This is a genomic window from Ruminiclostridium hungatei, assembly GCF_002051585.1.
GTDB lineage: Bacteria > Bacillota > Clostridia > Acetivibrionales > DSM-1351 > Ruminiclostridium > Ruminiclostridium hungatei.
In genome coordinates this window covers 57,672-115,342 of the sequence record NZ_MZGX01000008.1, presented here as the reverse complement: position 1 = coordinate 115,342, position 57,671 = coordinate 57,672, and the positions used below count along the sequence as shown (strand labels likewise).

At 40.6% G+C, this 57,671-nt stretch carries 49 protein-coding genes, 1 CRISPR repeat array and 1 riboswitch (2 of these 51 cut by a window edge); of the genes, 42 read left to right on the top strand and 7 right to left on the bottom strand.

All coding sequences use genetic code 11. The features are described from left to right. From CLHUN_RS07655 to CLHUN_RS07620, 8 genes are all read left to right on the top strand, one after another. Nucleotides 1-277 carry the final stretch of a hypothetical protein gene (locus tag CLHUN_RS07655; RefSeq protein ID WP_080063996.1) on the top strand. It extends 509 nt beyond the left edge of the window, so the window shows 277 of its 786 coding nt (coding positions 510-786); its start codon lies beyond the left edge, outside the window; the stop codon is at nt 275-277. Between the two features lie 146 nt (nt 278-423). Then, the gene (locus tag CLHUN_RS07650; protein WP_080063995.1) at nt 424-1,263 is read left to right on the top strand and encodes a helix-turn-helix domain-containing protein; all 840 of its coding nucleotides are present in this window, start codon (nt 424-426) and stop codon (nt 1,261-1,263) included. Between the two features lie 78 nt (nt 1,264-1,341). Next, nucleotides 1,342-1,725 (top strand): VOC family protein, encoded by a 384-nt coding sequence (locus CLHUN_RS07645; RefSeq protein WP_080063994.1) that lies wholly within the window; start codon nt 1,342-1,344, stop codon nt 1,723-1,725. Nucleotides 1,726-1,789: 64 nt separating this feature from the next. Further along, nucleotides 1,790-2,737 (top strand): hypothetical protein, encoded by a 948-nt coding sequence (locus CLHUN_RS07640; RefSeq protein WP_080063993.1) that lies wholly within the window; start codon nt 1,790-1,792, stop codon nt 2,735-2,737. 130 nt (nt 2,738-2,867) lie between these two features. Beyond that, complete coding sequence (locus CLHUN_RS07635) at nt 2,868-3,497, top strand: TetR/AcrR family transcriptional regulator (RefSeq protein ID WP_165755701.1); 630 nt, start codon at nt 2,868-2,870, stop codon at nt 3,495-3,497. Between the two features lie 36 nt (nt 3,498-3,533). After that, nucleotides 3,534-4,415, top strand: coding sequence for an alpha/beta fold hydrolase (locus CLHUN_RS07630; RefSeq protein ID WP_080063991.1), 882 nt, complete (start codon nt 3,534-3,536; stop codon nt 4,413-4,415). Nucleotides 4,416-4,626: 211 nt separating this feature from the next. After that, nucleotides 4,627-5,664 carry a S66 family peptidase gene (locus tag CLHUN_RS07625; RefSeq protein ID WP_080063990.1) on the top strand — a complete coding sequence of 346 codons (1,038 nt, stop codon included), beginning with the start codon at nt 4,627-4,629 and terminating at the stop codon, nt 5,662-5,664. A gap of 131 nt (nt 5,665-5,795) precedes the next feature. Beyond that, entirely contained in the window at nt 5,796-6,311 is a 516-nt protein-coding gene (locus tag CLHUN_RS07620; protein WP_080063989.1) for a GNAT family N-acetyltransferase, read from the top strand. 338 nt (nt 6,312-6,649) lie between these two features. Here CLHUN_RS07620 and CLHUN_RS07615 read toward each other — a convergent pair whose 3' ends face one another. Beyond that, nucleotides 6,650-7,303: an ABC transporter ATP-binding protein gene (locus CLHUN_RS07615; protein WP_080063988.1), complete on the bottom strand. Its 654-nt coding sequence runs from the start codon at nt 7,301-7,303 to the stop codon at nt 6,650-6,652. A 127-nt stretch (nt 7,304-7,430) separates the two neighbouring features. Next, nucleotides 7,431-7,606: riboswitch (M-box (ykoK) riboswitch) on the top strand. 269 nt (nt 7,607-7,875) lie between these two features. Here CLHUN_RS07615 and CLHUN_RS07610 point away from each other — a divergent pair. Continuing rightward, the gene (locus CLHUN_RS07610) at nt 7,876-8,811 is read left to right on the top strand and encodes a magnesium transporter CorA family protein (protein WP_080063987.1); all 936 of its coding nucleotides are present in this window, start codon (nt 7,876-7,878) and stop codon (nt 8,809-8,811) included. A 103-nt stretch (nt 8,812-8,914) separates the two neighbouring features. Here CLHUN_RS07610 and CLHUN_RS07605 read toward each other — a convergent pair whose 3' ends face one another. After that, nucleotides 8,915-9,139, bottom strand: a complete 225-nt coding sequence (locus CLHUN_RS07605) for a hypothetical protein (RefSeq protein ID WP_080063986.1) — start codon at nt 9,137-9,139, stop codon at nt 8,915-8,917. A gap of 175 nt (nt 9,140-9,314) precedes the next feature. Here CLHUN_RS07605 and CLHUN_RS07600 point away from each other — a divergent pair, with 175 nt between their 5' ends. The 4 genes from CLHUN_RS07600 to CLHUN_RS07585 are packed head-to-tail and all read left to right on the top strand — an operon-like array spanning nt 9,315 to nt 12,682. Continuing rightward, nucleotides 9,315-10,781, top strand: coding sequence for an NAD(P)/FAD-dependent oxidoreductase (locus CLHUN_RS07600; RefSeq protein WP_080063985.1), 1,467 nt, complete (start codon nt 9,315-9,317; stop codon nt 10,779-10,781). Nucleotides 10,782-10,804: 23 nt separating this feature from the next. Beyond that, the gene (locus CLHUN_RS07595) at nt 10,805-12,094 is read left to right on the top strand and encodes an NAD(P)/FAD-dependent oxidoreductase (RefSeq protein ID WP_080063984.1); all 1,290 of its coding nucleotides are present in this window, start codon (nt 10,805-10,807) and stop codon (nt 12,092-12,094) included. Beyond that, nucleotides 12,084-12,455: a DUF1667 domain-containing protein gene (locus CLHUN_RS07590; protein ID WP_080063983.1), complete on the top strand. Its 372-nt coding sequence runs from the start codon at nt 12,084-12,086 to the stop codon at nt 12,453-12,455. The genes CLHUN_RS07595 and CLHUN_RS07590 overlap by 11 nt, the downstream gene beginning before the upstream one ends. Before the next feature lie 32 nt (nt 12,456-12,487). Then, a complete protein-coding gene (locus CLHUN_RS07585; RefSeq protein ID WP_242656468.1) occupies nt 12,488-12,682 on the top strand; it encodes a uracil-DNA glycosylase in 195 nt (64 codons plus the stop codon). A 15-nt stretch (nt 12,683-12,697) separates the two neighbouring features. Here CLHUN_RS07585 and CLHUN_RS07580 read toward each other — a convergent pair whose 3' ends face one another. Next, nucleotides 12,698-13,309 carry a hypothetical protein gene (locus tag CLHUN_RS07580; protein ID WP_080063982.1) on the bottom strand — a complete coding sequence of 204 codons (612 nt, stop codon included), beginning with the start codon at nt 13,307-13,309 and terminating at the stop codon, nt 12,698-12,700. A 303-nt stretch (nt 13,310-13,612) separates the two neighbouring features. Between CLHUN_RS07580 and CLHUN_RS07575 the strand changes: the two genes are divergently transcribed. The 16 genes from CLHUN_RS07575 to CLHUN_RS07500 all read left to right on the top strand — a co-directional run bounded on the left by CLHUN_RS07575 (nt 13,613) and on the right by CLHUN_RS07500 (nt 32,730). Continuing rightward, nucleotides 13,613-17,095: a DNA polymerase III subunit alpha gene (locus CLHUN_RS07575; RefSeq protein WP_080063981.1), complete on the top strand. Its 3,483-nt coding sequence runs from the start codon at nt 13,613-13,615 to the stop codon at nt 17,093-17,095. A gap of 58 nt (nt 17,096-17,153) precedes the next feature. Next, the gene (mtrB, locus tag CLHUN_RS07570) at nt 17,154-17,387 is read left to right on the top strand and encodes a trp RNA-binding attenuation protein MtrB (protein WP_004625468.1); all 234 of its coding nucleotides are present in this window, start codon (nt 17,154-17,156) and stop codon (nt 17,385-17,387) included. Between the two features lie 20 nt (nt 17,388-17,407). After that, a complete protein-coding gene (locus tag CLHUN_RS07565; protein WP_080063980.1) occupies nt 17,408-17,611 on the top strand; it encodes an LAGLIDADG family homing endonuclease in 204 nt (67 codons plus the stop codon). A gap of 161 nt (nt 17,612-17,772) precedes the next feature. Continuing rightward, nucleotides 17,773-18,210 carry an acyl-CoA thioesterase gene (locus CLHUN_RS07560; protein ID WP_080063979.1) on the top strand — a complete coding sequence of 146 codons (438 nt, stop codon included), beginning with the start codon at nt 17,773-17,775 and terminating at the stop codon, nt 18,208-18,210. Nucleotides 18,211-18,343: 133 nt separating this feature from the next. Next, a complete protein-coding gene (gene pgsA, locus CLHUN_RS07555; protein ID WP_080063978.1) occupies nt 18,344-18,904 on the top strand; it encodes a CDP-diacylglycerol--glycerol-3-phosphate 3-phosphatidyltransferase in 561 nt (186 codons plus the stop codon). A 212-nt stretch (nt 18,905-19,116) separates the two neighbouring features. Then, a complete protein-coding gene (locus CLHUN_RS07550; protein WP_080063977.1) occupies nt 19,117-20,001 on the top strand; it encodes a DUF5685 family protein in 885 nt (294 codons plus the stop codon). Further along, entirely contained in the window at nt 19,985-20,626 is a 642-nt protein-coding gene (locus CLHUN_RS07545) for a J domain-containing protein (RefSeq protein WP_080064070.1), read from the top strand. The genes CLHUN_RS07550 and CLHUN_RS07545 overlap by 17 nt, the downstream gene beginning before the upstream one ends. Before the next feature lie 44 nt (nt 20,627-20,670). Further along, on the top strand, nt 20,671-21,192 hold the full coding sequence (locus CLHUN_RS07540) for a hypothetical protein (protein ID WP_080063976.1): 522 nt from the start codon (nt 20,671-20,673) through the stop codon (nt 21,190-21,192). Nucleotides 21,193-21,387: 195 nt separating this feature from the next. Next, on the top strand, nt 21,388-21,678 hold the full coding sequence (locus CLHUN_RS07535; RefSeq protein WP_080063975.1) for a hypothetical protein: 291 nt from the start codon (nt 21,388-21,390) through the stop codon (nt 21,676-21,678). Nucleotides 21,679-21,930: 252 nt separating this feature from the next. After that, a complete protein-coding gene (locus tag CLHUN_RS07530; protein ID WP_080063974.1) occupies nt 21,931-22,479 on the top strand; it encodes a helix-turn-helix domain-containing protein in 549 nt (182 codons plus the stop codon). Nucleotides 22,480-22,545: 66 nt separating this feature from the next. Continuing rightward, nucleotides 22,546-24,225, top strand: coding sequence for an AMP-binding protein (locus CLHUN_RS07525; RefSeq protein WP_080063973.1), 1,680 nt, complete (start codon nt 22,546-22,548; stop codon nt 24,223-24,225). A 50-nt stretch (nt 24,226-24,275) separates the two neighbouring features. Then, nucleotides 24,276-26,654 (top strand): endonuclease MutS2, encoded by a 2,379-nt coding sequence (locus CLHUN_RS07520; protein WP_080063972.1) that lies wholly within the window; start codon nt 24,276-24,278, stop codon nt 26,652-26,654. Nucleotides 26,655-26,888: 234 nt separating this feature from the next. Next, entirely contained in the window at nt 26,889-28,706 is a 1,818-nt protein-coding gene (gene typA / locus CLHUN_RS07515) for a translational GTPase TypA (protein WP_080063971.1), read from the top strand. Between the two features lie 418 nt (nt 28,707-29,124). Next, nucleotides 29,125-30,405 carry an endolytic transglycosylase MltG gene (gene mltG / locus CLHUN_RS07510; protein ID WP_080063970.1) on the top strand — a complete coding sequence of 427 codons (1,281 nt, stop codon included), beginning with the start codon at nt 29,125-29,127 and terminating at the stop codon, nt 30,403-30,405. A gap of 166 nt (nt 30,406-30,571) precedes the next feature. Then, nucleotides 30,572-31,210, top strand: a complete 639-nt coding sequence (locus tag CLHUN_RS07505; RefSeq protein ID WP_080063969.1) for an O-methyltransferase — start codon at nt 30,572-30,574, stop codon at nt 31,208-31,210. 299 nt (nt 31,211-31,509) lie between these two features. Next, complete coding sequence (locus CLHUN_RS07500; protein ID WP_080063968.1) at nt 31,510-32,730, top strand: peptidase U32 family protein; 1,221 nt, start codon at nt 31,510-31,512, stop codon at nt 32,728-32,730. Nucleotides 32,731-32,984: 254 nt separating this feature from the next. Continuing rightward, nucleotides 32,985-33,278: a CRISPR direct-repeat array (repeat unit 32 nt; unit sequence GTCGCTCCTTGCGTAGGAGCGTGGATTGAAAT). Nucleotides 33,279-33,433: 155 nt separating this feature from the next. Here CLHUN_RS07500 and CLHUN_RS07490 read toward each other — a convergent pair. Next, nucleotides 33,434-33,946, bottom strand: a complete 513-nt coding sequence (locus tag CLHUN_RS07490) for a nitroreductase family protein (RefSeq protein ID WP_080063966.1) — start codon at nt 33,944-33,946, stop codon at nt 33,434-33,436. A 389-nt stretch (nt 33,947-34,335) separates the two neighbouring features. On the opposite strand from CLHUN_RS07490, the gene CLHUN_RS07485 reads away from it, so the two are divergent. Next, nucleotides 34,336-35,319, top strand: coding sequence for an NADH:flavin oxidoreductase (locus CLHUN_RS07485; RefSeq protein WP_080063965.1), 984 nt, complete (start codon nt 34,336-34,338; stop codon nt 35,317-35,319). A gap of 30 nt (nt 35,320-35,349) precedes the next feature. Here CLHUN_RS07485 and CLHUN_RS07480 read toward each other — a convergent pair whose 3' ends face one another. Then, on the bottom strand, nt 35,350-36,090 hold the full coding sequence (locus tag CLHUN_RS07480; RefSeq protein ID WP_080063964.1) for a LytR/AlgR family response regulator transcription factor: 741 nt from the start codon (nt 36,088-36,090) through the stop codon (nt 35,350-35,352). A 421-nt stretch (nt 36,091-36,511) separates the two neighbouring features. Here CLHUN_RS07480 and CLHUN_RS07475 point away from each other — a divergent pair, with 421 nt between their 5' ends. The 9 genes from CLHUN_RS07475 (at nt 36,512) to CLHUN_RS07435 (ending at nt 52,684) form a co-directional block, all read left to right on the top strand. Next, nucleotides 36,512-37,474: a GDP-mannose 4,6-dehydratase gene (locus tag CLHUN_RS07475; RefSeq protein ID WP_080063963.1), complete on the top strand. Its 963-nt coding sequence runs from the start codon at nt 36,512-36,514 to the stop codon at nt 37,472-37,474. Between the two features lie 200 nt (nt 37,475-37,674). Beyond that, a complete protein-coding gene (locus tag CLHUN_RS07470) occupies nt 37,675-39,642 on the top strand; it encodes an N-acetylneuraminate synthase family protein (RefSeq protein ID WP_080063962.1) in 1,968 nt (655 codons plus the stop codon). Next, complete coding sequence (locus CLHUN_RS07465; protein WP_080063961.1) at nt 39,639-40,934, top strand: HAD-IIIA family hydrolase; 1,296 nt, start codon at nt 39,639-39,641, stop codon at nt 40,932-40,934. The genes CLHUN_RS07470 and CLHUN_RS07465 overlap by 4 nt, the downstream gene beginning before the upstream one ends. 172 nt (nt 40,935-41,106) lie before the next feature. Then, nucleotides 41,107-41,706 (top strand): SIS domain-containing protein, encoded by a 600-nt coding sequence (locus CLHUN_RS07460; RefSeq protein WP_080063960.1) that lies wholly within the window; start codon nt 41,107-41,109, stop codon nt 41,704-41,706. Between the two features lie 5 nt (nt 41,707-41,711). After that, complete coding sequence (locus CLHUN_RS07455) at nt 41,712-42,698, top strand: GHMP family kinase ATP-binding protein (protein WP_165755699.1); 987 nt, start codon at nt 41,712-41,714, stop codon at nt 42,696-42,698. A gap of 54 nt (nt 42,699-42,752) precedes the next feature. Next, nucleotides 42,753-44,117: a M20 family peptidase gene (locus CLHUN_RS07450; protein WP_165755698.1), complete on the top strand. Its 1,365-nt coding sequence runs from the start codon at nt 42,753-42,755 to the stop codon at nt 44,115-44,117. A 59-nt stretch (nt 44,118-44,176) separates the two neighbouring features. Further along, entirely contained in the window at nt 44,177-50,290 is a 6,114-nt protein-coding gene (locus CLHUN_RS07445) for a non-ribosomal peptide synthetase (RefSeq protein ID WP_080063957.1), read from the top strand. 97 nt (nt 50,291-50,387) lie between these two features. Beyond that, nucleotides 50,388-51,692: an MFS transporter gene (locus tag CLHUN_RS07440; protein WP_165755697.1), complete on the top strand. Its 1,305-nt coding sequence runs from the start codon at nt 50,388-50,390 to the stop codon at nt 51,690-51,692. Nucleotides 51,693-51,829: 137 nt separating this feature from the next. Continuing rightward, a complete protein-coding gene (locus CLHUN_RS07435; protein WP_080063955.1) occupies nt 51,830-52,684 on the top strand; it encodes a CPBP family intramembrane glutamic endopeptidase in 855 nt (284 codons plus the stop codon). A 169-nt stretch (nt 52,685-52,853) separates the two neighbouring features. Here CLHUN_RS07435 and CLHUN_RS07430 read toward each other — a convergent pair whose 3' ends face one another. Both CLHUN_RS07430 and CLHUN_RS07425 read right to left on the bottom strand, forming a co-directional pair. Next, nucleotides 52,854-53,180 carry a sigma factor gene (locus CLHUN_RS07430; protein WP_242656467.1) on the bottom strand — a complete coding sequence of 109 codons (327 nt, stop codon included), beginning with the start codon at nt 53,178-53,180 and terminating at the stop codon, nt 52,854-52,856. Nucleotides 53,181-53,322: 142 nt separating this feature from the next. Beyond that, nucleotides 53,323-53,607, bottom strand: a complete 285-nt coding sequence (locus CLHUN_RS07425) for a hypothetical protein (RefSeq protein ID WP_080063954.1) — start codon at nt 53,605-53,607, stop codon at nt 53,323-53,325. An 818-nt stretch (nt 53,608-54,425) separates the two neighbouring features. Between CLHUN_RS07425 and CLHUN_RS07420 the strand changes: the two genes are divergently transcribed. The 3 genes in view from CLHUN_RS07420 to cas8c are tightly spaced (at most 25 nt apart) and all read left to right on the top strand, a layout consistent with a single transcriptional unit that may run on beyond the window. Next, nucleotides 54,426-56,627: a CRISPR-associated helicase/endonuclease Cas3 gene (locus CLHUN_RS07420; protein WP_080063953.1), complete on the top strand. Its 2,202-nt coding sequence runs from the start codon at nt 54,426-54,428 to the stop codon at nt 56,625-56,627. Between the two features lie 25 nt (nt 56,628-56,652). Further along, nucleotides 56,653-57,306 (top strand): type I-C CRISPR-associated protein Cas5c, encoded by a 654-nt coding sequence (cas5c, locus tag CLHUN_RS07415; protein ID WP_080063952.1) that lies wholly within the window; start codon nt 56,653-56,655, stop codon nt 57,304-57,306. Nucleotides 57,307-57,310: 4 nt separating this feature from the next. After that, nucleotides 57,311-57,671: the start of a type I-C CRISPR-associated protein Cas8c/Csd1 gene (cas8c, locus tag CLHUN_RS07410; protein WP_080063951.1), read on the top strand. 1,409 nt of this gene lie beyond the right edge of the window; only the first 361 of its 1,770 coding nucleotides appear in the window; it begins with the start codon at nt 57,311-57,313; its stop codon lies beyond the right edge, outside the window.

The window sequence follows — 57,671 nt, the reverse complement described above, 5'->3', positions numbered from 1 at the left end:
TGATTCAATCAAAATTACCACTTACAATCCGCAATCAGATGGTTGGTTAACCATGCCTGATTATACGAAAGACTTTATTTACACAACTAATAAAGGATACCAGTTTTTGATTGATGGAGTTCAAAATGGTCAAATAAATGTAAAAATTGATAAGTGGGAAGGAAGAGGTGGAAATGTTACAGGTAGTATAGAAGGAACGCTTACCATAAATAGCGTAGACAAAATTAAATTTGAAAATGGAACTTTTAAAGCTAAAATAGAAGAAAAACCTTATTGAAAATAGTTAGTAGTAAGTAAGAGACCTGGGAAAGTACGATGGGAGTACTTTATTGGTCACTGTCACTTTATTGACTTTTGGCAGCATACGGGCAATAATATCATTATTATTAATCTGTCTTTAAAAGGACATATAAAGGACCGGTAATGTTTACATTAAATAGTATTTATCGACCAATCACTGCCCAGCCGTTTCTCAATGACGAATCTTATACCGAGCTTCAGCCCTGTGAAGCACTTAAGCCCTACATATGCTGCTTTTGGGTTACACAGAAGCCTCACTCAGGCTTAACTTCGACTGAAATGAAAGACAAGCTTGTAATCCCTGACACTTGCATGGACATAATCTTTAACATTAATATGGATAAAAATGAGCTTGAGGGCTTATTTGCCGGTATAAGCGACACCACATTTATGGACAAGGCAAAAAATGTTAGTCCTTTAATGTCCTGCTTTGCCATCAGGTTCTATAGCTGGGCTGTCCCATTGTTTTCTGACGAGTCCATGAAATATGTCTTTAATTCCTTCGTTGACGTAGAAACTTATTTTACAAACCTTAAGCATGACTTGCACGGTATACTGACCGGCAACCTGCTTATTCCGGATACAGTGGATAAGGTTGAAAAATATCTCCTTAAGAGGATAGACTCCGGCAGACAAAACAATAATGTAATGAATGCTGTCTACAAAGTTCTGAAGTCTAAAGGTACGTCAAATATTTCTGAACTTGCCGGTTTTACGGCAGTCAGCCAAAGGCAGCTCGAAAGATTATTCCTGGAGTACGTCGGTGTTTCGCCCAAAAAACTTTCAGGGCTTATCCGATACCAATATCTCTGGCAGGATATTATGCTGGACAGAAAATTTAACATTCAAGATGCTGTTTGCAAATATGGGTATACTGACCAAGCACATTTACTTAACGATTTCAGGAAATATCATACAATGTCGCTTATGGATGCAAGAAGGTTTGCTTATAAAACAAGGTGATGACGATTTTTTACAATACAATAGAAACAGAAAAGGGTATCATAAGAAAAGGATAATCAAATTACAGGGGAGGATTATATGAGGTCTATACTTCAAATTTACGTCAAGGGAAGTGATGCGGCGTTCGAATTCTATAAAAAGGCGTTTGGTGCCGATATAGGCTTTCAGGATGTAGACGAGCATGGTACGGTCATCCATAGGGAGCTTGACGTTTGCGGACAAGCCATTGCAGTTGGTGAGGCTCGTGATACCACCCGTGCCGGCGGAGATAAAAGGCTTACAGGCAATACCATGCAATTTTGCATTCAATTTGGGGAAGGGCAGGAGGATAAGGTGCGTAAGGCATATGAAACCCTGCTGGAGGGCAGCGAAATAATAACACCTTTTGATGAACTGTTTTTCAGCCCCTGTGGTGTGGAGCTCATAGACAAATACGGCGTCTGGTGGTGCCTGTTTGTGTAAAACCTATTTTTGCAATACAGATTCTATTATTTGTTATAAGTTATTTATTTAAGGGGTGATATTTGTGAAAAAACTTTCATTGAAGGACTACAAAGAGGTTAAATCCTGGATGTATCGCAATGCACGGCCAATTGAACTGGCACTTTGGCAGTATTATTTTGAAAATGGCAGTAAGGAAGCAGTACTTTCCGCCTTATCCTTCTATCAGAATGACGACGGTGGATTTGGACATGCTCTTGAGGCGGATAGCTGGAACCCGAATTCATCACCGTATACAACCTTGAGGGCAATTAATATTTTAAAAGGGATTGACTTTAGCCATAAGCAGCATCCCATGCTGCAAGGAATATTCAAGTTTCTGGAAAGTAACGTCTATTGTTCGGAAAACGGATGGTATTTTAATATTCCGTCAAATGATGACTATGCTCATGCCCCCTGGTGGACGTACAGCATGGAAGACAATACTTTTGAAGGCATAGGAGTAACAGCGGGTATAATCAGTTTTATATTCATGAATGCCTATAAGGATTCTGATATATTTAACAAGGCTCTTACGCTTGCTGAGGTTATAACCGGCAAACTCAACACATCTGATAAATATGGAGAGATGGGCATCGGCGGTTATTACGTGTTGCTTGACACTTTAGAGCGAGCAGGGCTGACATCACATTTCGACCACAAAGCTCTTACAGAAAAAGTTAAAAAGCTTGTATATGATGCTATAGAAAGAGATACCTCAAAATGGGCTTATTATTCTCGAAGACCTTCTGATTATATATATTCTCCTGGAAGTATCTTTTATAAGGATAACGAGGACATTATAGCAAAAGAGCTTGATTATCTCATTGACACAAGGCCGCAGAATGGTGTTTGGAATATTACCTGGAGCTGGTTTGAAAACAATGAAAAATATGCAAAGGAGTTCGCCATAAGTGAAAATTGGTGGAAGGCAAGCGCTGCCATTGACAAAATCATTTTCTTAAAAAACTTTGGCAGGCTGGAGCAGTTTTAAGCTGAAAATAGAGATACCAGGCGTTTCAGACGTTTGGTATTTTTTTGTAGCCCCAGCAGCACTTTCCTTTACATAGGAAAAAATGCATGCTACAATATGAATGAACGTTCATTCAGGAGGAGCGAGTATTATGTCTATTCAAAGTGAAGCGCTGGACAGGAAGTTTATTGAAAATTTCGAAAAAATGATTCCCGACAAGGGAAACAGGCAAATAATTATGAACGCTATTGAAGTGTTTTCCAGGAAGGGGCTGGCCGGGACAAAAATAAAGGATATAGCTGAAAAGGCTGGTTTTAGTCAGGGCTTTGTCTATAATTACTTTAAATCCAAGGATGACATATTCATCAAGATCTTTGATCTGGCACTTGAGGGTGCGGGCAATTCGGTAAAATATGCATCTGAGCTGGAAGGTACTCCATATCAGAAAATATATTGGCTGACAGAAGCATACTTATCTCCTGAGGGAATTTCAATGCACCATTGGAGACTGATAATGCTTCAGGCTACTACCTCGGAAGGAATACCCGAGGAAGCGAAAAGAATATCGAAAGAGAAAATAAAAAAGCCCTTTGAATATATGCTGCCAATGATTATTGAAGGGCAAAATTTGGGGGAAATAGTCAAAGAAGACCCTTTGACACTTTCTATAACGTATTTTTCATTTATACAGGGGTTGGGTATCACACGGGTACAAAATGGGAAAGACATTCCTTTTCCGTCTGTTGATATGGTTCTCAGTTTCTTAAGGAGTAAAGCTTAACAGGTTAATGTGAAAATAATGTGAGGAGGGGTCTCTATGGTCAAGGTGTTTAAGAATGAAAAAGGTAAAGGGCAGGTCTTGAATTCCTATAATCACTTGCTTGAATTATGGGATACCGCTTTTGAAGAGGTGGAGCTGTCAACCAGGTATGGAACAACACATTGCATTATTTCGGGCAATAAAGAAAATCCGCCCTTGCTGATGTTTCATGGTGTGGGTGACAACTCCGCCGTTATGTGGGTTTTGAATATCAGGGAATTATCCCGGCATTTCTACTGTATCGCAGTTGATACAATGGGAGGTCCAGGAAAGAGCATTCCAAATGAAAACTATAACAAGAAGGACTTTGACCAGGTGGGCTGGATAAATGAAGTGGCGGAACTGCTTGAAATAAAGGCTTTTAATATTATCGGCGTATCCAACGGCGGGTATATGGCTTTTAACTATGCAGTAAATGAAGGTCACAGGGTCAATAAGGTTGTGTGCCTGGAGGGCGGCATGCTTATTAAGCCCTTTAAAGCAATGTTTAAGACCATTATGAGTCTGTTTCCGGAAATTCTGATTCCAAACAGAAATAATATGTGTAAAATAATGAAAAAGCTGATTTCACCGGATTCTGACTTTTTTGAGAGCTGTCCGGAGGTGATTGACCACATGATTACGGTAATGAAAAATCACAACCAGATGGCTATGTTTATGCACAAGTTGGAAAAGTATGATAAGGAAAAAGCAATGCCTGTAAAAGAAAAGCTGTATTTTTTGATTGGCGGCTACAGGTTGACAGACAAGAAAGATTTTACAGATATCCTGGAGGATGGCGGATACCATTACAAGGTAATAAATGGTGCAGGACATGGTATAAACCACGAGCAGCCCGAAACAGTCAATAATGAAATAATTAATTTTTTGCTGGCCTGATGAAAAGGGTTTGCATGTTCCGGTGATTTCACCCGCAATTATAATAAGGCCAATCCTGAACATCCCATAACTGCCTTTGACAATGTAAATTATTGCCTGGCAGTTAAGGAATAACACAATAAAAGAATCAAATACAATAAAAAAATCAAATCAAATAAAATAAAATAAAAGGCAAATACGCTTTATACAAATCAGAAAAGGGAGTGAACACGTGGAGCTGATAAAACCGAAGAAATTAAAGCCGGGAGATACGGTTGCAGCAGTGAGCCTGTCCTGGGGCGGTGCAGGAGACGGAAGCATGCTGTGGAGGTATAATATAGGCAAGCAGCGGCTTCGGGAGATTTTTGGCCTGAATGTGGTTGAAATGCCAAATACACTAAAAGGCAGCGAGTTTTTATACAAGCATCCTGAAAAGAGGGCGGAGGATTTAATGCAGGCTTTCGAGGAGAAGGATATAAAAGCTGTTATAGCGTGTATAGGCGGCTGTGAGAGCGTGAGGCTGCTTCCATATATTGATTATGCTATCATAAGGAAAAATCCCAAGATATTCCTGGGGTATTCAGATACCACGGTCACTCATTTTATATGTCTTAAAGCCGGTATTTCCAGCTACTATGGAGCTTCCATACTTTCAGAGTTCGCCGAGAATGTGGAAATGTTCGAATACACCACCCGCTGGATAAAAAAAGCCCTGTTCAGCAATGATATAATCGGCAAAATTCCCCCTTCTCCGGTCTGGACAAGTGAATTCCTGCCCTGGGAGGAAAAAAACAGGGAGATAAGGAGAGCTACCAGCCCGAACAACGGATATGAGCTTCTCCAAGGCAGCGGCGTTGTTCGGGGTCCATTGCTGGGAGGCTGTATTGAAGTGCTTGAAATGCTGAAGGGAACTGAAATATGGCCGGATATTGACAGGTGGAATAATGCAATACTGTTTTTTGAAACATCTGAGGAGAAACCGTCCCCTGCATATCTGGAATACTGGCTCAGGAACTATGGTTCTCAAGGCATACTGAGCAGGATAAATGGCATCATATTTGGAAAGCCCTATGACAACACCTATTATGAGGAGTATAAAAGTACTGTTTTGAAGGTGGTAAGAGACGAGTTGAAATTCACCGGCCTGCCTATACTCTTCAACATGAACTTCGGGCATACTGCTCCCATGACTGTGCTGCCCTATGGTGCTGTGGCTGAGATAAATTGTGAGGAAATTTCATTTTCAATAATTGAAGCCGGTGTTTTATAGTTCAGGCAAGAGAGTAATGCTTTATAAGGACGGAACTTAACTCTTGCTGTGCGGGTGTTTTCCATAATATAATTAAAACCGGCCGGGACAGGCCGGAATATTAAATAAATATCCATGAAAGGCACAAAGAAATGAATATTGAAAGAATTTTTTCAGAAAGACTGGTATTGGTTCCGTTTACACTTGAAGTTGCAACGGATGTGTTTAAGGGCAGAATGTCCGTGCTGGAGGAGCTGGGACTTAAGGTGGACGAAAGCTGGCCGGATAATGAGAGCCTTGAAACACTGCCTAAAATCATTAAAATCCTGGAATCGGCAAAAGAGCCCTCCGGTTTTGAATCGTGGCTGGTGGTAAAGCGGGATACAATGACCGTAATCGGTGACGCAGGCTTTAAGGGGAAGCCCGACCAAAAGGGTGGAATAGACATAGGCTATTCTATAATAGCTCAGGAGCAAAAGAAGGGATATGGATTTGAGACGGCAAAGGCACTTGCTGACTGGGCTTTTTTGCAGGAGGAGGTAAGCTGCATAACAGCAAGCTGTCTTAAGAGCAACAAGGGCTCTGCCAGGGTTCTCGAAAAAATAGGAATGCAGGAAACCTCCCGGGATGAGGCAATGATATACTGGAAAGTTTCAAGACCGGTTTAAAAGGAGTTGGGATAATTTAACTCGTTGTGCTAGTTAAAAATGTGGTAAACAGGCAAGAGCTGCTTGGATGCTGCCCATTTCTTTAAAGTGTCCTCGCGTGAGCAAACTTGTCTCTTGAAGACTTTATTAACTGGCACAACAGGTTAAATTAATACATATAAACAGAGCTCGAAAGTTTTGAAAAATATTTAAGAACCGGTTTTAAAAAGCCGGGTTTAATTTACTTATATTATATAGGGAGCTTCCCTAAATAAATCGAATATGTTTAAAGGGACTAAGCAGCAGGGGAGGTAGCCGGATACTAGCTCCCCTGCTGCACTGCATTGACTTTGCTCCTATCATTTGCGCTCGGTTCTGGCTATCTCACCGGCAGCCATTGATATAATGCTGCTGGCATGTCTTCTCATTTGCCCGGGACTGTTTGTGACCCACAATATAGTTATACCTTCATCATTCAGCACTTTTATCACATTTTCTACAATTACCGTATTATCGTGGTCAAGCTGGGAGGTGATTTCATCCAACAGCAATAATTCAGGCTTGAACAGCAGGCTTCTGGCAAGTGACAGGCGCTGCTTCTCTCCGTCGGACAGGTATCTTACCTCCTTGTATATAAAATCAGGAGAAAGCCGGAAGAGGGAAAAAAGTTCAAAAATCCTCTTTTCATCCACCTTCAGGTCTCTTATAAGGAATGGAAATCTCAGGTTTTCCATAACGGTGTCTCCGAAAAGATAAGGTGTGTGAAAACAATAGGTTATGCTTTTTCTTAATTCCGAGGGAGTATACATATCCAGGCTTTTGGATTTAAAGCTTATTTCACCCTGGGTGGGACTTATGAGATTGCAGCTCAGCTTTAAAAGTGCGCTTTTTCCGCTGCCTGAAGGGCCGATTATCATTATGAAAGCTCCCTCTTCGACATTAACAGATATATTTTTCAGAACGGTTTTATTGTCATGAACATAAGTTACCTTATGAAATTCAAGTAAAGACATGTCTTAGCACCTCCGGACATACATATCTCTTATTATATTCCCAGAAATAGATTAATTAATCAGGTATGAGAATTTTCTGCACCAGTGTATTGTAATCTTGAAAATAAGAGTATATAATTATGTTAATAGAATATTTCGTTAGGTGAGGTTCCTATACAGATATATGCTGCTGCCCGGAAACATCGAGAGATGCCAATGGGTCAACAGGTACTACCGAAATAAGGTTTTACTTAATGTAGCTGGAGAAGATATTGTAGTATTCCAAAGCTGTATAGTGCTAAAACTCAACGAGTGAAGGTATTTTTTTATGCTTGAAATCCGTCACTCGTAGTGTCGGTTTTTTTGTTTTGCGAAATATGCTTATCAATTTATAGATATATATTTTCATTTTTTTTGTAAAGGCAGGTGAATGGTATGGATTGTGACCCTGATAGTAGAAACATAAAATTTAATACAAAATCATATGGGTTTATTTTTCATGCCGTCACGCATTTACATGTCTAGCTGGCAGTGCTTTGCAGTCTGAAAAATTGACCCTTATAAATGAATAAATTTTTAAGAGGGTGAGAGATATGCTTGATATTTTTAAGACTGTAAATAATGAAATCCTACGAGCAAATTCCTTTGAGGAAGGTTCATGGGTAAACCTGGTCAACCCCACAGAGGAAGAGATCAATAATGTAAACGGCGCATTAGGTGTGGAGATGGACTTTTTAAGGGCCGCACTGGATGAAGAAGAAAGAGCCCGTATCGAGAGTGACAGCGGACAAACCCTTATAATCGTGGACATTCCCATAGTGGATAAGGAAGCCAAGATGAATGTCTATACCACCATTCCGCTTGCGATTATTCTCATAAAGCACATAATCATTACAGTATGCTTAAAGGAAGATACCATTTTAAGCGACTTTATCAACAACAAGGTAAAGTCCTTTCTGACCCAGTATAAAACCAGGTTTGTGCTGCAAATACTCTATAAAAATGCCACCAGGTATCTTCAGTACCTCAAGCACATTGACAAGACCAGCAGCAGGATTGAACAGGAGGTTTACAAGTCCATGAAGAACAAGGAGGTAATCCAGATGCTTAAGCTGGAGAAGAGCCTTGTGTACTTTTCAACCGCCCTGAAGTCCAATGAGGTAGTACTTGAAAAGCTTATGAAATACGAGCATATAAAGAATTATCCGGAGGATACCGAGCTGCTTGAGGACGTTATTATTGAAAACAAGCAGGCTATCGAGATGGCCAACATATACAGCAGCATCTTGTCGGGAACCATGGATGCGTTTACTTCGGTCATATCAAACAATTTGAATATTGTAATGAAGTTCCTGACTTCCGTGACCATTGTAATGGCAATTCCGACCATGATTTCCAGTTTCTTTGGGATGAATCTCATAGACCTTCCCTTTGAAAACAATCCGCTGGGTTTCTGGATTATATTGGCGATTTCCCTTATAACCTGTTCGGCTGTGGGTTATACCCTGTATAAGAAGAAACTATTCTGACGGATTATTCCAGGGCTGTGGAAGGTATGATAATGAAAAGAAAGAACAAAAAATGTATACTTTCAAAAACAACAAAAAAAGTGCCTCCCAAAGGGGCACTTTTCTATCGTTCTATTAAATTTCCTGCGCCGTCATAAAAGCTTTCATCTGTTTGCCGCAATATGCCTTGACTGTCGTAAAACTCTTCATCAGCCTGCCTCAAAATACCCATAGAGTCAAAATAATCATCACCGGGATCTCGTAAAATTCCTTCACTATCAAAGTAATTTTCGCCGGGATTTCTTAAAATACCTTGACCATCATAGTATTTTTCTTTAAGGGAATACAAAATTCATCACTCTTTCTGGAGAATTATTGAGTTTATTATAGCACAGATGAACGCCCGCGGGAAAGGTATTTTTCCTATTTAATTACTGAAATTACCAAAAGGCTTGATTACAACTGCGGTTGTGCTATAATCAAATAAAAGTTTTAGCAGGATAAAGTGCACTTTTGGAGGTAGTATGGCAGTAAATGTTGATAATACATTTGATATAGTAATTATTGGAGCAGGAGCCGTCGGGTGTGCCGTTGCAAGGGAGCTTTCCAGATTTGACCTGAAGATCGCCGTACTTGAAAAGGAAAGCGATGTGGCAGCCGGCACCAGCGGCAGGAACAGCGCTGTTGTCCATGCGGGTTTCAACAACAAGCCCGGCAGCCTGATGGCCAGGCTGTGTGTGGAGGGCAACGAAGGCTTTGAACAGGTATGTGCCGAGCTGGACGTACCCTGCAAGAAGACAGGAAAGCTGATTGTTGCCTTTGATGAAACCGATTTTCCCGGTATAGACAAATTGATGGAGAACGGACGGAAAAATGGAGTAAAAGGTCTGGAATTTGTGGATGCCCAGGTTGTCAGAAGGCTGGAACCCCACGTGGGGGGCATTGGTGCCATGCTGTCGCCAAACACTGCCATAACCAGCCCTTTCATATATACTGTAGCCTTGGCTGAAAATGCATGTGAAAATGGCGTTAAATTTTTCTTTGAGACGCAGGTGAACGGCATAACCAGGCAGGATAAGCTGTTTCGGCTTACTGCCGGCAAAAGGCATTTTTACAGCAGATATGTGGTGAACAGTGCAGGGCTTTATTCCGACAGGATTGCCTCCCTGGCAGGAGAAAAGGGTTATAAGATTTATCCCTGCCGCGGAGAATATTTCATACTGGACAAGCGGACCAGCCAGTATCTCAGCATGCCTGTATATCCTGTTCCCAGACCGGGTATCGGCGGGCTGGGGGTGCATTTGACACCTACCGTAGACGGGAATATGCTCATAGGGCCAAGTGCGGAATACATAAAATCAAAAAGCGACTACAGTGCCACCTCAAGTGTAATGGAGCAATTGTTCAAGGAAGCAAAGGAATTGCTTCCGCCTCTTGAAATGAAACACATAATCAGAAGCTATACAGGAATAAGATCGAAGCTGGTGGGACCAAAAACCGGCGGCTTCGGAGACTTTATCATAGAAGAATCAAAAGCGGTTCCCGGTTTGGTGAACTTAATCGGCATAGAATCACCGGGCCTGACCTCCTCAGTGCCCATAGGCAGGATGGTCAGGGATATTATTTCAAACAAGGAGGACCTTGTTGCAAAAAGGGATTTCATTACTGGCAGAAAGGGCATAACGCCCTTCAGGGAGCTGGCTCTTGAGCAGAAGGAAAAACTTATAAAAGAGTTTCCCGAATACGGAGAAATCATATGCAGATGTGAAGGCATAACAAAAAAAGAGATAGTGGAAGCCATCAACAATCCGCTTGGAGTTACTACACTTGCGGGCATCAAGTACAGGGCACGGCCTATGATGGGCAGATGCCAGGGGGGCTATTGCCTTACAAGGATAGTTGATATTCTTAAGGAGCAAAAAGGGCTTGAGCCCCAGCAGGTTACTCTGAGAGGGAGCAATTCCAGGCTGTTTACCGGACGGGTAAAGTAAGGCTGCCCGGCTTAGGAGGTTATATGTTGATAAACAAGGATTTGATAATAATAGGTGCAGGCCCCGCCGGCCTGGCTGCCGCCATAGAGGCAGTAAAAAGGGGTATCAGGGATGTTCTTGTGCTGGAAAGGGAGCCGGTTGCAGGAGGTATCCTGAACCAGTGCATACATGACGGTTTTGGTTTGATCAGGTTCGATGAAGCCCTGACCGGTCCGGAGTATGCAAAGCGGTTCACGGATGAAGCCGCGGAAATGGGCATTGAAATTATTACAGACGTAATGGTACAGGAGATCAGCAGGGACAAGGAGGTAACCGCCATTAGTCCCGGAGGCATCACCATATACCGCGCAAAGGCTGTTATACTGGCCATGGGCTGCAGGGAAAGGACACGGGGCGCCATAGGTATTCCCGGTACGCGCCCCGCAGGTGTGTTTACTGCTGGAGTGGCGCAGAATCTGGTAAATATCAGAAATGTTATGATAGGCAGGAACATCGTAATTCTCGGCTCGGGGGATATAGGGCTTATTATGGCCAGAAGGCTTACTCTTGAAGGAGCCAATGTTCTTGCCGTCATAGAAAAACTTCCATATTCCAGCGGGCTGCAGAGAAACATAACCCAGTGCCTTGAGGATTACGGCATTCCCCTGCTGCTGAGCCACACAGTAACCAGGGTGGAAGGCAGGGAGAGGGTAACAGCGGTAACGGTTTCAAAGGTGGATGAGAAAGGAAATACACTCAGGGGTACTTCTGAGAAATATAAATGTGATACCCTGATACTTTCAGTGGGACTGATTCCCGAAAATGAAATAGCCTTGAACTCAGGAATGGATATGGACAATACCACCGGGGGAGCCAGGGTGGACGAAAAGCTGGAGACCAGCATACCAGGGGTTTTTGCCTGCGGAAACGTACTGCAGGTTCATGACCTGGCGGATCATGTGTCCTCCGAAGGGGAACTTGCGGCAGTATCGGCAGCGGACTACATAAAAAATTACTGCCACAAGGCCGGTGAGAGCAGTGATACCGGGGAGAACTGTTTGTGTTCCGGGAATGACCGGAAAATTCCGGTAACCGCCGGAAGCGGAATCCGGTATGTGCTGCCCCAGGCAATAAGGCCGGGACAGGCCATAACCTTTTCCATGAGAGTTACCGTACCGGGAAGAGAAAAGTCGGTGCTGTTCAAGTCAGGGGAAAAAGTTATCAAAAAAAGAAAATATACCGCCTTGAATCCCGCTGAAATGCTTCGAATAGAGCTGAGTTCAAAAGAACTAGAGAATATCTCCGGACTGGAGGTTTGCATAGATGGAAACTGATAGAGAAATAGTATGTATTGTATGTCCCAACGGCTGCAGAATGAAGGTTTATATTGATGACCGGAACAGGGTTGTACGGGTGGAAAATGCTCTGTGCAGAAATGGAGGCACCTATGCGAAAAAGGAGGTCCAGAGCCCGGAAAGAAGCCTTACTTCAACAGTAAAGGTAACAGGGGGCGCCCTTCCTCTGGTAAGCGTCAGGAGCAGCAAGCCCATACCCCGGGACAAAATACGGGAGGCTGCAGCTTTACTGCGGTCCTTACATATCCAGGCACCGGTGGACTTTCATCAGGTACTGCTTTCGGACATACTTGGCACAGGAGCTGATATCATTGCCACAAGGCAGGTTTTGAAGGCGTAAGGCAGTACAAATCAACCGCTATGCAGCAGAAAATGGATTTAAACATGACAGAGAAAGCAAATTGCCTGAACTGTAAACATTACTATATAACCTGGGAAAGAAATATGCCTTACGGCTGCAGGAGCTTCGGCTTTAAATCCCGCCGGATGCCGTCAATGGTGGTCCTGCAGTCCTCGGGAAAGGAATGCCAGGCCTTTGAAAAGAAGCAAAAGGACCAGCGCAGGTAGCCGGTTGTCTTTTTTTCAAGACACATTTGATAGTTCTTCTGAAGCAGGAGTTTCAAAAACACCATACAGCATATCATATATAACGCCGCATTTGCCCAGTTCGGCTGCTTTGGCCGCATACCTGCACCCGGCGTAGACCTCTTTGTCCACACAGGCGCAGATGTGGCAGGGAATGTGGCCTCCACAGCTTCCAAGCATTATACCTTCCAGTGCCTCCAGCTTTATGACACTGCTGTTTATATCAAAGGATAAAAAGTTCCTGTAATATTCTTTTGAAGGCAGGACCTCAAAATTCAGGCAGGTGGATTTGAAAAGCCAGGGAATCTGTTCTTCCTCCTCTATGAAGGAAGGGCCTGTCATGACGGTGGGATCGGGGATAATGCAGGGGACAAGAGAACTGCAGGCCTCGTACTGTCCGAAGGAGCACACATATTTTTTAATTGTACTGTCATAGTGCAGGTGCCTGCAAAAGGCGCAGGAACGGAAGGACTCGATTTTATGCCTGAAGTAAAGCCTGGAGCCGAAAATATTCATGTAGTAAAGCCTGTAAATCATATCCATTGAAATCAGACCGGTTTTTTTGAGAAATCTTACTAATGTATTCATTTTATTTTCCATATATTCCATAAATCTCACCTCCAGCACATTCTATCACAAATATTAATTTACTTCCTTTATTTCCCAATTATGCCCTGGCTGCCTGCTGTCACCTCCCGGCCAGCTTGCTTGTATGCCCTGAAATAACTGCGCTGAGGGCTTTTATCTTAAAAAGGCCGGTATATATGGTCGGAAAATAACATATATAAATGTTTAATGTACTTTTAAACCCTGTGAGGGATTTACTATGGTATAATTATATATATGAAAACAAGCCTGGAAGACGTGCTGCTTTAAAACGGGACTAATGAGGATTTGGAGAGAAGGATACATATGAAAGACTTTGTACACTTGCACGTACATACGGAATACAGCCTGCTGGACGGCTCAAACAGGATAAAGGATTTGATTCAGAGGGTAAAAGAGCTGGGCATGAGCAGTGTGGCAATAACAGACCACGGAGTAATGTATGGTGTGGTAGAATTCTATAAGGAAGCTCTGAAAAATGGAATAAAACCCATCCTGGGTTGTGAGATATATACGGCTAAGCGAAATATGCAGGATAAACAGCCCGGTCTGGACTCGGACTACGGACATCTTGTCCTGCTGGCAAAGAACAATACCGGCTACAAAAATCTCATGAAGCTGGTTTCCCTGGGCTTTACCGAAGGCTTTTACTACAAGCCCAGGGTGGACTACCAGACGCTTGAGAAGTATTCAGAGGGATTGATTGCTCTTAGTGCCTGCCTTTCGGGAGATATTCCTGCTGCAATCCTGAATAATGACCTTGAAAAGGCTGCTGAGCTGGCCAAAAGGCTCAATGGAATATTCGGACAGGACAATTTTTACCTGGAGCTGCAGCACAACGGCATAAGTGACCAGAACCTGGTTAACCAGCAGCTTATCAAGCTGTCCCGGGAGCTGGGAATACCGCTGGTGGCTACGAATGATGCCCATTTTCTCACCAGGGAGGCTGCCAGATCCCATGAAATATTATTGTGCATTCAGACTGGAAAAACCATAAATGATGATAACAGGATGAGGTTTGACACGGACGAGATTTATGTCAAATCCCCTGCCGAGATGTATGAAAATTTCCGGAATGTTGAGTCGGCACTGGAAAACACCTTGAAAATATCTGAAAGGTGCAATGTGGAGCTGGAGTTCGGAAAGCTGCACCTGCCAAGCTTCAAGGTGGAGGATGGCTATACCCCCGTTGAGTATCTGCGGGAAAAATGCTATTTGGGACTTGAGCAGAGATATGGTGCAGGCTGCAGTGAGGAAATAAGGCAGAGGCTGGAATATGAGCTCTCGGTTATCTCCACCATGGGTTATGTGGACTATTTTCTCATAGTTTGGGATTTTATCAGATACGCCAGGGAAAACGATATCATGGTAGGACCGGGAAGGGGCTCGGCGGCAGGCAGCCTGGTATCCTACTGCCTTGGAATAACAAGTATCGACCCGCTGAAATACAACCTGCTTTTTGAAAGGTTTCTGAACCCCGAGAGAATCAGCATGCCTGATATAGATATTGACTTCTGCTATGAAAGAAGGCAGGAGGTAATTGATTATGTTATCAGTAAGTACGGCAAGGATAAGGTCTCACAAATAATAACCTTCGGAACCATGGCTGCAAGAGCTGCCATAAGGGATGTGGGCAGAGCCTTGGACATACCTTACGGGGAAGTGGACAGCATAGCAAAAATGATTCCCTTCCAGATAGGCATGAATATTGACAAGGCACTGGAGCTGAATCCCGAGCTTAAAAAGAAGTATGAGCTTGAAGAGGAGGCCGGTCTTTTAATCGATACTGCCCGAAGCCTGGAGGGACTTCCCAGGCACGCGTCCACGCATGCCGCAGGTGTGGTTATTTCAAAGGAGCCTATCGTAGAGTATGTGCCCCTGCAGCTTAATGAAAACAATGTGACAACGCAGTTTACAATGGGGCTGCTGGAGGAACTGGGACTGCTCAAGATGGACTTTCTCGGCTTGAGAACCCTGACTGTCATCAGAGACACTGTAAACCTCATAGAGCAGGGACATAACATAAAAATCGATATAAACAGTATAAATTATGACGATTTACATGTATATAAAATGATTGGAGAGGGCAAGACTGTTGGTATATTCCAGCTTGAAAGCGGAGGGATGACCCAGTTCATGAAGGAACTGCAGCCAAATTCCCTTGAAGACATAATAGCAGGTATCTCACTCTACAGGCCGGGGCCTATGGACCAGATACCCAGATATATACGAAATAAGAATAATCCAAAGGAAATAAAGTATCATCACCCTCTTTTGGAAAACATATTGAATGTCACCTATGGCTGCATGGTGTATCAGGAACAGGTAATGCAGATAGTAAGGGAGCTGGGCGGCTATTCTTACGGCAGATCTGATCTTGTAAGGCGTGCCATGTCCAAAAAGAAGGTTTCGGTCATGGAACAGGAACGCAAAAACTTTATATACGGTATAACCGACGAGGAAGGGAATGAGGTGGTCAGGGGAGCCGTAAAGAACGGAGTAGACGAAAAGACGGCAGACAGGATATTTGATGAAATGATGGACTTTGCCAGTTACGCCTTCAACAAATCCCATGCGGCTGCATACGCGGTTGTAGCATATCAGACTGCCTGGCTGAAGTATTATTATCCCGTGGAATTCCTGGCAGCTTCCCTGAACAGCTTTTTGGGCAGCAGCGACAAGGTTTCCCAATATGTAAATGAATGCAAGGTGCTGAATATAAAGGTGCTGCCGCCGGATGTGAATGAAAGCAACGTAAAATTTACGGTTGTAAATCAAAAAATAAGATTTGGCCTGGCGGCAATAAAAAATGTCGGAGAAGGCGCAATCAGGTCAATGATTGCCGAAAGGACACAAAACGGCCTTTACTCCACCTTCCTGGATTTTTGCCAGAGGATAGAAGGCAGGGAAATCAACAAAAGGTGCATAGAGGGCCTTATTAAAAGCGGAGCCTTTGACTCCCTGAATATTTACAGATCCAAGCTCATGGCGGTATACGAGAGGTTTCTGGACGGTATAGCCCAGGCAAAAAAGAAAAGCATGGAAGGACAGCTCTCCATATTCGAGCTTATGCAGGAACCCCAGGAGTCCTTGCAGGAGGATTACCCCGACATAAAAGAGTACCCGCCCAACGTAATGCTTGCCATGGAAAAGGAAATGCTGGGTCTGTACGTTTCAGGGCATCCTCTGAGTGAGCATCAGGGCATATTGGACAAAAAGGTGACACTTTACAGCAAGGATATGTTCGTTGACAATAACGAGGACAGTTCCGGCGATATTGAGCTCGGGCTTAAAAAGCTGTCCGATTCCATGCGGGTGACGGTGGGAGGAATAATTGTATCAAAAAAGACCAAGACTACGAAAAATAACAATCTTATGGCTTTTGTGGGACTTGAAGACCTGTTCGGTACGATGGAGCTTATCGTTTTTCCTACTATCTACGAAAAATTTTCACAACTGCTGCAGCAGGAAAGCATAGTGCTGGTGAACGGCAGGCTGAGCCTGAAAGAGGACGAGCAGCCAAAAATAATATGTGAAGAGGTGCTTCCCATAAACAGCCTGGCGGAAAAAGGACTTTACATGTATTTTGAAAGAGAAATGACCAGAGAGGAAAGTACTGCATTGATTGCCCTGCTTAAATATTTCAGCGGTGCCACACCCACCTTTATAAGAAAAAAGGAGGAGGAAGGCTTCAAGAGACTTGACAGGCAGTATTGGACGGATATAAACAATGTTTTGCTGGAAGAACTGGAAACAAGGCTTGGAAAGGATAATATAAGTCTAAAATAACGTGCTTAATATTGATTTTTGGTGGAAAATAATATAATATAAATGTCGAGGTGGTTAAATGGACAATCTGGAAGATAAAATTTCCGGTGAGTACGTTGCTGTGAAAGCCGGAGAAAACGGAGTTACAATTATCGGGTTAACACGTGGAAGGGATACAAAATTTCATCATACCGAGAAGCTTGATAAGGGTGAATTGCTTTTAGCGCAATTTACCGAAAATACCTCTGCGATAAAAATAAGGGGCAAAGCCACCGTTTATTGCAGATATGGCACTATTCAATGCGGGGAATAACAATTTGAAAGGTAGTGTAGATGATAATGTGGACAGTGGTATATATGGCCCAAAGCAAAGAAGTAGCTAATCAGCTTCAGGAGCTTTTGTCCAATGAAGGTATTCTTGTAAAACTAAGGCCTATTAGCAAGAATCCTGAAAACAATGATAATTACTTCGAAGTACTTGTTCCAGAGGCAGAAGTTGAGGAAGCACATAGCGTTATTATAGAAACGGGTTATTGATAAAAATGTTAAAAAATAGCTCCGCGCTTATTAGCCCGGAGCTATTTCTACATATATCCTTATTTTTTGTCTTAAGCAGTTGGCGCGGAGAATAAATATAATTTTTTATTATACATGCAACAAATGATGTAATTTTACGTAAAATGAAAGGAATGAGAGAGTTGTTATACGTTGATATACCTTTGACAGTAAGGTATGCTGAAACAGACAGGATGGGAATAGTGCATCATTCAAATTATCCGGTCTGGTTTGAAGCTGGAAGGACAGAATTCATAAAGCAAAACGGCATATCCTATTCGGATATTGAAAAAAAGGGGATACTTCTGCCGCTGCTGGAACTGAAGTGCAGGTTTATAAGCTCCTCCACCTATGAGGATAAGATTATTGTAAGAACCAGTATAAAGAGTTATACAAAGACCCGGCTCAACTTCTATTACGAGGTTTTTAAGGAGTCAAACCTGGAAAATCCCATTACCACGGGTGAGACAGTGCATGTTTGGACAACTCCCAATCTGAAGCCGGTAAATTTGCAGAAATATGATGAAGAACTGTTCAATATCATTGCCAGAAATACAGGAACTGACATGGAGCAGTCCTGAGACTGCAAAATACAATAATTTTATGTAAAGAAAGAAATGCTTGTACTGATTTATTGTTCTATGATAAACTATGTTTGCTTGTTCTCTCAGTAAAATTCTGTCAGATTTTAAAAAGTAATCGGGTGGTGTGCAGGTGAAAAAAAATATTCCAAATTTATTAACTCTCATAAGGTTGATAGTTGTTCCGATTATGGGCTATTTCCTTTACTTTGAATATTATGTTCCGGCAATGATTCTTTTTGCATTTGGAGGCTTTACTGACGTACTGGACGGATATATAGCGAGAAAGTACAACTTGATAACAAAATGGGGAAAGTTTTTTGATCCGCTGGCAGACAAGTTAATGCAGATAACTGCTCTGGTTTTTTTGGTTTTGCATGACTTTATTCCAATTATAGTACTGGTTATAGTTATAATAAAGGAGGCGTTGATGCTGACCGGCGGCATTATGCTTTACAGAAAGGGAAAAACTGTCATCGGAGCAAACTGGTACGGCAAGCTGGCCACAGTTTTGTTTTACTTTGCAATACTGGCAACCATTGTGCTCAGCCTTGACAGCCTGAAAAATATGTATACCTCCATTGCCATTAACACGGCTCTCGGTTTGGCTGTGGCTTGTACATTGTTTGCCCTGGTCATGTATATTATGATTTATTACAGGTTTTCAAAGGATTACGGGAAGGGTAAGCAGTAATTCCTGAAATTTATAAGAGGACTGATAACATAAAAGATACATTTTTGGGGTATCTTTTTTTGTTACAAATAAAAAAATAAAGTTGCCTCTTTATTTTTTTAAAGTTTACCTTTAAAATATTAATAATTTGGTAACATTTTTGTGGTATTATATATTATGGCTGCTTAAAGCCATATTTTGCTGAATTGGAGCAGCTATTACAGGAGGACAAATTGTTCGGTTATATTATGCCGGAAAAGCCGGAACTTAAAATAAAAGAATTTGATATATACCGGGCCTATTATTGCGGAGTATGCAAGGCAATCGGCAATAGGCACGGACAATTGAAAAGAATGACACTGACGTATGATGCGGCTTTTCTTTCCCTGCTGCTGTGCTCACTGCTCAAAATCGAGACAAAACTGGTCAGGGAGCGGTGCATGGTTCATCCGCTCAAAAAATCCTTTGTCACGTACAATGAAATAATAGATTATTCTTCCGACATAAATATAATTTTGGCGTATAATAATATAAAGGATAAATGGGAGGATGACAGCTCCAAAGCTGCTTTGGCAGGCATGGCGGTTCTTGGCAGAGCGTATAGGAAGCTGGCGCTGGCATACCCAGAGAAATGTGCTATAATTGAGCAAAGGCTTGACGAGCTTGCCGTCCTTGAAAAGGAGCGGTGTGCATCCTTTGACCGGGCCGCAGAACCATTTGCAAAGCTGATGGAAGAGGTGCTTGACTACCAGAAGCTGGACAATGACACCAGGCAGGTTTTAAGATGGATGGGCTACAATATCGGGAAATGGATTTACCTCATTGACGCGTATGACGATCTGGAGGCAGACCTTAAAGCTTACGCCTACAACCCTTTTCTGCTGCATTTCAAATATGAAGCCGGAAGCGAAGCTGTCGAGGACTTTAAAAACCGTATCAAGTCCCAGGTGGAATTTACCTTGCTGTATTGTCTCAGGGAGGCTTCCAAGGCCTTTGAATTATTGAATGCAGGTGAAAATAAGAGTATTTTGGAAAATATATTATATATGGGTATGTTAAGCAAGACAGATAAAATTTTGTGCCGGAGGAGTTGTGGTAATTGTGAAAAATCCGTATGAGGTACTGGGAATAAAAGAAAATGCAACGGAAGATGAAATCAAGAAAGCATACAGAGAACAGGTCAAAAAATATCATCCTGACCAATATCAGGATAATCCTCTTTCCCAATTGGCCGAGGAAAAACTCAGAGAGGTAAACGAGGCTTACGAGTATCTCACAGGGAAAGGTCAGACAGCTAAAACCAGCAACGGCTGGAGCGGCAGGAGCAGCTATTCCGGCAGCCAGTCCACCGGTGCCGGAGGAGGTCCGGGAGGCGGAAATACCAGCTTCAGGCAGATAAGAATGTATATAAACAGCGGTAATATAGCCGCTGCCGAGCAAATGCTTGAAAGCATATCCGAAAAGAGTGCGGAATGGTTCTATCTGCGGGGACTGATTTTCATGAAAAAGGGCTGGTATAACGAAGCTGTAATGAATGTCCGGCAGGCCTGCAATATGGACCCGTCAAATTATGAATACAGGGATGCCCTGAACAGAATGAACAACAATAACAATATGTACCGGGGAAATGCCCAAAACAGGGGTTATGGAGCAGGGCCAAGCTTCTGCGACATGTGCATGTGCGCATGGTGTACCGATTCCATGTGTGAATGCTGCGGAGGAGACTTGATAGGCTGCTGCTAGAAGCCGGGCAAAATCAGGTTTATATTGCTGGAGGTTTTTATTGCATGAACAGTGGTCCAGGTTCAAGAGTTAAGAGAATAACATTAAGCGGTATATTACTGGCGTTTACGGTAATATGCGTGTTTTTGGCAGCGACGCTTCCCACCAGCAAGTTGTCTTTGTATGCCTTAAGCTCCTTGTTTATGGCGGTCATAATCATTGAGTTCGGGACGAAGGCAGGCTGGGCATTCTATATAGCCTCGGGCATATTGTCGGCACTGCTTGTTCCAAGGCTTGAAGTAATTCCTTTTATTGTGTTTTTCGGAGTATACGGGCTTATAAAGCTGTATGTTGAAAGGATACATAGCAGGGTTATAGAGTATATTTTAAAGCTTGCATATTTTAACGTCTGTCTGGTTCTGGGACTGATATTTCTTAAGGAAATCCTTCTGAACGGTACGATGCCCTCGGCTCCTGTGTACGCAATTGCTGCCTTGCTGGAGGTTGTGTTTATTCTGTATGATTATATATACACACTGTTCATACGTTTTTACGGAACCCAGTTGAAGCAAAAGCTTAAAATATAGCTTTAAGAACATAAATACCATAGGAAATAATTTGAAATCACACGCTTTGTATATTACAATAACTGTAAATATAAGGCGTTTTTATTTTTAACGGGGTGTGCCGATAAGTCAGCAACAAGGTTGATTCAAGCGCCGGATTTAAGTTTTGGCAGGCAGGCTGAAAGGTCATGCAGCGCATGAGCAGATGGAGGAAAAATGACACCAGCTCTCTCTTATTCTATTGCGGTATTTTTTATAATTCTCATAGCAGGCTGTGCAGTGAACCTGCTCATACAGCACTATATCTTTCAATTGCTCGGCATTGCCTTCTTTTTTACATACATAATTGTCAATTCAGCCATATTTGTGGAAAATACACCGGCGGTAACCTTCAAGGACTTGTTTTACCGTTCGCTTCCTTCGCTTTTCGGCATTTCGGCATGTCTCATAAGTATGACACTGGGCTTTTGGGTTTTCCCGGCCATAAGGAACAGGGTGAGGGATTGATCCGGGGACGGTAAAATAATTTTGCGGCGGCAGCAGAGCTTGTGCTATAATAAAAATGTTTGTCAATGGAATAAGGTTGAAAGAAAACCATTTTCAACCCTTTGAATTATGTCCGCAGAGCGGACAGGGGGATAAAATATGAAATAATTCCTGCAAACTTTAAAATAGTGCAGGCTTTTTTTATGGCCGCAGTTGAGCCCGATTACAAATGAATCGTGTCTATTGTAAACTGTGCCGGATATGGAGGCTAATATGAATGAAAAAGTTAAGGATATAGCAGTCAGAATTAAGGGCCTGAGACTTCTGGAAGGATTAACACCGGGGGAAGTGGCCAGGGCTGCGGGACTTAAAATAGATGAGTACATTCGGTATGAGGATGCGCTGGATGATATTCCGGTCAGTATTTTATATGAACTGGCGGACTTTTACAAGGTGGATATGACTGAAATATTGACAGGAACCTCACCAAAGCTTCATGATATTTCTTTTGTAAAGAAAGGTGAAGGCCTTAAGGTTGAAAGGTATGACCAATACGGTTTTGAAAGCCTGGCACATAAATATTCCGGCAGAAAGATAGAGCCGATGTTTGTGGTGCTTGATCCCCGCAGCAGTCCCGGTCTGGTTTCACACAAGGGACAGGAATTCAACTATTGCCTGGAGGGCAGAATGCGGGTTGTGGTCGGTAAAGAGACCTTTGACCTGGAGCCGGGAGATTCCTTGTACTATAATTCCACCATTCCGCATAAAATGACAGCTCTGGACGGGAAGGAAGCAAAGTTCCTGACCGTAATCCTGCTGTAGGATATATAGCAGGACAGGTGCCGTCTGTATACGGGCGTATTATGTTATTAAGGGGAGGACAAGCTTATGAGTCTTGATTCAAGATATCTTGACAGAGTTGTATTTGATTCATATGAAGATTTCAGCAGGAATTTCAAATTGAAGGTTCCTGATAATTTTAATTTTGCCTATGATATAATCGATGAATATGCCGCAATGGAGCCTGACAGGCCGGCGTTGGTGTGGTGTGACGATAACGGCCGGGAAAGCTTTTTTACCTTCGGGGATTTGAAATTCTGGTCGGACAAGACTGCCAATTACCTAAAAGCCAGGGGAATAAGCAAGGGCGACAAGGTGATGTTCATACTCAGAAGGAGATATGAATTTTACTTTTTTGCTTTTGCAGCCATGAAAATAGGTGCAATTTTTATTCCCTCCACAAACCAGCTTATGAAGAAGGATATAGTTTACAGAAATAATGCGGCAGAAGTCAAGGCTGTTGTGGCATATAACGACAGTGAAATAATACGGCATGTTGAAAGTGCCGCCGGGGAATCTCCCACAGTAAAAACCTACATTATGGTGGGCGGCGGCAGAGAAAGCTGGCTGGATTACGACAGTGAGATAAAGGATGCCGGCCACGTATGGTCAAGGCCCCAGGGAGTATTGAACACGTATAACAGGGATCTGATGATTATATACTTTACTTCGGGAACCACCAGTATGCCCAAAATGGCAATGCATGATTTTACATATCCGCTTGGACATATTGTGACGGCCAGGTATTGGCAGAGGGTGCAGGACAAGGGTCTTCACCTGACAGTAGCCGATTCGGGCTGGGCAAAGTTTGCATGGGGAAAGCTCTTTGGACAGTGGATTTGCGGAGCGGTACAGTTCCTGTACGATATGGACCGGTTCGATCCCTGCCGGCTTCTTGAAAAGATTGAGAAATACGGTATAAGGACTTTCTGTGCACCGCCAACCATATACCGGTTTATGCTGCAAAATGACATAACCCGTTATGACCTGTCGTCGCTGGTTCATTGTTCAACGGCAGGAGAACCTCTGAATCCTGAGATTTTCAACAGGTTCAAGCGTTTGACAGGACTTGAGATACTCAATGGCTTCGGGCAGACTGAGACCACTGTCATTGTAGCCAATTATGAATGGGTAAAAGTGGACCCGGGTGCCATGGGCCTGCCAAATCCTGCCTACAGCATTGATGTGGTGGATGAAAGCAATAAATCCTGTCCGGTGGGAGAAGAGGGCGAGCTGGTTATTAAAGGTGTGGATTCAGCCAGGCCCGCAGGGCTGTTCTGCGGCTACTACAAGGACCCTGAGGCGACTGCAAGGGTTTGGCATGATGACACCTACCATACCGGAGATGTTGTTTACAGGGACGAGCATGGCTTTCTGTGGTTCGTGGGCAGGAATGACGACGTTATAAAGGCCTCGGGATACAGGATAAGCCCGTTTGAAGTGGAAAGCGCCGTGATCGAGCATCCCGCGGTGGTGGAATGCGCCGTGACCGGAGCTCCGGATGCAATAAGAGGAACCGTGGTCAAGGCAACGGTTATTCTGGCAAAGGGCCATGAACCCACTGAAGAATTAAAGAAAGAAATACAGGAATATGTTAAAAATAATACTGCGCCGTATAAATATCCAAGAATAATTGAGTTTGTTGATGAATTGCCGAAAACAATCAGTGGAAAAATAAAAAGAGCGCAGCTAAGACATGATGATCACAGGAAATTTGAGTCCACATAATGAAGAACAAGGCCTGATTTCCTTTTGAGGAAAGGTTAAGCGGTTGACTTATGAATGAAAAAACCTTAAGAGTACTGGAATATGAAAAAATTATAGATAAATTGAAAGGTCTGACTGCCTCGGAGCTGGGCAGGGAACTTGTGGCGGAACTGGCGCCACAGACGGATTTCAACACCGTTGAAAAGCTGCTGGCGGAAACCAATGACGGGGTGGGCTGTATTTTAAGGCGCGGTTCGCCTCCGCTGGGCGGAATAAATGACATCAGGCCCGGTTTGAAAAGGCTTGAGCTGGGTGGAATACTGAATCCCGGAGAGCTGCTTAAAATCGGAGGAGTGTTGAGGGCTGCCAGAAGATTAAAAGGTTATGTAAATGACAAGCTTGACGACGGCAGGGAAAATGCCGTTTATGAATTAATAGCCTGTCTTGAGTCAAACCAGAGGCTGGAACAGAAAATAGACCTTTGCATTATCAGTGAAGAGGAAATAGCGGACAACGCAAGTCCTGCGTTAAATACCATCAGGCGGCAGATAAAGGACCAGCAGGCCTCTATAAAGGACAGGCTGAATGACCTTATCCGCTCGTCCAAATATCAGAAATATATACAGGAAGCTGTTGTGACCATGAGAGGGGACAGATATGTCATTCCCGTAAAACAGGAACACAAGAGCGACATTCCCGGCCTGGTGCATGACTCTTCCTCCAGCGGAGCCACCCTGTTCATTGAACCTCTGGCGGTGGTGGAGGCCAACAATTCCATAAAACAACTGAGAATAAAGGAACAGGCGGAAATTGAACGCATCCTGGCCGAGCTGTCCCAGGAGGCATCACTCATACTGCCGCAGTTGAACGCAAACATGAGTATTATGGCAAGGCTGGACTTTATTTTTGCCAAGGCGAGACTTGCGGCCGACCTGAATTGTGTATGTCCAAGAATAAACCAGGAGGGAAGAATCCTTATCAAGAAGGGGAGGCATCCTTTGCTGGCCCCGGACAAGGTAGTGCCCATCGACTTCTGGATCGGAGACAGGTTCAGGTCGCTGATTGTTACCGGCCCAAATACGGGAGGAAAGACAGTTTCCCTTAAAACTGTGGGGCTTTTTACCCTTATGATGCAGAGCGGACTTCTGGTGCCTGCTAATGATGGCACCGAGATGAGCATATTTGAAAAGGTATATGCGGATATTGGAGACGAGCAGAGCATAGAACAAAGCTTGAGTACCTTTTCCTCACATATGAAAAATATTGTGGAGATTCTTAAAAACGTAAACGGAAGAGCCCTGGTGATGTTTGATGAACTGGGGGCGGGAACGGACCCCACAGAAGGAGCGGCGCTGGCAATGTCCATACTGGAATGCCTGCACCAGATGGGGGCCACCACTCTGGCTACAACTCATTATGCCGAACTGAAGGTTTACGCCATATCCACCGAAGGTGTTGAAAATGCCTCCTGTGAATTTGATGTTGAAACCCTGCAGCCCACCTACAAGCTTTTAATCGGAGTACCTGGAAAGAGCAATGCCTTTGCAATTTCAAAGCGGCTGGGACTTACCGAGGACATCATAGAGCGGTCAAAGGAATTCCTGTCCCAGGAGGACATCAGATTTGAGGATATTCTCCTGAGCATAGAGAGGAACCGCAGTGAGGCCGAGAAGGAAAAAATGAGGGCCGAGAGCTACCGGCTTGAAGCCGAGCGCTTGAAAAAGGGTCTTGAGGAGCAGAAAGACCGGCTGGAGGCACAGAAGGAAAGTGAGCTTCGGAAGGCCAGGGAAGAGGCCCGGCGTATACTGGTGGATTCCAAGAGGCAGGCTGAAGAGCTCGTGGCTGAGATGAAGAGGCTGGCAAAGGAACAGGAGGAGGCCGAGGTGAGAAGGCAGACCGAGGAACTGCGCCAGAAGCTCAATAAGAGCATAAGCAGCCTTGAGGATTCCCTGGTGGAAGCTATAATGCCAAAGCAGGGCCTGGTCAAGCCTCCCAAGAATCTGAAGCCCGGTGACACGGTGCTTATTGTGAACCTGAACCAGAAGGGGACTGTTTTATCGGTGCCTGACAAAAATGGTGAATGCCAGGTACAGGCAGGGATTATTAAAATCAATGTTCACATATCCAACCTTAAGCTTGTAAATGAACAAAGCCAGCAAATGCAAAGAACCGGTATGGGAAGGATAGGTGTGTCAAAAGCCCGCAGCATGTCCACGGAAATCGATCTGAGAGGCATGCTTCTGGATGAGGCCATTACAGTTGTTGACAAATACCTTGACGATGCCAGTATTGCCGGATTGGGCGAGGTTACGCTGATACACGGCAAGGGTACGGGTGCGCTGCGGGCCGGTCTTCAGCAGCACCTGAAGCATAACCCGCATATAAAAAGCTTCAGGTTGGGCAAGCTTGGAGAAGGAGAAAGTGGAGTTACCGTAGTGGAAATAAAATAACAGGTTGTTAATTTGCTGTATAAAAGACCTCTACTAATGACAAAATCCGTTAAATATGCATGGTTGACATTTTGCGCCGGGTAAATTAGAATTAGTAGGGGTTTTTTTATATTATCCGGGTTTATTGTCCGGAAAACGCCTGAAAGGTAATAATACTGAATATTTTTAAATATTTGACGGATATTTATTGATATAAATATATAGCTTTACATTTGTTTATGAAGGAGAATTTTTGTGGATATCAGACAGGATATAAGAAATATTGCAATAATAGCACACGTTGACCATGGAAAAACCACACTTGTGGATGCCATGCTCAGACAAAGCGGTATTTTCAGAGAAAATGAGGCTGTGGCCGAGAGGGTTATGGATTCCAACGATCTGGAAAAGGAAAGAGGAATAACCATTCTTGCAAAAAATACAGCCGTAAATTATAACGGTATAAAAATCAACATAGTAGATACTCCCGGTCACGCAGATTTTGGCGGCGAGGTTGAACGTGTACTCAAGATGGTGGACGGAGTGCTTCTGCTGGTTGATGCCTTTGAAGGTTCAATGCCCCAGACCAGATTCGTTCTGAAAAAAGCGTTGTCACTGAACCTGAAGCCTATAGTTGTTGTAAACAAGATAGACAGGCCCGAAGCAAGGCCGGATGAAGTGGTGGATGAAATTATTGAGCTCTTTATAGAACTGGGAGCCGATGACGACCAGTTGGAATTTCCCGTGGTATTTGCCTCATCCAGGGAAGGCTTTGCAGTATGCGACCTGGGCGGAGAAAGAATAGATTTGAAACCATTGTTCAATATGATAATTGAAAAGGTGCCTGCACCCAAGGGTGATTTGTCGGGTACCCTGCAGCTTCTGGTCTCCAATATAGACTATGATGAATACGTGGGAAGAATCGCCATAGGAAGAGTTGAAAGAGGCTCCGTAAAGCTCGGACAGCAGGCTATAATATGCAAGAAGGAAGGCCACGTAATCAATGCCAAGATTACGAAACTATATTGTTATGAAGGCTTGAAGCGTATTGAGGCCAATGAGGCTAAAGTCGGAGATATAGTTGCTGTTTCTGGTGTGGGAGACGTAACCATCGGAGATACAATCTGTGAAGTGGGTATGCCTGATCCGCTGCCTTTTGTGGCAATAGACGAGCCTACCCTGTCAATGACCTTCAGCGTAAACAACAGTCCTTTTGCCGGAAGAGAAGGTACCTTTGTCACTTCCAGGCACTTGAGGGACAGACTGTTCAAGGAACTGGAAACCAACGTAAGCTTGAGGGTTGAAGAAACTGAGACCGCCGATGCCTTCAATGTTTCGGGCAGAGGAGAGCTTCACCTTTCAATATTGATAGAAACCATGAGAAGACAGGGCTACGAGTTCCAGGTCTCAAAGCCCCAGGTTATATACAAGGAAGCAGACGGAGTTCTGCTGGAACCTGTCGAGTACCTGATGATTGATGTTCCAGAGGAATATATGGGTGTGGTAATGGAGAAACTGGGCACCAGAAAATCCGAAATGGTCAATATGACATCTGCCAACCAGGGCTATATGAGGCTGGAGTTTAAAATACCTGCCAGAGGCCTTATAGGCTACAGGTCGGAGCTGCTGACCGATACCAAGGGAAATGGAATAATGAATCACGTATTCCACAGCTATGAGCCCTTCAAGGGTGACATCGCAACCAGGCAAAGAGGCTCGCTGGTAGCCTGGGAAGATGGAGAGGCGGTAACTTACGGTCTCTACAACGCACAGGAAAGAGGCACTCTTTTTATAACTCCCGGCACGAAAGTATATCAGGGAATGATAGTTGGAGAAAATGCCAGATATGACGACCTGGTGGTAAATGTCTGCAAGAAGAAGCATGTTACAAACATGAGAGCCTCGGGTTCGGACGAAGCCTTGCGGCTCACTCCTCCCACAAACTTAAGCCTTGAACAGGCAATTGAATTTATTGCCGACGACGAGCTGGTTGAAATGACACCAAAAAATATACGTTTGAGGAAAAAGATACTGAACAGTGAAATGAGAGCAAAAGACAGAAGCAAAAAATAATTCTGTTAAAAAAAATTACCGTTGCAGAGCTCCCAGCCTTGCAGCGGTTATTTTGCATAAAGCAGACTTTTTCACGGAAAGGCAGGTATAATTTCCTGAGAACCACTAGTGGTCTGTAACATCTAAAACGTATATTGCCAGCGTGGAAAATTTTTGCAGGGTAAGGCGGAGGACGAAGGCAATACTGTATGTATTGGCAAGAACGACAACGAAATCCTGCGCAGAATTTAACCGTCGGCAATATGTGACTTTTAGGTGTTACAGACCACTAGTTATAGACAAATGCCTGAAAAAATATTATAGTATTTATTGTGGATGTGCCTTATGCAGGTACATTATGAAAATATATTTTGAAATTGTTTACGTGTATTGTTAAAGTGCACTATGTTTTTGATTTATAGAATGGAGCCGCATATTGATGAGTAGAAAATTGAAAGTTGCCGCACTTGGTATAATAGCCGTTATAATAGGAATATTCCTGTCAGTGCCTAATATCATGAATTATGTAAGAACCATACTTAAGGGGTATGAAGCTCAATACGGGGCTTTGAATGCTTTTCTTACCATTCTGGGACTTGTTCTGGTGTTTTTCGGTATCTTCATTATCAGTGCCGGACTTAAGAAGCTGGCTTTCATTTTGACCAGTCTGGCTGTGTTTTTGTTTGTTTTTTCGGTTGGGGCCATATACTCCTACAGCAGTACTGTAGAGTCCTCCAAAGATAATGTTGTCAAGGAAGCCTTAAGGATTTCCGCTACTTCCGAGGGCGCCATTGCCGTAGAAATACCCATGGGTTCGGATACTAATGACATAGCCGGAATACTTGGGGATGAAGAGATTATAAACAAGCCTCAGATATTTAAGATAGTATCAAAGCTGAACGGTTACGACGGCAGGTATCAGGCCGGGACCCACATTTTGAAAAAGGGACTTGAACTGGATACCATTATGAATATTCTCATAAGCAAGCCTGAAAGCGTCAAGATAACTATTCCCGAAGGGCTTACCTACAAGCAGATTGTGAAAACCTTTGTGAAAAAGGGCCTGGCAATTGAAGACAGATTTGATTCCGCCATGAAGTATGAAAAGTATGATTATGATTTTGTAAAGCAGATAAAGAATTTCAATGACAGGGAATTTATGCTGGAAGGCTACCTGTTCCCCGATACATATGAGTTTGCAATGAATGCCAGTGAAAAAACCATCGTGTCGGTCATGCTTCAGAACTTTAACAACAAATTGACCAAGGAGTATTACGATAGAGCCAAGGAGCTTGGCATGTCAATGGATGAGATTATAACCCTGGCATCAATCATAGAAAGAGAGGCCAACACCAGCAACGACAGAAGACTGGTTTCAGCAGTATTCCACAAGCGCTTGAAAAGCAAGGATACCACCCTCAGGAAGCTGCAGTCCTGTGCCACCATCCAGTATGTTTTCCTGAATACTGAAGGAAAGGTACATGAAAAGCTCACATATGAGGATACTACTATAAACAGTCCATACAATACTTATATTCACCCGGGCTTGCCGCCGGGGCCCATCTGCTCTCCGGGTATGGATTCCATAAATGCGGCGTTGTATCCCGATGAAGACACGGATTATATGTTCTTTATCGCAAAGGGTGACGGAACGACCAAGTTTACCAAGACCTACGCTGAACATTTAAAGGCCATGAAGGAATACGGCCTGGCGAAATAAAAAACTGGGGTGGCATAAAGCCACCCCAATTTTTGAGTATATGCATCTGGTTCCCTGTCAAAATGCACGCATCAAGGGGATTCAGGGAGCAACAACACCAAAAGGTAACAGCGCAGTGCTGAGTTAAATAGCAGTTAAAAAAATTAAAAATTCAGGGATATTTACCATGATAAATTACGAATATATAAATGAATACATCCGGTCTACCATAAAGCCAAACACCGGACTGCCGGCACAGCTTGAGGAGTATGCGGCCCAGAACCATGTTCCTATTATCCAGCCGGAGGTGGCTGCACTTATGAAGGTGCTTGGAAACCTGCACAGGCCGTTGAGAATTCTTGAGGTGGGAACGGCAATAGGCTATTCTGCCATACTTTTCTCGGGGTTTTTAAAACCCGGGGGCAAAATAGACACAATTGAAAGAAATGAGCAGATGCTGGAGCTGGCAAGGAAAAATATAAAGACCGCAGGCCTTCAGGATACCATCAATGTCATAGCAGGAGATGCCCTTGAGGTATTGGAGTGTCTGGACAAGCAGTATGACATGATTTTCCTGGACGCTGCCAAGGGGCAGTACAGTGAATTTCTGGAGCAAAGCAAGAGGATGCTTGTTGAAGGAGGCCTGCTGGTGTCGGATAATGTGCTTTACAAGGGCATGATTGCAACCGATGAATTGGTGGTAAGGCGGAAAAAGACCATAGTTACCCGCATGAGAAGCTTCCTTAAAGAGCTTTGCAGGGATGAGAGCTTTGAAACCAGCATTATTCCCATTGGTGACGGGGTGGCACTGAGCTACAGGAAATAGAAGGTGTGGAATAGAAGGGTGGATTTTTTTAAGTCGTGCCTTAAAAACCAATCAGCGCAGCAGGTTAGTATAGGCAGCAAGAAAAATTAAGGATTGGAATAAAAAGTCGGAAAATCTTCGAAAGGCTTAAAAAACAAAAGACTTAAAACAAAAGGCCAAACATGGATTGACCAAAAATATGAAAATGAAAAATTAGTATTAATACTTAAATAATGCTTAAATAATACTTAAATAATACTTAAATAATACTTAAATATGAAAAATCAGATGGATAACTACCTAAGAAAACGGGAGAACCTATGAAAAAAATTGAGCTGCTGGCTCCTGCAGGAAATCTGGAAAAACTCAAAATGGCAATTTTATTCGGTGCCGATGCTGTTTACATCGGTGGGCAGCGCTTCGGGCTCAGGGCCTCGGCGGACAACTTTTCGCCGGAGGATATGAAGCAGGGGGTGGATTTTGCCCACGAGAGAGGCTGCAAGGTTTATGTGGCCGTAAATATTATTCCTCATAACCAGGATCTGATAGGTTTGCCTGAATATATACAGCAGTTGGACAGTCTGGGTGCGGATGCCGTAATTGTATCCGATCCGGGCGTTTTCACCATGGTGCGCAGCACAGCGCCCGGTATGGAGATACACATAAGTACCCAGGCCAACAATACCAACTATTTAAGTGCAAAGTTCTGGTATGGGCTGGGGGCTAAAAGAGTAGTTGTGGCAAGGGAACTATCCTTTGAGGAAATAAGTGAAATGGCTGCTTTGACTCCGGAGGAACTGGATATTGAAGCCTTTATTCACGGAGCCATGTGCATATCCTATTCGGGACGCTGCCTGTTGAGCAATTACATGACCGGCAGAGATTCCAACAAGGGGGCATGCTCCCATCCCTGCCGCTGGAAATATTCGCTGGTGGAGGAAAAAAGGCCGGGAGAATACTATCCGGTGTATGAGGATGAAAGAGGTACTTACATTTTTAACTCCAAGGATTTATGCATGATAGAGCATATTCCTCAGCTTATAGCCGCAGGAATTTTCAGCTTCAAAATAGAGGGGCGGATGAAGAGCTCCTTTTATGTGGCTACCGTCGTAAGCGCTTATAGAAAGGCTATAGATGCCTATATGTCCGATCCGGAAAATTACACCTTCGATCCCCAGTGGCTGGTGGAACTGTCCAAGGCCAGCCACAGGGAGTATACCACCGGCTTTTATTTCAACAAGACTACAGAAAAGGACCAGATTTATCACACCAGCTCATATATCAGGGAATATGACTTTGTGGGTATGGTGCTGGAATATGACAAAGAAACGGGAATCGCCAAAATCGAGCAGAGAAACAGGATGATAGTGGGCGATGAAATCGAAGTTGTGATTCCAAGGAAGGATTACTTCATACAGACTATAGAGGCTATGAAAAATGAGGAGGGCGAAAGCATCAGAACCGCTCCCCATGCGCAGATGACAGTATACATGCCTATGAAGCAGGAGGTTCTGCCTTTTACCATATTGAGAAAGAAATAGAGCTGATGATATTTTTAGCTCTTGGGCTGTTCATCAGCTTGTTTTATCAGGATAGAACGATTGCAGCTCAGGATCAAATAAGGTGCGAATGTGAAGCGGACATTAAAAGTCAGGTACATTCGCACCTTATTTTTGACGAAATTTCAAGGGGTTTTGTAATTTATTTGATGGACAGCAATAAAATGTATTGTGTCATTTTGAAAATATTGTATAATTTATACAATGGAAGCTTATAGTTTCTGTTTAGTTTTGCTGTCGCTCCTTGCGTAGGAGCGTGGATTGAAATACTGAGATCATTTGGTATCAAACCTGGGTAATCGTCGCTCCTTGCGTAGGAGCGTGGATTGAAATATGCCGTAAACGATATAAAATTACCAATTAAATTGTCGCTCCTTGCGTAGGAGCGTGGATTGAAATGTGGCAATAACTCCTGATATCAATGTATTGCTAGTCGCTCCTTGCGTAGGAGCGTGGATTGAAATTGTGATGGAGAATGGGGAGTAACAGGGCTGCTTGGTCGCTCCTTGCGTAGGAGTGTGGATTTGAAATATGAAGAATTAAAGCATCCCATATTTTGGAATACTCTATGGTTCAGCTCGGCCAGCAGATGCTGTAGCAGAAACAATAAAATAAAGTGAAGTAACATGAAGGCGCTGCCAATCAACAAAAAGGCGACGCCTTTTTGTTGATTGGCACAAGAAGATTACCATTTGCCGTAATGAATTTTGTCTTCATCATACCTATTCTCGGACTCCTTTGTTTCAGCAGGATATCCAATTGATACTAAAGAGAAGGGTGTAATGTGGTCTGGAATATTTAGGACTTCCTTTATGTATGTAAGCTTGTCTTCCTCGGGATATACACCCAGCCATACACTTCCCAGACCAGAGGCATGTGCTGCAAGAATCAGATTTTCCGTTGCTGCTGCACAATCCAGTGTCCAAAAATGTTTTAAAGTTGCCACCTCGATTTCACCGCAGATAAGAATTGCCAGAGGCGCTTCTTCTAGCATTGAATAGCCCGAATTGTGTGCTGAAAGCTTATTCAATGTGTTCCTGTCGTCTATAACGAGAAAATGCCAGGGCTGCTGATTGCAGGCTGATGGAGCGCTCATTGCTGACTTCAGAAGTGTTTGTATCAAATCACTGAGTACTGCCTGGTTAGTATACTTGCGTATACTTCTTCGAGTAAAAATGCTGTTTAAAATGCTTTCCATAAGCTTGACTCCTTAATGTTATTATGATTTAGTTGGTTACAGAGTACTAAAACCAGTGATTTAACAGATATACTGATTTTATCTGATTACACTCTACAATCTACTAGTATTATGTTAAAATAATATAACATAGTGATAAAAAATACAAGTATATGCATTTATGTAATATAATTACAAAAAAAGTTGAATAGATAAAAAACAGCAATATAGATGCAGTAAGATTATAAAATAATATATTAAATAATACGCGTTACTGATATCCTTTGGAAATAGTAATTGACTTAATCGGATGTAAATGAAAGGTATTGCCGGTATGGTATCTTTCAAATTATACTAAAGCTGTCAATAAACTTTAAACTGTTTATAGTAGTATGTGGGAGGGTTTTGCCATGAATTATTTGCTTAAGCCATTAAAGGTTGGAAATTTAACACTTGGAAATCGTTTGGTTATGCCGCCGCTGGTTACGGATAAAGCGGATGCCTACGGTAAAGTTACAAATGAAATGCTTGATTTCTATAAGGACAAGACTCAAGGAGGATATGTTTCGCTTATCATTGTTGAGAACAGTTATATATGCAGAGAAGGGAAATTTGACAAGAGACAGCTTTCAATTACAGATGACAGTATGATTGAGGGCTTAAATAAGCTGGCTGATGCCATACATAGTAATGGTTCTAAATGTATTATGCAGATTAATCATGCAGGAGGCAAAGCCAATGAGAAAGAGATAGGCACAATACCTGTGGGACCTTCAGCTTTTTCAGATAATAGCGTGAGAGAGCTATGCCGGCAGGAGATAGAAAATCTTGTTCAGATTTACGGTGATGCTGCCGGCAGAGTTAAAGCAGCGGGGTTCGACGGTGTTGAAATACATTCGGCACACGGGTTTCTTCTTAATCAATTTTATTCTCCGTTAATAAATAAACGTACGGATAACTATGGGGGAGATGTCTACAACCGTATACGTATCCATTTAGAAATAATAAATATGATACGTTCGGTTGTAGGAAAGGATTTTACAATTTCGCTGCGGCTGGGTGCTGCTGATTATCTCAAAGGAGGGACTACTATCGAGGATAGTCTTATAGCAGCAGCAGAATTTGAAAAGGCCGGGGTGAATATTTTAAGTATATCCGGTGGACTATTGGGTTTTACAATACCTGGTGTAACCGAACAGGGCTATTTTGCACCACTTAGTGAGGCAATTAAAAAAGTTGTTGCTCTGCCAATAATCCTGACAGGAGGTATTACCCATGCTAAGGCTGCCGAAAGACTGCTGATTGACAATAAAGCTGACCTTATAGGTGTTGGCAGAGCTATGCTTATGGATTCAAAATGGGCAAAAACGGCAGTAGAAACTTTAAAGCTATGAGTTATGAGAGAAAAGTAGAGCAGAAACTATTTATAAGCAATACTTTTCTTTCAGCAATTTACTTTTATCCATGGTCATTAAAGCTGTTTCGCTGCAGTCACGGAAATAAACCTGATAGGTATTTTTGCTCATCAGGTTTATTTCATTGATAAAATTTAAATTTATAATATAACCTTTATGAGAACGAAAGAAATTTTCGGGTAGCCTTTTCTCAAGGTTTTCAATGGAGGACCAGATTGAATAACTTTGATTTTCAGTGATTAAAAGGACTTTTCTATTATAACGTGTAATAAAGATGATATCGGGAATATTAACCATATAGCTTCTCCCTTCACTTTCAATAAATATTTTGTTCAAAACATCAGGAGTTTTTGTGGATATATCTTTTGAGATCGGAGCTGATTTATGAGCTTCAAAATTATTAATTCTGCTAAGAGTCTGAATAATACGCTGTAGCTGTAATGGCTTTATCAGGTAGTCATAAGCATATACTTCAAAAGCTTCCTTAAGATATTTTTCTTGTGAGGTCATAAATATTATGCTTGTCAAAGGGCTAAGCATATTAATTTTTTTGGCGACATCAATTCCATAACTTTCATGTAATTCAATCTCAATAAACAGAACATCAGGTTTGAAGGTACTGATAATTTTAAGCAGCCCCTCTTCATTGTCTGACTCTCCAATGATGCTTATGTTATTAACTTGTGATAATAATTGTTTTAAATCATCTCTTGATTCAGAAGAAACATCTGCAATTGCAACTTTTAGCATATAGAATTCCACTCCTTATTAAAAATGTTTTATTATGGAAATAATATCAAAAACAGGAATATAAGTTAGCTAATTATGACTATAACTGTCCATTTATTGTCTATATTGTATTAATAAATGCATATAGGTTTTATAACATAAGGTATATTTCACCTTGTCTTATCCAGCCAATTTTTATTTATTAAAAAATAGCTTCTCTAAATCATATAAAATTTATCGGAATATATGGAGATAACTTAAAAAATAAGGGTTTATACTTCTATAAAATTTTCTGTTATAGACATAATAAAACACTTTATGCACCATGCCTTGCTAAAAATAGACAATAACTATTTCAATTAATTTCAAAAATACCTATTATTAGACAATAAAAGGTAAAATTATAATAAAAGTAAAATTATAGAAAAAGGGGAGTTTTATAATGAACGTAATGATTACAGGAGTAACTGGTTTTGCAGGTAGCTATCTGGCCGAATACCTTGCAAAAAAGCCGGAAGTCAATGTTTTTGGACTTAAAAGGTGGAATAGCCCTTTGGAGGATATTAAACCAATAATGGATAAAATAAATTTAATAAATTTTGATCTTGGTGATCCTCATTCAATTTATCGTGCGGTTAACGAAGTAAAGCCGGATAAAATTTTTCATCTTGCAGCACAGTCCTATGTACCTATGAGCTTCAGGGCACCGATAGATACACTCAGGGCAAATGTTTTTGGAACGGTAAGCCTGCTTGAAGCAGTACTGGAATCGGGATGTAATCCGGTAATACATGTATGTACTTCATCAGAAGTATATGGACAGGTCGAAGAAAAAGACTTGCCGATAGATGAAGATACTCCATTTAAACCACAGAGTCCTTATGGAGTGAGTAAGGTGGCTGAAGATCTTACTGCATATCAATATCATGTTACTTACGGATTAAAAATAGTCAGAACGCGATCCTTTACACATACTGGTCCCAGGAGCAAACAGGTTTTTGTAGCACCTTCATTTGCAAAGCAGATTGCAGAGATAGAAGCAGGAGTCAAGAAGGATAATACTATTTATGTGGGAAATCTTGAATCTGTTCGTACATTCCTTGATATAAGAGATATGGTGGAAGCATACTGGATGCTTACCGAGAAATGTATTCCCGGTGAAGCTTATAATATTGCAGGTACTCATACATGTACTGTCAGGGAAATGCTCGGCACATTACTTGGAATGACAGATGTAAAGCCAGAGATAGTTGTAGATCCGAAGCTTCTGCGTAAGTCTGATGTGACTCTGCAGGTTCCTGACGTATCCAAGTTTATAAAAGCAACAGGCTGGGAACCAAAAATAAAGTTTGAAGAAACAATGCAGGATATTTTGAATTACTGGAGACAGCAGGTAAGAAATTAATTTGATACCAGTATAACATTCGGCAAATGGGGTGCATAAGTCGGAGGAGATTTTTTTGAAATACAAGGCGGAGGAGTGCGGAATAATTGCTTTATTCCAATCGACGACAACGATGTAGTTCAAAAAAATATACCCAAATTATGTACCAGGATTTACCGAATGTTGTACTAGATATAATTTTTAGAAAGGCAGGTAGATAAATGCAAGCTGATACATATTTTATAGCTGAGATTGGAAAGGCATGTAATGGCGACTTGGATTACTGCTTAAAGCTTTTGGAGGAGTGTAAAAAAGCTGGTGTGAATGCTGTAAGGTTTCATCATTTCTTTCTTGAGGAAAGCGTACATCCGAGTGTTTTGGGAAAATCATCACAGAATGAGCGGGCATGGTCTCTGCAATTAAAATTACCATTTATTGATGAGGTGCTGTTTAATGAAAGGGACTATGCAACTATTCTGGAATGCTGCAGGGAACAGGGGCTGGATTTTATAGCTACTCCTTGGGATATTAAGTCCTTTGAATTATTCAGGGAAATTGGAATTACTGATTTTAAAGTACATTCAATGAATGCGATGAATATACCTTTAATATCCGCCATACTTGAAAAATGCAATAAACTCTACCTTTCAACGGGTGGACTGTCAGAGGAACATGTGGCAACATTATGCCAGAGGCTCAGGCTTTCGGAATATAATGTCGTATTGCTGCATGCCGCCTGTGCGTATCCTGCGCCCGAAAGCATTCTCAATATGAAGGCGTTGACAATCCTCAAAAAATACAATAAAGCGGTTGGGTATTCCAGCAATGATCTGCTCGGAACCTCAGTTTTAGCTGCCAGCACTCTGGGAGCGGAGGTTATAGAAAAGCATGTCCATTTGTTTGATCACCAACAGGATTTACACAAGTCTTCTGTAAATATAGAAAGTATAGGCAGAATGATTCGGGACATCAGGGAAATTAAAGCTGTTATGGGAATGAAAATCAAGTATGAATCCCGTGGTGAAATGGTAAATCAAGAAATTCTGTCAAAAAGTATTGTTTTAAAAAATGATGTCAGGCAGGGTAAAATCCTGGAAGAATCTGATTTTGCATTACAGCTTCCGGTAAAGGAGATCAACTCCAAGCAGTGGTTTGATGTAATAGGGAAAGCAGCAGCAAGGGATTTACAAAAAGGCAGTTATTTATACAGTTGCGATATATCAAAAGCTGGTTTGGAGGATTCACAAAAGGATACGGCTATATTGAAGGATGTAAACGAAAGATTATTTATTCCTGGAAAAATAGGTGTGGTAGCAAGGTTTAAAGATATAGATGAAATGATTAAAGGCAGAAATGTGGATTATGTGGAGATACATTACGCCGCCAGTGACTTGAAAAAAGAGGATGAATGCAAGGATTATGATTTGGATTTAGTAGTTCATTTACCCGAATACGCAGATGGAAAGTTACTGGATTTGAGTTCATATGATGAAGCTTTCAGATTATTTTCCGTAGATGTAATAAACAGGGTAATGGAAAAGGCCAGAAATCTGAAACGCCACTTTAAAAAATGTACCGGTGATGTAAAGTTTATTGTTCACCCGGGTACAATGACATATCCTTACCTTTTAAATGATTCCAGCAGGCAATATGATCTGTTTGAAGATTCACTAAGAAGAATGGATACCAGTGGTCTTGAAATATTAGTAGAAAATATGGTTACTTATCCGTGGTTTATTGATGGAGACTGGTCACCAAAGCAGGGAGTGAGCAATACTTTTCTGGATGCCGGGGATATTTATAACTTTTGCAAAAAACATAATTTAGGGATGTGTCTGGATTTGTGCCATGCTAAATTATACACCAACTACACCGGCGAAAGTTTTCTGGAATATATGAAAACAGTCAAACCGGTTGTAAAGCATCTTCATTATTCGGATTGTTCGGGTGTAGATAGCGAAGGGCTTCAGGTAGGAGAAGGAGATATGATCTGGGATGAAATATGTGAGGTCTTCAGTGATTTTCAGTATGGATGGACACCAGAAATATGGAACGGACATCATGATCATGGGGAAAAATTCTATGAAGCTCATAGGAGGCTGAATATTGAATTCAAGAAGTTCAGGTATGCAAGAAAAAAAGATATGTCTGATAGTAATAATTTTGCAGGGAGGCTGGCTATAAAATGATGGCTGTAATATTAGCCGGAGGGCTTGGAACCAGGCTAAAGGAATATACCAAGGAAGAAGTTCCAAAGCCAATGGTAAAAATAAATGGAGAGCCTATCCTACAATATCAGCTTAAAAACCTTAAAAAGTATGGAATTAATGAAATCATCATGGTTCTGGGCTATATGGGAAACAAAATAAAAGAATATTTTGGTGACGGAACTAAATTTGGTGTGACAATTAAATACTTTGAAGAAACTATACCGTTGGGAACTGCGGGAGCATTATATTATCTTGGAAACATTCTGCAGAAGCAGTTTATAGTAGTATACGGCGATATAATATTTGATATGGATTTTGATAGATTCATCAGCTTTCACAGTAAGAATGGAGCAGTTTGCTCTATGGTAATTCATCCGAATAATCACCCGTTTGACAGTGATGTTATTGTTCTCGACAACAATAATAAAGTGACTGAAATTCTTGAGAAAAATCAGAATAGAGATTTTTATTACAATAACTGTGTGATTGCAGGGGTATTTCTCCTGGATATAAGTATTCTTGAGTATATAAAAGAGGGTAAAAAGCTGGATTTGGAAAAAGATGTAGTAATGAAGATGCTTCCGACTAAAAAGGTTTTTGGCTATAGAACTACTGAGTATCTCAAGGATATGGGTACGCCGGAGCGTTACCTTCTGGTGCAGGAGCATATATCTAAAGGCATTGTAGCACATGGGAATTTGTCAAATAGGCAGAAAGCAGTTTTTCTTGACAGAGACGGTACTATAAATAAATATTGCGGTCTGGTATCAAAACCGGAGGAAATGGAGATTTTAGAAGAGGCCTACACGGCAATAAAATTGCTGAACAACTCTGAATATCTCTGTATAGTCATTACAAATCAGCCTGTAATAGCCAGAAATCTGTGCACAATAGATGATCTGAATAACATTCATAAGAAATTGGATTACGAGCTTGGTGTAAGAGGAGTATACATTGATGATCTATACTATTGTCCTCATCACCCGGATAAGGGTTATCCAGAAGAAAATAAGCTTTACAAGGTAGAATGCGAATGCAGAAAGCCTAAAACAGGGCTTGTACAAAAGGCTGCTGAGAAATACAACATTGATTTGTCAGCTTCATATTTTATAGGTGACACAACCGTGGATGTTCAGACAGGAAAAAATTCCGGTATGAAAACTATTCTTCTGGCAAGTGGGGAAGGTGGAAAAGATGCCAAATATGAAGCCATCCCTGATTATTTTGCTGCTGATATATTGGAGGCAGTAAAAATTGTTATTCCTGAGTAATATACAGAAAGTAAACAGTGCAAGGACGTATTTTATCAATGTCTGCCAGTGCCAATACTCCCTTCTTTGCAAGAAGGGAATAAGCGGACACTACGGTATAAGGATTGTGATTTGTTTTATTCATAGGTAGTAAAAACTCTACTTATAGTATTAGGGATGAGGAGGAATTGTAATGAAAACATTAAGCTTGGAGAAAATTGATGTTGATTTTACGGTAAATATTAATAGGTATTTAAGCATATTGAAACTGCAGGTTGATAATTTGGACATACAAGAAATTCAGACGGTAATTTTGAGATTGCTGGATGTATATGAGAGGAATGGATTTATATACATTTTTGGAAATGGAGGCAGTGCTGCAACGGCATCACATTTTGTAAATGATTTCAATAAAGGTGTAAGTGAGAACCTGGTAAAAAAATTCCGCTTTTGCTGTCTTAACGACAACGTATCATCAATGATGTCCATTGCAAATGATATCAGCTATGATGAGATATTCAAATTTCAACTGGAAAATTATCTGACAAAAAATGATCTGGTAATTGGAATTTCAGGAAGCGGCAATTCACAAAATGTTGTTTCTGCAATAGAGTACGCTAATTTTATCGGAGCAGAAACAATTGGCCTGGTGGGATATGACGGAGGAAAACTGAAAAAGCTTGCAAAGTATAGTATCCATGTTCCTATAAAAGATATGCAAAAGGTAGAGGATATACATATGATACTGGATCATTTAATGATGAGTATTATAAAAGGATATTTAAGGGGGTGATGGAATTGGTCATCAGTCAAACACCTCTAAGAATAAGCTTTTTTGGCGGAGGAACTGATTTTAAGGATTACTACGAAAATTATGGAGGAACAGTTTTAAGCGCTGCAATAAACAAGTACATATATGTCATTGCCAATCCAAGAAATGATGATGACATTGTATTGAATTATTTTAACAGAGAAAGAGTCCAAAATGTTAATGAAGTAGAACATAAGATTTTGTGCGAAGCACTGAAGATAGCTGAAATAATCGGAGCTATTGAGATAACAAGTTTTTCAGACATACATTCAGACGGCAGCGGGCTTGGTTCGTCAAGTGCGTTTACGGTAGGTCTGTTGAATTCGCTCTATGCATACAAGGGAGAATATAAGAATCCATCCGAGCTGGCAGAACTTGCTTGTAAAATAGAAATCGACATTTTAGGAGAACCCATAGGAAAGCAGGATCAATATGCATCGGCCTTTGGGGGGCTTAAAAAATATAGTTTCAATACAGATGGTACAGTTGCTGTAAAGGAAATTGAAATTGGACCTGAGGCATGGCATACACTTAATATGTGTACAAGCTTATTCTATACGGGAATTACCAGAAAGGCTTCCAGCGTATTGCATGACCAGAAAACAAACATTGGAATAAACATTGATAATCTCAATATGCTAAAAGAAATAGTACTGCAGGGTGAAGAATATCTTAAAAATGGAGATATTGAAAATATAGGCATTCTACTTAATGAAAATTGGGAAAAGAAAAAAAGGCTGTCAGCTAGGATAAGCAATGAGGAAATTGATGCCATTTATTCTCAGGCAAAACAGGCGGGGGCCTATGGTGGTAAGCTGCTGGGTGCAGGGGGTGGAGGCTATTTCCTTTTCGCATATCCCCAGGAAAATTATAAACATATAACGTCTGCTCTGAAAGGCTATAAGGAAATGCCATTTGCCTTTGAAGCTTCAGGAAGCAGGATTGTTTTCAATAACGGCAAAAATAAAATGTAGCAGGATAAGAACAGAACATAAAATATTTATGCCATGTTTCGGACTGGAGACGAAATGGAAGAGATAAAAAATAACCACTGCAGCATAGACATTCTAGCCGCATCAGAACGTTTGTCCCGTGCTCTCCAATATAGAACCATATCTTTTGAGAATACGGACCAGATAAATAAGTCGGAATTTCTAAGCTTTCGCACATTTCTTGAAGAAGCATTTCCAAATGTTTTCGAAAAATTTAAAATAGAGCTTATTAACGAAATGAGTATTCTTTTAAAATGGGAAGGCATAGGACATAATGCAGGTTCGATTCTCCTGATGGCGCATATGGACGTAGCGCCGGTGGAAGTTGGGACTGAAAATGACTGGAGATATCCCCCGTTTTCAGGAGAATTATCAGACGGATATATTTGGGGACGCGGTGCACTTGACATGAAAAGCCATTTAATGGGTATTCTTGAGGCGGCAGAGGAGCTTTTAAAAAATGATTTTAAGCCCCAAAATACTATATATCTGGCATTTGGACATGATGAAGAAATCGGAGGGAGAAACGGTAATGCACATATAGCTGCTTATCTGGCATCAAAGGGTATTGCCCTTTCTGCAGTGCTGGATGAAGGAGGATTTATTCTGAAAAATGCTGTTTCAGCTGTAACTAAGCCTGTGGCATTAATAGGTGTAGCCGAAAAAGGCAATACTACACTGGAACTTATATCCTCTGCCGCGGGCGGGCATTCATCTATACCTCCGAGGCATACGGCTATCGGGAAGCTGTCAGCAGCTATATACAGGCTGGAGCGGAAACAATTCCGTACAAAGTTGGATGGAGCTGCAAAACAATTTTTTAATGCCATAATACCCGAAATGTCCTTGATTAAAAGAATTGTTTTTAAAAATCTCTGGCTGTTCAAGCCTTTAATTCTAAGAGTCCTCACAAAGTCTGAAACTACTAATGCCCTCATAAGAAACACCGTTGCCGTAACTATGATAGAGGGAGGGGTCAAAGAAAATGTACTTCCGCAGCAAGCAAAGGCAATTATCAATTTCAGGATTTTACCAGGAGAAAGTATAAATGGTATCAAGGAAAAAGTTGAGAAAATAGCAGGGCGTGATGGCATTAAGGTAAAAATCAAAGAAAACAGCTTCAACCCTTCTGGTGTTTCCAGCAGCAGTTCACAGGAATTTAGAACCATAAGCAAAGTTGTAAAATCTGTTTTTAGTGAGACAATAGCTGCACCATACCTGACTGTTGGGTTAACCGACTCCAGGTACTATCAGAAGATTTCCAGTCAGATATACAGGTTCAGTCCTATTGAAATCAGTATGGAGGACTTAAATACAATCCATGGTGTAAATGAAAAAATCAGCATGGAAGCATATGAAAAACTTTTAAGATTCTTTTATTTATTAGTAGAAGAATTTTAAAAGACTGTTTAAGAGGTAACAATTTTGTGAAATTGTCTTAAAGCGAGGGAGATGTGTATATGTTAAAACATAAGAACTTGATACAATTAATAGAACACGTGAAGCAATGCGATAAAGGAATCATTTTTATAGAAGATAGTAATACTGAAGTGTCCATAACATATGAAGAACTGTATATTAAGGCTTTAAGAATTCTTGGTTTCTTACAGATGAAGGGAGTAAAGCCCGGGGATGAGATTGTATTACAGCTACAAGATAATAAGTCCTTTATTTATGCCTTTTGGGCATGCATATTGGGAGGGTTTATACCTGTTCCAATACCCATAGGCAATAATGATGAACACAGGCTGAGGGTTGTTAAGGTATGGAATATTCTGAATAACCCGCACCTCATCACAGAAGCAAGCCTTCAAAGTCAGCTATCCGACCAGGAAAATATAAAAGCCCATTCTTTTTTGATAGAAGAAGCCGGCAAAGCATGCAGTCCGGGAAAAACATATACTCCTGAGTCTTCTGATATTGCCTTTATCCAGTTTTCTTCCGGATCAACAGGTGATCCCAAAGGGGTAGTACTCACACACGAAAACTTATTAACGAATATTAATGCCATGTTAAAAGGATTGCAGGTTGTTCCTGAAGATTCAACACTGAGCTGGATGCCCCTCACACATGATTTGGGGCTGGTAGGCTTTCATCTGTCTTCAATTGCAGGAGAAATCAGCCAGTATATTATGCCTACCTCACTATTTATTCGTCACCCTGTGTTATGGATTGAAAAAGCCAATTACTATAAAATATCAGTTCTGGCTTCACCTAACTTTGGCTACAAGCATTTTTTAGGTTCCTTTAAGCCTGAAATTGCCGCTGATTGGGAACTGTCACATGTCCGTCTGCTTCTGAACGGTGCTGAACCAATTTCATCAGAGCTGTGCAACTTATTTTTAGATACGATGTCAGCGTACAATTTGAGAAGAAACGTAGTCCTCCCTGTTTTTGGACTTGCAGAGGCAAGTCTGGCAGTATCTATACCTCCTGTAGGAGAAGAATTTGTAACGTTAAGCCTGAAAAGGGAGTCTGTTTCTTTAGGCCAGAAAGCAATTCAGGATAGTTCTTCTGCTGAATCAGTGAAATTTGTGGATTTGGGGTATCCTGTACAGGATTGTCTTGTCAGAATTTGTGATCAGGACAATATTGTTCTGGAGGATAGTACCATAGGAGCAATACAAATAAAAGGCAGGAATGTAACAAAAGGGTACTATAATAATCCCCAGGCAACAACTGCTGTGTTTGCTCAAGATGGGTGGCTGGATACAGGCGATATTGGTTTTATGAGAAATGGGCGTTTGATTGTTATAGGGAGAAAAAAGGATATTATTTTTGTAAATGGACAGAACTATTATCCATATGATATAGAAAAGGCAGCTGAAGGGATAGCAGCAATAGAGTCAGTGAAATTTGCAGCTTGCAGTATACAGGATGAGATTAGTAAAACAGAAGAAATAGGGCTCTTTGTTTTGTTCAAAGGCAAGATTGAGGATTTCGTACATATGGCGATTGCCTTAAAAACCAACATTAATAAATTAATGGGCCTGGATATTAAGCACGTAATACCTGTAGAGAATATGCCTCTGACAGCAAGCGGGAAAGTTCAGAGATATAAATTGGCTGAAAATTTTAAACACGGTATGTACGCTGATATTGTCCGCAGGATAAACCGCATTACAATGGAAAGGACTCAAAACCTTAATATTGTATTACCTGCAAACGAAACGGAGAAAAAGCTTGTTGAGCTTTGGCGGGATATACTGGACATAGAAAAAGTAGGAGTTACCGATAACTTTTTTGAGCTGGGAGGAAATTCACTAAAAGTATCAACTTTATTGTCTTGCATAGAAGAGGAATTTGGCATTGAAATACCTATAACCACTGCTTTTGAGATTCTGACGGTAAAAAAACTGTCGGAGTTTATAGAGGATGCCAGGAAAAAAGCTTACTCAATAATACCTCACATTGAAAAAAGAGAGTACTATCCTGTCTCTTCAGCTCAAAAAAGGTTGGTTATACTTGATCAGATTGACAGTGCCATTACCTACAACATATCTGCAGCCATGGAGATTGAGGGTATGCTGGATACCGAAAAGTTTACAGAGGTTTTCCGGATGCTCTTGGAAAGGCATGAATCTCTCAGGACTGAGTTTGAATTTATTGATGGTGAACCTGTTCAGAAAATCAACGATAATGCAGATATGAAAATTGAAATTACTTCTTGTAAGGATGGGGATGTAGCTAAGATAATAAAAAACTTCATAAGACCTTTTGATTTGAGAAAAGCACCGCTGGTAAGGGCAAAGCTTTTGAAAATAACCGGTACCAGGCATATTTTTCTGTGTGATATGCATCATATCATATCCGATGGGATTTCATGCAGTATTCTGGTCAGGGAATTAATAAAGTTATATCAGGGTCAGACACTTAATAAAATAAGAGTTCAATACAAGGATTTTGCAGCATGGCAGAATGAACAGCTTAAAACAGAGTATATAAGCGTCCAGAAGGAATTCTGGCTAAATCAATATTCAGATGAAATACCTGTGCTCAATTTCCCTTACGATTATCAAAGACCTGCTGTCCAAAGCTTTGAGGGAGACAGGGTCAGCTTTGAAATAAAGGGGGAATTGCTCAAGAGCCTGGAAAAACTGAGTATTAAAACTGGAACCACATTATTTATGGTGTTCCTGTCGGTTTACAATGTACTTTTACATAAATATACCGGACAAGAGGACATTGTGGTGGGTACGCCGGTGTCGGGAAGAACCCGGAATGAGCTGAATGATGTCATTGGCATGTTTGTAAATACGCTGGCTTTAAGAAACCGTCCCCAAAGCAATATTAAATACAGCAATCATCTGGAGGATGTAAGGAACAGGTTTTTAAAGGCTCTTGAAAATCAGGATTATCAGTTTGAAATGTTGGTGGATGCACTGAAAATTAAAAGGGAAATTGATAGAAATCCATTGTTTGATACAATGTTTGTTTTTCAGAACATGGATGGTATTGAAGTTGAAGTCCGGGCAGATAACCTGAAATTTTCAAAATATGATTTTGAAAGCAGGGTATCAAAATTTGATTTCAGTCTTTATGCAGTTCCCAAGCAGGGCAGTATTTATTTTGAACTGGAGTATTCTACAAAGCTGTTCAGAAGAGATACCATTGAACGTTTTACTGCACATTATCAGAATCTGTTGGATATAATTGTACAAAACCCTGAAATTCTTATTTCTGATATAGATATATTATCCCAACAAGAAAAAAACCTTCTTTTATACCAGTATAATCAAACACAACAAGAATATCCCCAGGAAAAGACCATTTGTGATTTATTTGAAGAGCAGGTCAGAAAAGTACCTGGACATATTGCTGTAGAGGCAGGTGCCAAAAAGCTCACCTATGGTGAGATTGACCGGAAAGCAAACAGTCTCGCCGGTATTTTGAGAACACACGGAGTAAGGCCTGACACAATAGTGGGCTTGCTGGCAGAACGCTCTATTGAACTGATAGTAGGTATACTGGCGGTATTAAAGGCAGGGGGAGCTTATCTTCCAATAGATCCTCAGTACCCCGAAACCAGGATAAAGTACATACTCGAAAATGCAGGTGCGGAGATTTTACTTACAGTTGATGCTATAAAGGAAGGAATGGAGTTTAATGGGACCGTAATTAATCTTTTGGACAGCAGTATTTATTCTGGAAACAGCCAAAGAGTTGAAATTGTAAATAAGCCTGATGATTTGGCATATGCCATATATACTTCAGGCTCCACGGGAAATCCAAAAGGAGTAATGATACAGCATAAAGCCCTCAATAATTATCTTCACAGCATTTATAAATGGTATGACGAAGAGGTAGGCAGCGGCGACAGATGCTTTAGTCTTGCCAACATATCCTTTGATGCAAATGTAGTGGAAATTTTTATGCCTCTTGTATTCGGAGCCACTCTTGTACTAAACGATCAGCCAAGGCTGATGGACCTGGAGCAGCTTGCAGATACCATCGCAGAAAAGGATGTAACTTTTACATTTCTTCCTCCCACCATACTTCAGGACTTATGCAGATTGCTGAAAAAAAGAAATATAAAATTAAATAAAATACTTACAGGCCTGGAGAACATTAAAGATTATGTTCTTGAAGAATTCTTTGAATTGAATAAAGATATGAAGGTATTGATCGGATACGGTCCTACGGAAGCTACAATATGCGCATCCTTTTACCGGTATGAATCCAGGAAGTCTGTTGGAAAAACCGTACCCATAGGAAAACCGCTGGCAAATACCCAGATATATCTTACCGATTCCAATTACAGACCCGTACCAGAAGGGGCGACAGGAGAACTGTGCATATCCGGCGAAGGTCTGGCAAAGGGGTATCTGAACAATCCAACAGTAACCTCTGAAAAGTTTGTAAGTAATCCTTTTATTTCCGGACAAAAGATGTACAGGACAGGAGACCTTGCCAGATGGAACAGCGAAGGCAATCTGGAGTTTATGGGCAGAGCTGATTTTCAGGTTAAAATCAGAGGTTACAGGGTTGAGCTTGGAGAAATCGAAGCAAGGCTGCTGAAGTACGGGTCTGTGAAGGAAGCTGTGGTGCTGGACAGGAAAGATTCAAACGGAAACAAATATTTATGTGCATATATAGTGGCAGATGCTGATATCAATCCTTCTGATTTCAGAGAATTTTTATCCAGGGATTTGCCGGATTACATGGTACCTTCCTACTATGTCAGGATTAAAAGCGTTCCCTTTACATCAAATGGCAAAATTGACAGAAAGGCATTACCTGAACCAGTATTGGGCGCCGGTACGGAATATGTGCCGCCCCGGAACGAAATAGAGCAGGAACTGGTAGCTGTATGGCAGGAGGTATTAGGGGTCAGCAGGGTAGGCATTTTTGATAATTTCTTTGATTTGGGGGGCTCCTCCCTAAAAGCCATACAGGTTAGCGGAAAGCTTAAAAGCTTTGGCTTGAACATGATGAACATACTTAGAAATCCGACAATAGCAGAGCTTGGCAAATATGCTGTTCCTTTTGGAGGACAGGGAGTAGAGCTGCCTGAACCAATGAAAAAGAATATGGAGTTGGATTATTATTTCAGTACACAGGGAGACCGTGATTCTTTGACTGAAAAAATGGATTGTGCAAATGTAATGCTTTACTTTATTTTAAAAAAGCAATTAGGAAATAACGGCAGCTATTATGAGTATTTTGCTCAAGGCTTTGATATGAATCTGACTGAGAACCGGTCAGGGGGAATCTACGATATTAATTTTTCCACTTATCATTTATGGGAAGATGCTTTTGAAATAAATAGTTACAGCGGAAAAGGTGCGCAGGCCCTGTCTCATATTGAGCAGCTGCTGGATAGCGGAGAGCAGTTGGTAGTGGATATATACTGTCTGAGAAATCCTTACTTCAGAGAATTTGTAAGCTATGATGCTCCCGAAGAAAAGGAAAGAAGAGGGCATTTATTTATGCTTGTCGCACATGACAGGGATAATTTATATTCTATTGAAATGCCTGAAATGATAAATGCTGACAGGTATATTCCTTATATTGGGAACAAGTCTGTAGGGCTTATCCCTAAAAAGGATATACTGCCGGCTTTCGAATTTGACGTTTTCTATTCTACTATTACTGTAAAGAAGGAAAAATTAAAAGGAGAATCCAAGCTAAAAGAGCTGGTAGATCTGATAATCAAAAATTATAACAGACCGGCATCAGTTGAAAATGGACTTACAACCTATTACGGAGAAGCTGCAATTGATAAGCTTGTAGAAATATCCTCCAAGGAGTTCCAGCGGCTTGATGATATTGATAACGTGCAAACCCGTATCCTTCAGGAAATACTGGATTGGAAGCTTGTTACACTCTCAAACCGCAGAAGACTGTTTAAGACTGCCTTGGAACATTATAACGGAGAATGCAACAAGGATATCAGGGACAGTGTTATAGACCTGTTGGAAGGTTTGGCTCAAGGGTTGAAGGAAATATGTCATAGTCTCACAAAGAAATACAGCCTGGCAAGTGTTATTGATAAGGAGGCCGGCTGGTGTTTCGCAGAATTAAAAGAACAGGAAAAGGAATTAATATACCTGATGGGCAGGTTATGGACTTGAAGCGAAATTACTGTTATACATAAATATGACTTACTCAAATATTAATGTTTAAATGGTTCGGATTAATAAAATATACTTGGAAAAGGAAGAAGAAGGAATGCAAGGTGAAGAGGTCTTAAATAAAAGCATTATCCCCGTTAATTTGAAGTTCAATTTATTGCTGCTTGTATCAGGCAGATTCATATCAGGTATAGGAGCAACAGTAATAACATTTGCTTTAAGCTTGTATGTACTGGACATAACCGGGTCGGCAGGCACTTTTTCCTTAGTAATGAGTCTGTCCGTCCTTCCTATGGTTTTTATAAACATCTTTACAGGTGTTTTTGTAGACAGATATGACAAGAAAAAAATTATTGTCGGGTCAGATATCATATGCGGTGTAATAGTTCTCATATATTCAGAACTGCTGGATTTTTATCCTGAAAGCATCGTGCTTATAATTCTTTATGTCTTAACAGTAAGCACAATTCAGGCTTTTTTCAACCTGGCAATAAACTCGGCTATTCCTGAAATTGTAAATAAAGATAATATCTCTACCGCAAATGCTGCAATTCAAGGAATAACGGCTGTTGTAAATATAATCGGCCCCATTTTGGGCGCTGTTCTATATACGACAGTAGGAATCAAAGTAATATTTATGTTCAATGGAATAGTACTTGTTGCAGCAGGTTTATTAGAAATGTTTTTAAAATTTAAAAAACCCAATACTTCTTCTGAGGATAATTTGTGCCAAAAGGGATATTTAGAGGATTTAAAGACGACATTCAGTTACTTGTACTCTCAGAAAATTATAATATTCTTTTTAGTATTTGCAGCTATTGTAAGTCTTATGTATTTTCCAATGGTAAGCATGGTTCTGACATATGTAAGCTACAACATTATGAAAGTTACCGAAATACAGATGTCTTTTATACAGGCCTCCGCGGCAATAGGTACAATAGCAGGTGCTGCTCTTATATCTTTTATAAAATCCCTTAGCAGCCATATGATTAAAAAGTTTTTTACATTGTTCAAAGTACAGGCGGTTTTGTTTATATTGTGGCTTCTGCCTCTGGGAGCCCAGGTTTTAACCGGAAACAAATGGAGTATAACAATCATTTTCAGCATAATACTTGTCACATTAAGTTCGGTAAATACTTTACAGAATGTATCTATGATTTCATATTTCCAGTTTCAGATACCCAAGGAGCTGCTAGGACGTGTATTCGGGGTATTCATGACATCAGCATATATATTCAGTCCGATAGGTATATGGTTGTATGGCTTTTTGCTGAATTTCATCAAGTGGTATTATTTAACCACTGTTTCCGGGATTACTTTGTTGCTTGTAGGTATTTTTGCAGTAAGAAGTAAATATTATTACGATTTTATTAATGATTTAAAAATCAAACAGGGAGTATAGACAACTCCTGGAAAGAAACCTGAAAGGTTATGAGAAGTGAGAAATAAATGCTTTAAAGGAGGTGACGAGTCCATGTTATTTCTTTCATATTATTTTATTTAAAATATTTTATTTAAAATGTGAGGCATGGACAAAAAATGAAAAAGGCGCAAATAACAACATTATTAAAAGGGATATTTTTTGCTCTATCATATTTGCTGATATACACTTTAAATTCTAAATTTATAAGTATATTTATGAATTACGCATCAGAAACAAAATTTAAGGGTGTTGTAGAAAGTCTGAACAATACTGTATCTTTGGAAATGATATTAAATGTTGCAATCCCGGTATTAGTATATGTATTAATTTTTAGAATAAGAAAAATCAATTTATTAACCTTCTGCAAATTTAAAACCATAAGTATAAAAAACCTGATGCTATGCATTTCCATTGGTATTTCAATATCAATATTTATATTATGCTTTATGCATATAAAATATTTTGCACACAATTTACAGGCAGTAATAAGCTTTTTTGATAGATTTAATAACGGAAGTGTTTTTTATTTTATATTTTATAACATTATTGTGTTTACCATTTTCGAAGAAATGCTGTTTAGAGGGTTGATTTTCAATGAACTGAGGAAAGTTCTGCCACTTGTACCAGTAATAATTATTCAGGCTTTACCGGCTGCATTTCAGTCTGATATGGTGTTGAGTGTTTTTGGGTATGCAAGTATGTTAATATACTGTCTGGCCTATATTTGTTCCGATTCCATCTGGGGTTCCGTTGCTGTACTGTATACTTCTCATATATTTGTGATGCTGAGCAGAAGAGCAGGTATAGACAAATGGCTTTCAAATCTGGACAATAGTATATTAATCACAGGAACCGGCATAAGTATATTAATAACAGTCAGTCTGTTATTTTATATGTGGAAAAGCTATAGTCACAGCAGTCAAACATCGGAAATTTCACGGAATAAGTGTAACCCAGTCCCATTAGAATAAACATTTAAAGGTCGAGAATCCGCTAATATTTCCGTTTTGAATTTTTGTGGGTCAAAAAAGCTGAGATAGTACCGGAAGCATATGGCGAAATCAGTGGAAATGTAAAGAAAATACAGCAGGTTTTATCTTCCACAATCAGCTCAATGTTGGATAAAGCGGGTGTACTCTTCTAATGGTCAAATACAAGTGGTATTTGACCTTGACCACGTTTGTCAGCAGTATACTGTTCATATTTGTTAAGCGAAATATTGCGGGTAATCTTTCCAAGAAATGTTGAAAGTCGATTTGGGCGGCTTGGCGGCATAGCTCCCCAGGCCTTTATATAGGTATCGTTAACACACTCTTCAGAATTTTGAGCAATATTAAGAACATTGTAAGCAATATAATTACGATATCGGCCATACTTATTCGCAGTTTCAGATATAGCAGTCTCAGAGCACGCCCAGTATAAATCAATAATTTGTTTATCTTCCCCAAATAGACTCCTTTTCAGCAACAATAAGTCCTTTCAATATAATACACCGGAAACAATTCTTCTCGTCACATTTTTTCAATATAAAAAAGCTGTGTGCCAAGGTAAACAGCAAACATGGAATTTATGAATTGCATTAATATTCATATTGAGTATATTAGTTAAATTATAATAATTGGACTAAATAATTAACAATACTTTTCATGTAGTTTCTACTTCCTTTTTTCAGCAAATAATCAAGGAGATTTTTCTTGATTTCCCAATCTTCCTTAGTCAGAATTTCTTTTAAGTAATTAGCATCTTTACGTAAGCAGTCAATGGAATTTTTATCTTCATATTTTTTAAATTCGGTTATGAGTTCTGTAATTGTAAATGTGCCACCCCCATTGAGTCCAAATAGGTATTCCTCAACAAAATATTTAAAGGCCATAATTTGATTTTCATTAGTCAAAGAATCATCTCCTCTAAAAATTAGTGAAATTACTTACACTATATACTGATTGCATAGCAAATTCAACTGTAAGCTGCACTATTGGGCTGTTGGTATTATGGTCAGTAATACCTTTGTTGTATTTCAGGTTTTATGAGCCTGGACAATAGATATAATGCAAATTTTATTTCTTATTCTATATTTATGCATAGCAGGGGTTTATTTTCATCAACCTAACTCTTATTACATTAATTTAAATATAATGTATATGTAAGTCTCTACACTAATTTGCTGCAAATTAATTTTATATACTGAAACTGCAATACCTCTTGTAAGGATAGAAACAACAATATAGATTATTTCAGCACTACTAAATTTTTTCATAGATTCATTCCTTTCCGTATTCATAGATACTAGAAAATTTGCCGTCCTCTTTTACTCATATGGTATTCAATAAAATATTATATGGCAAAAACGACACATTGGTATTATATGAAATGCTCATATTAATCGTTACATAAAAATATAAATAAATTGATAACTCTTAATGTTGGGTATGGGGATTGAAATAATAATATATTTTATGGTTAAGCAATAATACTCTTTTGGTCGTACTCAGCATTAAGAGTCCTATTATTTCATATAGAACTCCTAGACGATCAGGAGTGCCAAATTTCAGATTTTGCTATGCTTATTTAGCATTACTTCTACGGAATGTAATCAAAAAACAAGAACTTATTAATGTTATATACGGTTATCAATTGATTTGTAAATAAAGTAGTATATAATATAAAATAAGTAATAAATTACAAAAATTTGATAATATATTGGAGAAATTTATGTTTACAGCACATAAAAGAGAAAGTGACGATGCTAAACAAAGTGTAAAGGAGCACCTTGAAAATACTGCCGAGAGAGCCAGGGAGTTTGCCAGTCAATTTAACGGGGATGATTATGCATATACTGCTGGACTCTTACATGATATAGGAAAATACTCCGGGGGATTTCAAAAAAGAATTCTGGAAAACGGTAAAAAGTGTGACCATTCAACTGCCGGTGCCAGAGAAGCCGCGAAAATTAATAAGTTTGGAAGAATACTGTCATACTGTATAGCAGGGCACCATTCAGGATTACCCAATTATGGTTCCGTAACGGATGTTGGTATAGAAGGGACACTGAATGCAAGGCTTAATAAGCAGCAAAAAGATTTACCGGCATATGACCAGTTTTTTAGTGAAATTGATTTAAAAGGGATAAATATGCTTAAGGCGCCGGAAATAAGGCATTTTAGCCAGAATAGCATCGGATTTATTCTATCATTTTACATAAGATTTATTTATTCTTGCCTGGTTGACGCTGATTTTCTGGACACTGAAGCCTTTATGAGTAATAACTCCGTAGACAGAAGTACAAATTATGACTTTGAATTATTCAGTAAACAATTGAACAAAAGGCTTGGCGGTTTTAAGGGTGATGGCTTGATTAATGAATACCGCAAAAAAATATTGGATGATTGTATAGAGAAGGCCGAGCTTGGCAAAAATTTATTTAATCTTACCGTTCCTACCGGGGGAGGAAAAACTCTCAGCTCCCTTGCCTTCGCAATAAACCATCTAATTGAAAATTCCATGAGCCGGATAATTTATGTAATCCCATATACAAGCATAATTGAGCAGACAGCCAGGGTATTCAAGGATATATTTGGAGATGAAAATGTACTTGAGCATCATTCAAATTTCGATTTTGACGATGATGAGGACAAGGTAAAAAACAAACTGAAGCTGAGTTCTGAAAATTGGGACATGCCTTTTATTGTAACGACAAATGTACAGTTCTTTGAATCATTATTTGCAAATAAATCCTCCCGGTGCCGTAAGCTTCATAATATAGCCAACAGCATTATTATTTTTGATGAAGTACAGATGTTTCCAATAGATTATTTGAAGCCATGCATAGAGGCTATCAAGCAATTGGTTCAAAATTTCAACTCCACAGTTGTCATGTGCAGTGCCACTCAACCTCCTTTTGAGAAATATTTTAAGGAATTAAAGCCTGTAGATATATGTGAAAACCATACTGCTCTTTATGATATTTTTAAGAGAACTGAAATAATCACACGTGATGTAATTGAAAGCACTGCCCTTGCTCAAGAATTGAATAAGCAGGAACAGGTGCTTTGTATTGTTAATACAAGAAAGCATGCATTAAAGGTGTTTTCCATGCTGAAAAAAGAAGGCTCCTTCCATTTATCTACTCTTATGTGTCCCGCCCATAGAAAAGAAGTTGTACGGGAGATAAGGCAAAGATTAGAAGACAAGCTGCCTTGCCGGGTTTGTTCAACCAGATTGATTGAGGCGGGTGTGGACGTTGATTTTCCAACCGTATTCAGAGCAATGTCCGGCTTGGATGGTATCATTCAAGCTGCCGGAAGATGCAACAGGGAAGGACGGCTTAAAGTGGATGGCAGGCTGGTCAAAGGAAAAGTGCATGTATTCATACCTGAAAAGGAATTTGTACAGCACCAGCCCGAAGCATTCAAGCGCCCTATTGGTGCTGCTGAAAGCATAATACGTAATTTTGAGGACATAAGTTCACCAAGTGCAATAGAAGCATACTTCAATGAGCTGTATGAATTAACCGGCGAAGGTATAGATGTAAAAAAAATAACAGACAGATTGGAACGTGATGCCATTAATTTTAATTTTTGCTTTGAAGACATAGCACATGATTTTAAACTGATTGAAAATACCACGATACCCATCATAATTCCATATGATGAAAAGGCGTGCGAGCTTATTGAAAAATTAAGATATTCAGACTATAAATCAGGTATTTTACGTTCACTTCAGCCATATACAGTGGGCATATATGAGAATGAGTTTAAAAGTTTGTTTGGCATGGGTGCCTTTGATTTTATATCCAATGGCGGAATTACCAGTAAGGAAAGTGCTATTTTGAAAAAGGATTTATTCAAGGATTTATATGATAAAGATACAGGGCTAAAAATAACAGAAGAAACCGGTATAGGAATTTATATTTAGGGAGCTAATTAAAGGAGGATGAAAAATGGGCTTTGGAATCAAATTGGAGGTTTGGGGTGACTATGCCTTATTCACCAGGCCTGAAATGAAGGTTGAACGGGTGAGCTATGATGTGATTACCCCATCTGCGGCCAGAGGACTGATTGAGGCAATCTACTGGAAGCCCGCCATAAAATGGGTTATAGATAAAATCCATGTCTACAACAAAATACAATTTACCAATATCAGAAGAAATGAGGTGAGCGGAAAAATATCAAAGTCAAACGCAAAGGCACTTATGGATGGAACAGGAACAGTTGATTTTATTAATACCAATGAGTTGAGGCAGCAAAGAGCAGCCCTGGTTTTAAAGGATGTACGCTACATTATTGAAGCCCATTTTGAGATGACCGGCAGGGCGGGGGAAGAAGATACTGTTGAAAAGCACTATAATATTGCGCTGCGGAGAATGAGAACAGGACAGTGTTACCATACTCCATGTTTTGGGTGCAGGGAGTTTCCGGCGAATTTTAAGCTCATTGAAGAAGATATTAAACCCAGTTATTTAGGAGAGCAGGACTTGGGATTTATGCTGTATGATATGGATTTCAGCGATACCGAAAATATTTTTCCGGTTTTTTTCAGGGCAAAAATGATAAATGGTGTAATTGATTTGAAAAACATAGAAAAAGTGGGGTGATAAATTGATTTTACAATCGTTGGTGAAATACTATGAGATTTTGGCAGAGGATGAAAATAGTGATATACCCCGGCTTGGATATAGCAGAACCGGCGTATCCTATGCTTTGAATATCTCCAAGGATGGAGAACTGCTTGGTGTAATACCTTTGAAAGTACCTGGTGAAAACGGAAAGAAGATGGTGCCGCAGAGAATGATAGTACCTGAACAGGAGAAAAAGTCTGTTGGAATTAAATCCAACTTTCTATGTGAAAATTCCAGTTACATTTTGGGAACAGATAACAATGGCAAGCCGGAAAGGACAAGGAATTGTTTTGAAGCCTTTAAGGAGTTGCACAACAAAATTCTTAAAAATGTTGAGTGTG

Excerpts from the sequence above, each read along its gene's own strand:
- CLHUN_RS07435 (WP_080063955.1), top strand. The coding sequence starts at position 51,830 with ATGAAAAAGGCGCAAATAACAACATTATTAAAAGGGATATTTTTTGCT.
- CLHUN_RS07610 (WP_080063987.1), top strand. The coding sequence starts at position 7,876 with ATGCTTGATATTTTTAAGACTGTAAATAATGAAATCCTACGAGCAAAT.
- CLHUN_RS07530 (WP_080063974.1), top strand. The coding sequence starts at position 21,931 with ATGAATGAAAAAGTTAAGGATATAGCAGTCAGAATTAAGGGCCTGAGA.
- CLHUN_RS07565 (WP_080063980.1), top strand. The coding sequence starts at position 17,408 with ATGATAATGTGGACAGTGGTATATATGGCCCAAAGCAAAGAAGTAGCT.
- CLHUN_RS07420 (WP_080063953.1), top strand. The coding sequence starts at position 54,426 with ATGTTTACAGCACATAAAAGAGAAAGTGACGATGCTAAACAAAGTGTA.
- CLHUN_RS07645 (WP_080063994.1), top strand. The coding sequence starts at position 1,342 with ATGAGGTCTATACTTCAAATTTACGTCAAGGGAAGTGATGCGGCGTTC.
- CLHUN_RS07635 (WP_165755701.1), top strand. The coding sequence starts at position 2,868 with ATGTCTATTCAAAGTGAAGCGCTGGACAGGAAGTTTATTGAAAATTTC.
- mltG (WP_080063970.1), top strand. The coding sequence starts at position 29,125 with ATGAGTAGAAAATTGAAAGTTGCCGCACTTGGTATAATAGCCGTTATA.
- CLHUN_RS07440 (WP_165755697.1), top strand. The coding sequence starts at position 50,388 with ATGCAAGGTGAAGAGGTCTTAAATAAAAGCATTATCCCCGTTAATTTG.
- CLHUN_RS07445 (WP_080063957.1), top strand. The coding sequence starts at position 44,177 with ATGTTAAAACATAAGAACTTGATACAATTAATAGAACACGTGAAGCAA.
- CLHUN_RS07650 (WP_080063995.1), top strand. The coding sequence starts at position 424 with ATGTTTACATTAAATAGTATTTATCGACCAATCACTGCCCAGCCGTTT.
- CLHUN_RS07615 (WP_080063988.1), bottom strand. The coding sequence starts at position 7,303 with ATGTCTTTACTTGAATTTCATAAGGTAACTTATGTTCATGACAATAAA.
- mtrB (WP_004625468.1), top strand. The coding sequence starts at position 17,154 with ATGGACAATCTGGAAGATAAAATTTCCGGTGAGTACGTTGCTGTGAAA.
- CLHUN_RS07620 (WP_080063989.1), top strand. The coding sequence starts at position 5,796 with ATGAATATTGAAAGAATTTTTTCAGAAAGACTGGTATTGGTTCCGTTT.
- CLHUN_RS07500 (WP_080063968.1), top strand. The coding sequence starts at position 31,510 with ATGAAAAAAATTGAGCTGCTGGCTCCTGCAGGAAATCTGGAAAAACTC.
- CLHUN_RS07600 (WP_080063985.1), top strand. The coding sequence starts at position 9,315 with ATGGCAGTAAATGTTGATAATACATTTGATATAGTAATTATTGGAGCA.
- CLHUN_RS07585 (WP_242656468.1), top strand. The coding sequence starts at position 12,488 with ATGGATTTAAACATGACAGAGAAAGCAAATTGCCTGAACTGTAAACAT.
- CLHUN_RS07520 (WP_080063972.1), top strand. The coding sequence starts at position 24,276 with ATGAATGAAAAAACCTTAAGAGTACTGGAATATGAAAAAATTATAGAT.
- CLHUN_RS07580 (WP_080063982.1), bottom strand. The coding sequence starts at position 13,309 with ATGGAATATATGGAAAATAAAATGAATACATTAGTAAGATTTCTCAAA.
- CLHUN_RS07525 (WP_080063973.1), top strand. The coding sequence starts at position 22,546 with ATGAGTCTTGATTCAAGATATCTTGACAGAGTTGTATTTGATTCATAT.
- CLHUN_RS07485 (WP_080063965.1), top strand. The coding sequence starts at position 34,336 with ATGAATTATTTGCTTAAGCCATTAAAGGTTGGAAATTTAACACTTGGA.
- CLHUN_RS07535 (WP_080063975.1), top strand. The coding sequence starts at position 21,388 with ATGACACCAGCTCTCTCTTATTCTATTGCGGTATTTTTTATAATTCTC.
- CLHUN_RS07590 (WP_080063983.1), top strand. The coding sequence starts at position 12,084 with ATGGAAACTGATAGAGAAATAGTATGTATTGTATGTCCCAACGGCTGC.
- cas5c (WP_080063952.1), top strand. The coding sequence starts at position 56,653 with ATGGGCTTTGGAATCAAATTGGAGGTTTGGGGTGACTATGCCTTATTC.
- CLHUN_RS07460 (WP_080063960.1), top strand. The coding sequence starts at position 41,107 with ATGAAAACATTAAGCTTGGAGAAAATTGATGTTGATTTTACGGTAAAT.
- CLHUN_RS07475 (WP_080063963.1), top strand. The coding sequence starts at position 36,512 with ATGAACGTAATGATTACAGGAGTAACTGGTTTTGCAGGTAGCTATCTG.
- CLHUN_RS07630 (WP_080063991.1), top strand. The coding sequence starts at position 3,534 with ATGGTCAAGGTGTTTAAGAATGAAAAAGGTAAAGGGCAGGTCTTGAAT.
- CLHUN_RS07470 (WP_080063962.1), top strand. The coding sequence starts at position 37,675 with ATGCAAGCTGATACATATTTTATAGCTGAGATTGGAAAGGCATGTAAT.
- CLHUN_RS07540 (WP_080063976.1), top strand. The coding sequence starts at position 20,671 with ATGAACAGTGGTCCAGGTTCAAGAGTTAAGAGAATAACATTAAGCGGT.
- CLHUN_RS07480 (WP_080063964.1), bottom strand. The coding sequence starts at position 36,090 with ATGCTAAAAGTTGCAATTGCAGATGTTTCTTCTGAATCAAGAGATGAT.
- CLHUN_RS07490 (WP_080063966.1), bottom strand. The coding sequence starts at position 33,946 with ATGGAAAGCATTTTAAACAGCATTTTTACTCGAAGAAGTATACGCAAG.
- CLHUN_RS07575 (WP_080063981.1), top strand. The coding sequence starts at position 13,613 with ATGAAAGACTTTGTACACTTGCACGTACATACGGAATACAGCCTGCTG.
- CLHUN_RS07595 (WP_080063984.1), top strand. The coding sequence starts at position 10,805 with ATGTTGATAAACAAGGATTTGATAATAATAGGTGCAGGCCCCGCCGGC.
- CLHUN_RS07505 (WP_080063969.1), top strand. The coding sequence starts at position 30,572 with ATGATAAATTACGAATATATAAATGAATACATCCGGTCTACCATAAAG.
- CLHUN_RS07450 (WP_165755698.1), top strand. The coding sequence starts at position 42,753 with ATGGAAGAGATAAAAAATAACCACTGCAGCATAGACATTCTAGCCGCA.
- CLHUN_RS07465 (WP_080063961.1), top strand. The coding sequence starts at position 39,639 with ATGATGGCTGTAATATTAGCCGGAGGGCTTGGAACCAGGCTAAAGGAA.